This is a genomic window from Amphritea atlantica (genome assembly GCF_018860855.1).
Taxonomy (GTDB): domain Bacteria; phylum Pseudomonadota; class Gammaproteobacteria; order Pseudomonadales; family Balneatricaceae; genus Amphritea; species Amphritea atlantica_A.
In genome coordinates, this window is record NZ_JAHKQE010000020.1 from 1 (window position 1) to 57,671 (window position 57,671).

Sequence of the window (57,671 nt, forward strand, 5' to 3'; positions counted from 1 at the left end):
GTTAACTGATCGCTTACGTAGCTTCGAAACTCAATTCATCCTCCATGAAAGCTAAACGCCGCTAGCAAAGGTTCAGCTTGCTGTGTCCTACTGCCTGGCCTTGTTAGCTTTTGCTTCATCGATTCTTCTTGATAAATCGAATTCAATCACTGCTAGCGACTCGGCTAAAACCTCTCCCAAAACTTTTAGAAACTCTATGGATTTTCCAATATATTCTGAGTCTGGCCAGCTAAAGCTTGAGGCTGGATGAGCAATGTTGTTTCTTATATCCATAAGTTTGTTGAGATATGCTTCTGCATCTTTTTTGGCTTTCGCAGGATCATGAGTTTCTAAAAATAACTGAAGCTTAGCTTGCTGACTGATTTTTTCCCAAATATTATTAATACCAACCCGCTTAAATAAATCGTTAATAATTTTTGGCCTCATATTTTCGGATGTTATTGATAAACAACTAGTGTTTATCGATTCCAAATCAACTTCATCAGTCAGGTTATCTGAAAGAACTTTAATAAATGACTTTACTCCCAGGTCACCATGACCATATTTTCTGGGATTTGCGATAACCTCAGCTGTTAATCGAACATGATTTTCCCTCATCTCTTTCGGAAGATAGTTATACCTTTCAGCTTTATCCGCAATATTAGTACATAGCTCTTCAAATGTTAGCCGAACAAAATTTTCAAATTTACCAGACACATATAAAAGTAATGTTCCATTCAGGACAACCAAGTTAGCTCGATTTTCCTGTGAAATACCATGTAGGTCAGATGCATGAGATAAAAATACATCTTGCTCTGTAGTCTCAGAACTACTTATACCAGCAAAGTCTTTAACGGAGCTAGTTAAAGTCAATAGTGCGCTAACCTTATTCAAGTCCGAGTGGTATTCAGGGAGTGTGCTATACATATTAACTCCCTATTCGGCAATTAGAATTTCTTGGGCGAAATTCACTCTGTCTCTAATAGAGTCTGCCGTATTTCCTTTTCCTATTAGTATTTCATACTCTTTAGAATGAGCATCAATATCGGCTAGAATAGAGTTTATATCCTGACGATTTTTTAGCATGTTCGTATCAATCAAACTATATGCGACCATAAAAGCGTCATACATAGGGCGACTTAACTTTCCAGTACTTGGTATTCTAAATGTTAGTTCTCCAAATATTTCATAGAGCCCATCAATTGAACTCTTAAATTCCTTAGCGAGATTTTCCTTTTCTTCCTCTTTTATAAATTGAAATGCTTTACTTGTCTTATCAAGTATCGAACGAAGAGATCCTCCAAGGTTTGTAGCTATGAGGCGCTGTATACCAAAGAACCTCAGAACAAGTTCACAATCAGCCATGCTTTTATAGAGTGAATTTTTAAGCAATTCATCACTAGGTTCAGCTTCCTCTCCTTCTGTATATGGGGGAATCTTCCAGATTTTGGTGAACGTATCATATCGTGATAGCTCACCAATAAGATCATTAAATTCACCTGGGTATAACGCATTCCTAAGTTCTTGTGGATTCAGCTGAACTCCGCCAGTATTTAGTCTTTTGAATAGAATTTTTCTAATATCAACGCCGGTAGAATCTTCTTTAGTTGTTTCGGCCAATAGCACTATGGCGTTTATAGTTCTTCGAGATAGACCTCGTTGAATAACTGTAGGCAAATCATAGAAACGTAACCCTTCTAATTCTTTCCAAAACTCAAGATTTTTTAGAGGGAACTCATTATTCATGAAGCTTCTAAGGGTATCTATACGTTGCCGTCCATCCATAATTTCATATTGATTGTAATCATTCTCAAAGAGGAATACTGACGGTACGGGGATATTCATTAGAAAAGACTCAATAAGTTGTGAGCGTTTTTTTATATCCCATCGATGCCTACGCTGGTATTTGGGTGATGCGTTTATATACTCTCTATCTTCAAGAGATTGCTTGAGGTGATATAGAGTGAAATCCATTGATGTTCGAACAACACGAAGCTGGCTTTCACTGTATTTGGTCTCAAGAGATACTTCTTCAGGAATTGGGTCTGTGCTGGTTTCGTCTTCAGAATCAAACCATTCAGTGACTTCATCATCATCAATTTCAAATAAATCTTTATCTTGTGTCATTCTAACTCCTAGTATGTAATGACGATTTGGAAAGCTAACAGCTTATTCATGTGCCTGCCTGATATACTGGCGAGAACTCATCGGGCTTCTGCTTGTAACCAACTGATTTCATTCTGAAACCTTCCATAGTTTGACTATTCCCTTCCAGAAAAGCGTGCGTGCACACTATTTCGGTGACGACTGGTCTATAAACGTGACTGGCCTATAAAGGTGTAAATCAATAACCTATTGATTTTATTGATGATCAAAATATCACCAACCGAATAAACGGGCAAGCACGAAAACTAAGTGTGTCCTCTTTCCTTGAAAATTTCAAATCATACTGCAGAAAGACAGTTCAAGGATGTATACGATGAGTTCCCTTTTCATCGATCGATTGCGTCACCACATACGTGCTCACATTTAGATTCGCTGCGCTCCCAGCGTGCTTGTGTGTACGCTTGATCGCTCCGATGATGATTCATGCCAAAGTGCCTCGCTTCTAGGTAGCAGGATAAGGACGACGTTTAAATCCGCACCCTGTAGCAGAAGATTAGCGCATCAAATCAGAAGACGCTGATAAAATTGCAGCTCCGCTTCGAGGCTGTGCACTTGGTTGCTGGCTTGGCGAAAGCCGTGCTGTTCATCTGGGTAAAGATGGTATTCCACGGCGATGCCGCGCTGTTTTAAAGCATTCACTATCACGTCGGTTTGCTGCGGCACCACAACTCTATCTTGGCCTCCTTGAAAGAAGATCATCGGGCAGTTGATTTGATCCGCATGCACGAGTGGGCTGCGTTGCCGATATAGCTCGGCCTGCTGTTGTGGATCGCCGATTAGCCAGTCTAGGTAGTGGCTTTCAAATTTATGGGTATCGCGGGTGAGTGCCATCGGATCACTGACGCCGTAATAACTCGCCCCGCCTTTAAAACGATTACTAAAGGCCAATGCACAAAGGGTGGTATACCCGCCGGCACTGCCACCGCGAATAAACACATGGGCGGGATCGATCAGTTTCTTTTCAGCCAGATAATCCACCGCAGCTTCGGCATCCTGCCAATCGGTTTGCCCCCAACTCCCCGCCAGCCGCAAGCGATAGTCGCGGCCATAACCGGTACTGCCACGATAATTAAGATCGAGCACGGCAAAGCCTCTGCTGGTCCAAAACTGAATTTTGGGGTTATAGAGTGGATAGGTCGCCGCTGTTGGGCCACCATGGCTGAACACAAGCAACGGTGGCCGCACGGTCGAGTCATCAGTCGATTCAGTGGCCGATAAGGGCAGATAGAGAAAGCCATAAGCGGTTTCCTCCGCCACCGGATAACAGATCGGTTGCGGCAAGGCGACCTCACTATCGGGTCGCTGACCGCCGGCTATCAGGTGAAGCTGACTTTGCTCGCCCAGTTGCGCTGGCACTAACTCGACGATGGCTGCGGCACGATCTTTCGCCGATGCGATGCAGTAGATACGCCCTTGATAACAACAGATGTGACGAAACAGGCTGAACTGCTCGGCTAGCCGAACCTCGCCCGCGGCGGTGTTGATAGCCAAGCGCCCCTCTCCCTGTTGCATATAGCAGGCCACTTGGCGCTGCTCATCCAGTTGATCCCAGGTGGACACACCCAGTTGCCAGGACGGCAAACCGAAGTCATTTGTTCGAGACCACAGCGGCTCGGCTCGAACGCCTCTTTCCCCTCTCTCTGTTAACGGGTAGTTCGATGCTGATATTTCAGATGTTTCGTGTGCAGGTGCTGCAGCCTCTACGGCGTGGTTTTGTAGTTTATTATTAACATCATCAAGCAGATAACGGTATAAATTCCACCAGCCAGAAATATCACTAATCGCCACTAAACTGTTATCGCTTAAGAAACGCGGCTGTTGCAAAGACTCTTGCGTCGTCTCACCGGCCAGCACTCGATGCTCGATTAAGCCACTGGCGGGGGTTATTTTATCGCTCTGCGTATCACTAGGCGCTTGTTTAGGTGTGCTGGCTGAGGCGATACGGGCCAGATTGAGTTGTGTGCTCACCCAAGGCATATGCGGATGATTCCAACTGATCCAAGCCAACTGCTGACCATCGGGACTTAGCACGGGCGCGGCATAAAAATCATCGCCGCTGACCAACACAGTGACCGCCCCACTGTTGATATCCACCGCCACTATTCGATGTAGCGGTTGAGTAGGATCATCGCTGGTTTGTTCCTGCACCGCTAGCAATCGTTGACGGGGTTGATCAAAGATTAGGTCGCCATAACGGCAATCCGGCGTTTGGGTAAGCGGCAAAGGCGTTTGACCGCCCTGTTGTAGCCAGATCTGCTGATCCGCGGCATTCACAAATGCCAACCGATGGCCCACGGGGCACCAACTTTTACCCCCATATTCATAAACGCAACTGCGTACGCTGAATCCCGTTGGGGTTAAGCAATGGATATCACCGTTCCAGCCACGCTGAATCAGTAAATTTCGCCCCTCATCTGGCCGGTATTCAACCCAGAAAAGCCCCTCAGCCACCGCCTGTAATTGGCCATATTCCAGCCCAGCAGCCACCGCATCGGCGGCTGATAGTGTCGAGTTTAAAAAACCATATTGGGGCATAACGGGCTCACATCCACAGGGTTAACTAAGCCTTGCAGGCTAACATATCAACTCTTGGCAAACACCCGTGAGTTACGCTCGTTACGGAAGATCGGTTCCTGATGCGTGGGTAGCTCGGCCTCTTCACGTGCCTGCACAATGAGATCGTGATGGAGGGATTTACTGCACACCGGATCGGCATTATTGGCATCGCCGGTGAGCATAAAGGCCTGACAACGACAGCCGCCAAAGTCTTTCTCTTTTTCATCGCAGGAGACACAGGGTTCTTTCATCCACTCATAACCCCGGAAGTGGTTGAAGCCGTTCGAGCGGTTCCAGATCTGCTCGATGCTTTGCTCCTTCACATTGGGGAACTCGACTGGCAACATCCGCGCACTATGACAAGGTAAGGCAGTGCCATCGGGTGTGACGGTTAAAAACACCTGCCCCCAACCATTCATGCAGCCTTTGGGGCGCTCTTCATAATAATCCGGTGTGACAAAGATGATTTTGATCGGGTTACCGGCGGCGGCTAAGCGATCACGGTATTCATTGGTGATGCGCTCAGCCCGCTCCAACTGCGCCCGTGTGGGCAGCAGGTTATTCCGGTTTTCATAAGCCCAACCATAATACTGACAGGTGGCCAGCTCGACATAATCCGCTTCAAGTTCGACACACAGCTCGATAATACGATCGATCTGATCGATATTATGCCGATGGGTAACAAAGTTGAGCACCATCGGATAGCCCTGAGCTTTCACTTCTCGGGCCATCTTTAGTTTTTGCGCAAACGCTTTTTTGGACCCTGCCAGCAGGTTGTTGACCTCGGGATCGGCCGCCTGAAAGCTGACCTGAATATGATCGAGCCCCGCTTCACGAAAATCGGCAATCTTATGTTCGTTTAACCCCACTCCAGAGGTAATCAGGTTGGTGTAATAACCCAACTGCCGTGCTTCACTGATCAATTCCGCTAAGTCTTGGCGTACCAGCGGCTCGCCTCCTGAAAAACCCAGCTGTGCCGCACCTAATTCACGGGCTTGGGTGAACACATCCACCCACTCGGCGGTGGTTAACTCATCGGTTTTGCTGGCGAAATTGGTTGGGTTGGCGCAGTAAGGGCACTGCAGTGGGCATTTATAGGTAAGTTCGGCGAGCAACCACAGCGGCTGACCATGGGTCGGCACCGCATTTAGTGATGGCTGACCGTTACAGGCTGATCCAGCGTTGCTCACGGGCATCTCCTAAGAATTCCAGAATATCCTGCTCGATACCCTCAGCATCGGGGAACTTCGCCTGCAGGCTCTGGATAATATCGGTTACAGTACGCTGACCATCCACTAGGGCTAGCACTTCACCCGCGGGGCCGTTGAGTTTAACCATCCCTTCAGGATAGAGCAGCACATAACTATCCTGTGCTTTCTCCCATTGAAAGCGAAACATCCGGCTTAATTCCGGGATCTGATCTGGGGTAATCTCAGCGCCGCTCATGCGAATAGGCCTTTGTGATAGATCTTCTCTTCGGTGACCGTATGATACGGCGGTCGCTTCAGTTCATAGGCCATGGTCATCGCATCGAGCATGCTCCAGAGCACATCCAGTTTGAACTGTAAGATATTTAGCATCCGTTCCTGCTGCTCGCGGGTGGTGTAGTGATCCAGCGTAATATCCAACCCATGGGCCACATCGCGGCGGGCTTCAGTTAGGCGGCCACGAAAATACTGATAGCCCTCCTCTTTAATCCAAGGATAGTGGGTCGGCCAGGTGTCTAACCGATTTTGATGAATCGTTGGGGCAAACAGTTCGGTGAGCGATGAACTCGCAGCTTCTTGCCACGTGGCACGGCGAGCGAAATTAACATAAGCATCGACGGCAAAACGTACCCCTGGCAACACATGCTCTTGCGACAGAATCTCTTCGCGGCTCAAGCCCACGGCTTCGCCTAAACGCAGCCAGGCTTCGATGCCACCCACCGCGCCATCATAACCATCGTGATCCAACACCCGCTGAACCCAGTGACGACGCACGTCACGGTCAGGGCAATTAGCCATAATGGCGGCATCTTTCAAGGGAATCGAGATCTGATAGTAAAAACGGTTCGCTACCCAACCTTGAATCTGTTCCTTGCTGCAATCACCGTTGTACATCGCCACATGGTAAGGGTGTTCGGTGTGATAAAACGCCCCTTTAGCCCGCAGCGCCTGTTCAAATTCATCCCGACTTAGCGCCGGCAAGATCTCTTTCAGTTGTGCGTTCATAGCTGACCTCTTAGAGTTCGATACTCATGCCGTCATAGGAGACTTCGATCCCACGGGCCAGCACTTCGGCTCGTTCTGGAGAGTCTTCATCTAAAATCGGATTGGTATTATTAATATGTATTAACACTTTGCGCGGCTTGTCTAAGGTATCAAGAAATGCCAGCATGCCTGCCTCACCAGTAGCTTCATTGGGCATCTGCGCTAAGTGCCCCATGGTGACGCCTAACTTATCGCCCACACCCGAGGTGATCATCTCGTCATCGCGCCATATAGTGCCGTCCACCAACAAGCAGTCGGCGTCTTGCATGATCGGTTGCAGGTGCGGTTCAATTTGCCCTAGGCCGGGTGCATAGAAGAGCGTTTTGCCGCTGCGGGTATCTTCGATCAAGATACCGATATTGTCCCCCGGATGCGGATCGTTACGGTGTGGCGAATAAGGCGGCGCACTGCTGAGCAGGGTCACGGCTGTCAGTTTAAATTCGGGTACTTGGGGAATCACAAAGCTATTCTCACCCGCTTCAACCGAAATCCGGTTGCGGGTAATGCCGCCATTCCAATGCTCTAACATCTTAAACACAGGGAAGCCGGTGGTGAGGTCTTGATACACCATATCGGTACACCAAACCTCATGGGGGCAACCTTCGCGCAACATCAATAAACCGGTGGTATGGTCGATCTGGCTATCCATATAAACGATGGCGGCGATACCGGTATCCCGAATCTGACGATTAGGCTGCATCGGCGCGAAATCAGCCAGTTGCTGGCGGATATCTGGGGAGGTATTAAACAGTATCCAATCTTCACCATTCGCGCTCACGGCGATGGAGGATTGGGTACGCGCTTTGGCATTGAGCGTGCCAGCACGATAACCGGCACAATTACGGCAGTTGCAGTTCCACTGGGGGAAACCGCCACCGGCGGCTGAACCTAAAACCTGTATTTTCATTGTTATTATTATCTTGTCGTGTTGTCGGAGTGTTCGGATCGAAACCAATAAAAAAAGCCCCACCCGAAGGCGGAGCTTGGTCTATCATTTAACGGTTTGCGAAATACATGGTGACTTCAAAACCGATACGCAGATCTGTATAAGCTGGCTTAGTCCACATTGGTATTACCTCTTTTGTTATTAGTTTTTCCAGTCTTGTGACTGTCTTTAATCATAGAAACCGAATGATTAATTCCATATGGTACTTTGGAACTAATCAACGGGGCTTTTTAGTCGTAAGCCGATGTATGGAATACAGATTGCCCGATAAAAAGCGGCTCAAGAAAGAGGCACCTGTCAGATCAGAGCATCAATAGACTGCTTGGGCGGTTAGATAAGGAACGGAATAATTAGAAAAAAGAGAATGACTGAGTTTGTACTGAATAGCAGGGTGAATGACGGTTATATTTTGCGGTTAAAAACGCGCTAATCGGATACCCGGCCACGCAGTGCTTTAACATGACCCCGTTTAGTTTTGCTATCAACCCTTTTCCGTTTTGCAGAGCGGCTAGGTTTTGTGGCTTGTCGCGCTTTCTGCACCACTGTCACGGCCTTAATTAACGCCTGTAACCGCTGCAGTGCATCTTCACGGTTTTTCTCCTGAGTACGGTACTGCTGGGCTTTAATCACCACGACGCCCTCTTTGGTAATGCGAGAGTCCTTCAGTTGCAGCAAACGCTCTTTGTAAAACTCAGGTAGAGATGACGCGGCAATATCAAACCGCAGATGAATCGCCGAAGAGACTTTATTGACATTCTGGCCGCCACTGCCCTGCGCACGGATCGCGGTGAGTACGATTTCATCATCGGGAATAGAGACAGCATTAGAAATAACGAGCACTTTTCAGTCCATTTTAAACATTAGGTTCTATTGTATCAGAGGCCGCCGTGGTAATTGAGTTTCTAGACAACCAATATTCATCAAGCGCGATTATGGGCAGCTATAGCTCGATTTCATCCTTAACCATTGAAGTATTAAATAGCTTAACGTTGTTACTGCCCTCCTTCTTCGCCTGATACAGGGCTCGGTCAGCACACTCCATTAAGCCTGCAGCATCGCTACTATCCTTCGGTGCCAAGGCAACACCGATACTGGTGGTGAGCTGTAATTCGATACCTGCCACCAGCAGTGGCTCTGATATCGCCTCTATTATCCGTTGCGCTAACTTCATAGCAGCCGGCTTCATCTCTCCAGGTTCGTTTCCTAGCAGAATCACAAACTCATCACCGCCCACACGGCTCACCATGTCCGTTACCCGCACGATCTCATTCAATCGTCGAGCAATGGTAATCAGCACCTGATCGCCAACCCCATGACCATAGGTATCGTTAATTGTTTTGAACAGATCAAGATCCATAAACATCAACCCTAACTGATGATCAGGATGCCGTTTGAGTACATCAAGCTCATGCTGTAGACGTTGACTGAGTGAACGACGGTTAGGTAGATCCGTCAACGAATCACTCTGAGCCATATGCTCAAGTTGCTCTTCAAAGGCTTTACGCTGGCTGATATCGGTAAAGGTGCCAATATAGTTTTCAATCTCCCCCTCGGCATTGCAATAACTGGTGATTGATAGCGCCTGAGGATAGAGTGAGCCGTTTTTGCGGCGGTTCCAGATCTCACCATGCCACTGACCTTGGCTAGTCAATGCATGCCACATCGCTTTATAAAAGTCAGTGCTATTTGAGGTTGAACCAAGAATACGCGGATTCTTACCTTTAACATCTTCTAAGATATAGCCGGTAATCCGTGTAAAGGATTTATTGATACGGATAATATGATTATCTGCATCGGTAATCAGAATACCTTCATGGGCGGCATCAACGATTCTTTCGCTGATATCCAGCGCCCGCGCATTTTCATCGAGGGTAATACTCTGCTGATCTAAATTTAGCTGAAAACGACTGAAGACCTTACTGAAGCCCCGCGCATAATAGCGCATCATCACGAATGCAATCGATAACAACACCGCCATCAATAACACCAGCGTGATATTACTGTCCCTATCATTTTGCATAATCTGAGCTCGCTGCTGCAGAAGCAACTCCAGCGATGGATCAGCATAACCGCCAGCCAGTACAATCCAGCCCCATGCAGGGAAGACACTGGCATAAAGTAGCTGATCAGCATCAGGCTGACCATCATTGCGATACCAGCCCGTATGGATAAAACCGTCACTCTTCACTTCACCCAACAGCGTGGCAATGCGCGCTCGGTCGGCGGGGTTCTCTAACTGCATATATGTCTTACCTACAAATTGCTCAACCCCCTGACCCGCAATCACCTTACCATTGAGATCGATGATCGACAGGTAACCGTTTTTGCCGAACTGAATACCTTGCAGGTATTCAATGACTTCCTGTTGTAAGTCCTGCTGAATCTGAGAGACATAGTCACCTGCACCCACCAACCAGTTATAGGGTTCAAATCGAGCGACAAAGGCAATTTTATTCTCCATCCGCTGCCGATCATCAAGAGAGTACCAGCGATAGCGAACATACCCTCGTCCGGCTGCCGATTCGGTCACCTGCCGAACACGGCGGATAAAATAAACCCCTTGATCATCTTGTACATCCATCATCGATGTACCTTCAAGTTCGGGCTGGGTAGGCATCAGTAAACCTTTCCCTTGCTGGTCACCGACAAACAGATAACCCCGACCATTGAAAAAGCGCACGCCGCGCAAGAGTTCAAGTAATTGCCGTTTTAGTTCGACATCGGACATGCGCCGCCGGTTTTGTTCATAAAAGCGATTCATGACGTCTAATGCCTGAGTCACCTCATGTTGCGACGAGGTCATAATAACCTGTTCAGCACTGTGATAGCGGGCATTGGCAAAGTGGATGGCATCGTTCACCTCATATTGTAGGCGACGATTGATATGCTGCTGAATAGACGCTTGAAGCTTATCAAGATTGGTATGATTGTATTGTTGATTGGCAATAAAAAAGTAAGTGAAAAATCCGGCTAATAGAAATACCAGCAACACAGATATCAACCAAAAAAAGCTAAGGCCTAACTTACTCGGTATTTTCGTAAAATCCATTACTACCCCGCCATGCTAATCATCTGAAAACGACTATTCCCAGCCCTATTAGCATGATAAAGCATATCAGAGCCTTGCTGTTTCAGCGATGATCGAGTTACTCAAGATGACAGGTATAAAAAAGGCGACCCGAGGTCGCCAAAGAACACCGACAGTAAATGCTTGCCGGAAACGGTATCGAACCAACCCAAAAACATGGCTGGTGCGGTGCGAATCTCCAAACAATGGAGACCAAAAAGTGGGACGGAGAACCGTCCCGGGGAGTAACGTCCACCTGACGATGGCCTTGAATGATGACTTAGAAGAAGCCCAATGGGTTGATATCGTAACTAACCAACAGGTTTTTAGTCTGCTGATAGTGATCCAACATCATCTTGTGGGTCTCACGACCAACACCGGATTTCTTATAACCACCGAACGCAGCATGGGCAGGGTAAAGGTGATAACAGTTAGTCCATACCCGACCGGACTGAATACCACGTCCCATGCGATAAGAAACATTCATGTCGCGAGTCCACACACCGGCACCCAAACCGAACTCGGTATCATTGGCAATTTCCAGTGCTTCTGCTTCGTCTTTAAAGGTTGTCACCGCGACCACTGGACCGAAGATCTCTTCTTGGAAGACGCGCATTTTGTTGTGGCCTTTCATCAGCGTAGGCTGCACATAGAAACCCGAGTTAAACTCGTCGTCATGTTCATGCACATCACCACCGATCAGGAACTCAGCGCCCTCTTCTTTACCGATCTCCATGTAAGACAGGATTTTCTCAAACTGCTGCTGAGACGCCTGTGCACCGACCATCGTTTCGGTGTCTAGCGGGTTGCCTCGTTTGATCTGCTTAGAGCGCTCAATCACTTTGGCAATGAAGGCATCATAAATGCTCTCTTGTACCAACAAACGTGATGGGCAAGTACAAACTTCGCCCTGGTTAAAGAAGGCCAACACCGCTCCCTCAACCGCTTTGTTAACAAACTCATCTTCCTGATCCATGACATCGGCAAAGAAGACGTTAGGTGACTTACCACCCAGCTCTACGGTCGATGGAATAATATTTTCAGCGGCACATTTAAGAATGTGAGAACCGACAGGCGTTGAACCGGTGAAAGCGATCTTAGCGATACGCGTGCTAGTGGCCAGCGCTTCGCCTGCTTCTTTACCGAAGCCGTTGACGATGTTCAGCACACCCGGTGGCAGCAGATCACCGATCACTTCCATCAGTTTAAGAATAGAGGCAGGGGTTTGTTCCGCCGGCTTCATAACAACACAGTTACCAGTAACCAGTGCAGGAGCCAATTTCCATGCCGCCATCAGCAGCGGGAAGTTCCAAGGGATGATCTGACCGACAACGCCCAGCGGCTCATGGAATTGATAGGAAACAGTATTCTGATCGATCTCACCGATAGAACCTTCCTGTGCCCGGATACAACCGGCATAGTAACGGAAGTGATCAACACACAGCGGTACATCAGCAGCCATGGTTTCACGCACCGCTTTACCATTATCCCAAGTTTCGGCAACGGCCAGCAGTTCAAGATTTTGCTCAATACGATCAGCGATTCTTAACAAAACATTAGAGCGCTCAGCAACCGATGTCGTACCCCAAGCATCCTTCGCTGCGTGGGCTGCATCCAGCGCAAGGTTAATATCATCAGCATCGGAGCGTGGAATCTGACAAAACACCTTACCGTTAACCGGTGAAACATTGTCGAAGTATTGCCCATTAACCGGTGCAACCCACTCACCACCAATATAGTTTTCGTAACGTTCTTTAAAGGAAACAACAGAACCCTCGGTCCCTGGCTGTGCGTAAATCATTATGATGCCTCTCTTTTTGTTATTCGCCGCGTTTCTCTTTGCGGGCCATTTAACTACCCCTACATAGTAGCTATCTAGCCTGTTTTTTACCTATGCCTCCTTGGCAGCAAAAAATTAGTTCTTTAGTACTAGTTTTAAAGCTTCTAGCACAAAGTTTTAGTTCGGGTTTATTTAGCAATTTGAGCGTGTATACTTAGCGTCCCAACAGAATAGGCGCACCACCCGCATGGATTTAAGGCCTGAACTTAACGGATAGAAGGTCTAATCCAGTCGCCTATTGCAGACAACACTACTCAATAGATAGAGGTTTTTTTGTATGGATGATAATCGCCTCACCACTAGGGAGCGCGAGGTTCCTGAAGCCAGTCGTTTAATTTCTACGACCTCACTCTCTGGCAGCATCACCTATGCAAACCAGAACTTCATCGATATCGCCGGATTTAGTTGTAAAGAACTGTTGGGACAACCCCATAATATGGTTCGACACCCCGATATGCCCGCCGCTGCATTTGCCGACTTATGGCGTAATCTTAAAGCGGATAAACCTTGGTTAGGCGCGGTTAAGAACCGCTGTAAAAATGGTGATTTTTACTGGGTATTAGCCTATATCACACCATTGTATGACCAAGAGGGAAGCAAAATTGGTTATCAATCGGTGCGTACCCGACTGCCTGATGACATTAAACAGCATGCGCAGAACCTATATGATCAGATCCGTGCGAATCCTAAACGGTTATCGCTCACCCGCCATAGTTTGAGTCATCGACTGTTGGCCACCCTGTTTTCAGGCTTAGCGGCCCTCTCATTAGTCAATATTGCACCACTGGGGTTACTCGAACAATTATTAATATCTGGGGCGATTACCGCCACGATCACCGGCCTGTGCTATAGACAACTTAAACCTCTCCAGCAGCTCCTTAAGCAATCGCAAGCAATCTATGACAACCCTCTATCGCAACGGGTGATCGGCGGAAGTATGGATGAGATTGGCGCCGCTAACGTCACCACTCAGCTATTACAAGCCAGAATACTGACCGTTACCGGCCGCGTCGAAGATGCTATTTTGACTCTTAGAGAGGTGATGGACACTACGCATGACAGCCTGAATCAAACCACCTGTGGTATTGATAAGCAAAATCTGGAAAGCGACATGTTGGCCTCAGCCAGCAATCAGATGGCCTCTTCATCACAACATGTAGCTGAAAACACGTCTCGCACCTCCGAGGTAACCCATCAAGCGGCCCAAGACGCCCAGAATGGCAGAACCATCATTAACGATATGCTGCAAACAATTGAGGTGCTCGCTGAAGAGATCAGCCAAGCATCAAGCCAATCTGAACAGCTACATGCCCAAACCGAAGAGATTGGCCATATCACCACGCTGATCAACGATATCACGGGCCAAACTAACCTTCTGGCCCTCAATGCCGCCATTGAAGCCGCCAGAGCCGGTGATCATGGGCGCGGTTTTGCGGTGGTTGCCAATGAGGTGCGAGAGTTAGCGATCCGTACTCAGAAAGCAACCGAACAGATCAAAGCCAGTATCGATGCAGTACAGAAGCAGGTACAGAGCACCACTGAGACGATGAGCAAGACCCATCATCAGGTCAAAGAGAGCATTGCGAGTGCGGAAACGGCAGGACAGGCGTTTGATCAATTGACGCAATCATTGGATCAGATCTCAGATCAGAGCCAACAGATTGCGTTGGCCGCTGATGAGCAGAATCATACGGCCGAAAGCCTAAGCCGTAACATTATCTCTATCCGAGATGTTTCTGAAAATAACAAAGACTCCATTAACACGACCAACCAAGCCATTGATAACCTTGCCCGTTTGGTGACAGATCTGTCTCAGATTGTGAATAATAAAGTCAAGTAGGCTCATTAACGTATTAGGCGCTGAGATTGCCGGTCAACAATAAGGCAGCCAGCGTCCACATCATAATGCACACCGAGCCATCCAGAATTCGCCAACTGATGGGTTTGCGAAACAGCGGTGCTAACCAGCGAGCACCCAGACTGAGGGCGAAAAACCAAATAAAGGAGAACAGCGCAGCGCCGGCACCAAACCAATATCGCTCCTGTTCTGCATAACGTCCGCCAATACTGCCTAACAAGACCACCGTATCAAGATAGACGTGGGGATTTAACAAGCTAAGCGCTAATGTCGCCAACAGTGCCGAACGTAGATTGGCAAACTGATTCACCGACACCTTGAGCGACTCACTCCTCAGCGCTGAACGCAGGGCATTCGCGCCATACCACAATAAAAATGCTCCACCCGCCCAGGTAATCAGTTGTAACAACAACGTCGATTGACTGATCAAGATACCCATACCGGATATACCCGCCATTATCAGTATCGTATCAAGCAGACTACACAAACCGGCAATCGGCCAATGATATTCCCGACGCACTCCCTGACTGAGCACAAACGCATTTTGTGCGCCAATCGCAATAATTAATCCAGCACTGGTGGCTAAACCGGTGATAAAAGGGGCAGGAATGGATAACAACATAGCGATTAACAGTCCGATATTCGTTGACGAAACAGTGATTGGCACAGCGTAAGCATTCGACACAAATAAGTAAAACTAATAATATTTATGTTTCATTAGAACTTCTAATGTCGCTATGATGACGTACATCATTACCTTATCAGTGCGAGATATTATGTTTGATTATCGTCAGCTTCAGGCGCTAGCCACCGTCATTGAAGAACAGAGTTTTGAGAGGGCCGCCAAACGGCTGTTTCTAACACAGTCGGCTATTTCACAGCGTATTAAACAGCTGGAAGAGTCCGCCGGACAACTCTTGTTAGTGCGTAGCCAACCGTTACGACTCACCGACGCAGGGCAGCAGCTACAACGCTATTACCATCAAGTCACGCTGTTACAGGATGAGCTATTAACCCATCTTAATAATGCTCAACAAGAGGGTTTCAACAAGCTAACCATCGGTCTGAATGCGGATAGCTTAGCCACTTGGTTTATGGATGCGATGCAGCCCTTAATGGAGCAAAGCCCTATTCTGCTAGATTTAAGAATCGATGATCAGGATCAGACCCACCAACTGCTTCGTCAGGGTGATGTTCAGGGCTGTATCAGCGCCAGCAGCAAACCCTTGCAAGGCAGTAATGCCGTGCTACTTGGTATTAGCCGCTATCTAGCGCTCGCCAGTCCCCGCTTTATGCAGCATTACTTTCCTGACGGCGTATCCAGTGCAACCTTAACTCAAGCGCCAGCGGTGGAATACAACGAAAAAGATGACCTACAGAATAGTTATATCCAACGCTTCTACCCAGAGGTACAGGATTATCAACGCCATCGGGTCCCCTCCTCTGAAGCATTTACCGAGTTAATCAAACGTGGATTTGCGTGGGGCATGGCGCCTGACTTACAGATGAAATCGCTGCTGGAACGTGGTGAGGTCGTTGAACTGGTCCCCGGAAAGAGCATAGAAGTACCACTGTACTGGCACAGTTGGAACCTAGCCACCGACACGGGACACCGACTCAGTGAACAATTAATCCGCTACTGCCAACGGCATCTTGAACAACCCACTAGTCGGTCTTCGTACTGACACAATTACGGCCATGGGCCTTGGCGTAATACAGCCGTTGATCCGCACAGGAGAGTAATTCGGACGCTTTCTTAAAGACTTGGCTATATTCAGCAACACCGATGGAACAGGTTAAAGTGACCACCTGACCATCATCCAATTTAAGGGATAACTCGCCAACCTGTTGTCGAACACGTTCAGCGAAAGCTGCGGCGCTCTCTAATCCGGTATCCGGCAAGAGAATGGCAAACTCCTCACCACCAATACGGCCGCAGACGTCGTTTTCACGCAATACATGACTGATAGTTTGCGCCACCGCCTCCAGTACTTTATCGCCAGTGTCGTGGCCATATTGATCGTTAATCTTTTTGAAGAAATCGAGATCCAGCATACACAGACTAAAAGGATGCCCATAGCGTTTCGCCCGTTCAAACTCAGTTTCAAGCAAACTAAATAGCTTACGGCGGTTATTCAATCCCGTCAGCACGTCAGAATTAGCCATAGCCACCAACGCGGCTTCCGCTTGAAACGCTTCGATAATAAGACTAACAAAAGCCGCCATGCTTTCAATCAGATCCAGATCCGCACGGGAGGGTTTGGATATATACGAATGGTAGATCGCAAAGGTACCAATCAGGCGTTTTTTCCGGCCAAAAATAGGTTCTGACCAACAACTGTGTAAGTGATGTTCTAACGCCAGCGCTTTAAAGTCGGTCCATAAAGGGTCTGTTGAGATATCTTCGACGATGATACGTTCACGTCTAAATATCGCTGTGCCACAGGAGCCAACGCCCTCACCAACCTGAATACCATCAATCGCGGCCTTGTAACTCTCAGGTAGCGAAGGCGCCGCACAGTTAACCAAATGCTGGCTCGCCTCATCTAACAGTAGAATAGAACACAATGCCCCTGGATTTTCCTGCTCAATACCCGCCACCATAAGGTTGAGTACATATTCCAGAGGCTTACCCTGTAAGGTCGCTTCCATTGCTCGGCTGCGCAGTTTATCCAGCAACTCAGCCTGTCGTTGTTCCGTGATATCAACGCCAGCACAGAGCACACCCACAACACGACCATTAGCATCCAAACTGAGACTGTTGCGCCAAGCAATCAGTCTGACCCCACCGTCCGAGGTGCGAACCCTACTTTCCCCGCGATACAAACCATTATCCGGATAATCACTATCGAGTAACGTAGCAAAAATTTTACGTTCCTGATCACTCTCTTCTAGAATTTGATCGCTAAACCAGTTTTTACCCAACAAGTCATCAATGCTTTCACCCAAGACCTCACTGCCTTTACGGTTGATCATCTGAATATTACCGTCACGATCCAGCATCAACATGATGGTCTCGACAGTATCCAGATAACTCTGAGCCCGATCCCGTTCCAACAAAATCTGGCGATGTATTTTCGCCAGTCGCAACAACACCAGTACCAAACACAATGTTAACAACAAGCCCAGTATCAGCACCCATTGGGATATATTCAGACTGTCTTCGGTCTGCAGACGCTCATCCCAAACTTCTAATAACCAATTGCGCCCGAGTATGTTGAACTCAGAACGATACGACACCGTAGCCGCTTCCGTTCGTGATGAGGCCGTAGCAGCAACTTCAATTAATCCATCGGGCGTCACATCATAAAGCTTCATCACCAAGCCCGACCCCCTAGAAGACAACGTATTCAAGAGTATCTGCGGCTGTATGATGGCTAGAACAAATCCCTTTAGCTGGCCTTGACCAGAAAGCGACTTATCATAAACGGGTCGGTAATAACTTAATGACAACATATCTGAGGCATTTCTAAACAGATGAAAGGGTGCAGTGCCCAGATACTCTTTATCACCGTGGATTAGTGCATCGATCACATCAGCATTAAGCTGTCTGGAATAGGTATCAAAACCGATGGATATGTAGCTTCTTTCTAACGGCTCAGAATATAAAACGGGATAATAAAGATCCTTTGCGGGCGCACTCGACACCGTATTATCGGCAGCATTCAGTGTCGTCAAACCCTCATCAAACCCATCTTTAGCTAACTGCTGTTCAAATGCCTCACGCTCCTCTCCTCTAATAAGAGGCACCCAATGAACCGCCCAAAGCTCTGGATGAAAAAGGATAATGGAACGGGTAAACGAGGCATATGAAGCGCGATCAAGATTGTCACTTTGGCCAATAAAACTGCCGACGGTATTCAGCAATTCAACGGTTCTATTAATGCTATTTTCCAATTTAGCCCGCTGTTGAACACCCGCACTTTCAACCTTCGCACGTAGTTTGTCACTCTCCATGGAGAGACTAAATTGATATGCGATAATGCTCACAAGCACACAGATAACACCGACCGTCATGGCCAGCAATTTACGTCTATTTAAAAAAAGTTCGTCTGCTGCCGTTAGCATAATATTGACCCACACAACGGACGTTAGACAGCAACTTAACGTCATCTATTTTTGGACTGTGCATACCGCCTAATCCTCGCCTTTAATCCTGACACCGAGGGCCCTTTTTAACAAGTAAAACCCCATGATTAATGGGTTGAAAACAGGTAAACCAACAATAAACATGAACCGCTATCTATTGGGTTATCGTTTCACTATAACGTCAATAGGCTACTGCTTGTTGAGTCGCCCTGTGGTGGTGACAAATCGCTCAGCCCCCAATCCTCGCTTATTTATTTGCCTGATCCCTTGACCCCATCGCAGAATCAACCGATAGTCTGCCCCATTGCCACCACCTGATCAGGACACTGTTTTGCTAAGTTATCGACACTCTTTCCATGCCGGCAATTTTGCCGATCTTCTCAAGCACATTGTGCTTACCGAGATACTCGAACACCTAACGAAAAAAGATAAACCGTTTGATTATATTGATACCCATGCGGGCGCTGGATTATACGACTTACAGTCAGATCAAGCGGAGAAGCTGGGCGAGTACAGCAATGGTATTGGCAAACTCAACATGCAGGACTGGCCGTCCTTAGCGAGCTACTTTTCAGCGATCAAAGCCTGTAACCCTAATGGTGGTTTACGCTTTTACCCGGGTTCCCCGCTCATCGCTAGCCACTTCATGCGAGCGCAAGACAAAGCAACGCTGTATGAACTACACCCCACTGATTTTAAGTTGCTGAGTAAAAACACCCGCACCAATCGGCGCATTAACGTGCTAAATCAAGATAGCCTGGAAGGTCTGCTATCACTTCTACCACCGACATCTCGTCGAGCGGTGATCTTGATGGACCCTTCCTATGAAATAAAAAGCGATTATGATCAGGTATTTAAAACTCTAAAACATGCACACAAGAAGTTTGCCACCGGTACCTATGCGCTCTGGTACCCGGTCGTCGACCGCCATCGTATTCGTAAACTGGAAAAGCTATTTATCAGTAGTGGTATCCGTAATATCCAACGATTTGAGTTAGGACTAGAGCCTGATTCACCGGAACACGGCATGACCGCATCGGGGATGATCGTGATTAACCCACCTTGGACCCTGTTCGACAACATGAAAACCTTACTGCCACAACTCGTTAAGGCGCTCGATGATGATGGCGAAGCATTCTCTCGTTGCGACATTCTCGTACCAGAGTAACTTCACCTCCCTAGGCCTCATTAACGACGGCTTTTTTCAACACCCGAGCCATTAAAATCAGCTAACACAAAAAGGCCGATGCAACTGCATCGGCCTTTTTTTAAAACTCGCTGATCATTAAGACTTAGGCAGCTTAAAGGTCCAGACCGAGCCTCCCTGATTCAGGTGTTTAATCCGTTTAGCGACTTCGCCACCCCAGAGTGGCACTGCACCGCCCCAACCAGACACAACGGAGATGAACTGCTCGCCATCCTGTTCCCAAGTAATAGGAGAACCAACAATACCGGAGCCCGTATTAAACTGATATTTCAGCTCACCGGTCTTAGCATCGAAGCCTTTCAGATAACCCTCAGGCGTACCCATAAAGACCAGATTACCCGCGGTTGTCAAAACACCACCCCACAAAGGTGAATAGTTTTTATAGCGCCATACCTCTTTACCGGTTTTAGGGTCCATCGCCCGTAAGACACCAATATAGTCGTCATTGATCGGTTTGATGGTAAAGCCTGCCCCTAGGTAAGCAGCACCTTTCTTATAAGCGGTTGGCTCATTCCAGATATCCATCGCCCATTCGTTAGAAGGCACATAGAACAACTCAGTCTGCTGACTGTAAGCCATTGGCATCCAGTTTTTACCACCGAGGAAAGCAGGTACCGCTCGTACAACCGATCCTTTTTTACCATCCTCTCCTGCTGACGGATTACCCGGACGCTTAGTATCGTCATAAACTGGACGACCATTTTGGTCTAAGCCTTTAGCCCAGGTGATCTCATCGACAAAAGGAAAGCCGCGAATAAAGTCACCATTGGTACGATTCAAGACATACATAAAACCATTACGGTCGGCAGTCGCTGCCGCTTTGATCGTTTTACCACCCTCTTTATAATCGAAAGCGATCAGCTCGTTGACACCATCATAATCCCATCCATCATGGGGTGTGGTTTGGAAGTGCCATTTGATTTTGCCGGTATCCGGATCGATCGCCAAACGCGATGAGGAGAACAGGTTGTCACCCGGACGCATGTGGGAGTTCCAAGGTGCAGGGTTACCGGTTCCGATGAACAAAGAGTTAGTATCTGGGTCGTAGGTGCCGCCTAGCCAAGTGGCTGCACCACCGCTTTTCCATAGATCGCCCGGCCAAGTCTGTCCCGCTTTACCACCGGAGATACCGTTCTCGATTTTCTTACCATCTTTCCAGATATAACCCATATGGCCTTCAACGGTTGGACGGCTCCAGAGAATCTTACCCGTCTTAGCATCATAGGCTTCGGCTTTACCAACGATACCGAACTCACCACCGGAGACACCGGTGATTACTTTGCCGTTGACGATCATAGGCGCAGCCGTAATGGAGTAGCCTTCTTTATAATCGGCAATGGTTTTTTTCCATTTTACCTTGCCGGTTTTAGCGTTCAGCGCCACCAGCTTGGCATCCAATGTACCGAAGATGACCAAATCGTCGTACAGGGCTACACCCCGGTTGATCACATCACAACAGGGCATAATGCCATCGGGAAGACGAGCATTGTATTCCCACAGCTCATCACCGGTTTTAGTATCAACCGCGAATACCCGTGAGTAAGAGGCGGTAACATACATCACCCCATCCTTCACCATTGGCTGTGATTCCTGACCCCGCTGTTTCTCCCCACCAAATGAGAACGACCAAACGGGACGCATATCTTTGACAGTGTCGGTGTTGATCATATCCAGCGGACTATAGCGCTGTCCGCGCGGGCCTAGGCCATAGGACACTACATCATCAACTGTCTTTTGATCCTGCATAATATCAGCATCGGTTACACTTGCCTGACTTAGCCCCGATACGGACATGGCTGCCATCAGCGCTGTCACAGCAAAGCTGCCACTGAATTTTTTCATTGCATTACTCCTTGATTAAGGATTGTTCTTATTTTCTGACTCTCAATAGGCTGAGAAGATCTCTCAGCACTACTGCAACATTCTGTGAATTAACACCCATTTCAACAACTAACCAGGAGAATGAGTTTTATACTTACTTGGTAGTACTACCTGCTTCAGCTTCCAATAATGGTCACTCAAGCCATCATCACTGCGATAAATCCGCGTCGCTCAAACTCTTCCAACACATCCAATACATCAAACTCAGTGACATTATTTAAATCATCAAAAGTGGCCAACGAACGGGCAATCTGTGCACCGCTACAATATCCATCGCAGGCCTGCAACGTCATCAGAGACAGTCGATCGGGAAACACCAATTGCTGGGGGGCTTTCAGTACCCAACGATTATGCTGACCATCAAAATAAAGCTGACAATCCGCCTTCAGCACCGGCGTCAGCTCAGGCATTGCAATTATCATCACAGAACTCCCTTTTCTGAATTCAGATAGAATCAACATGTCAGGGCCTGCAAGCCAGCAGGCCCGCCTAAAAAGGTTATTATCCGCCGTTACTCAACCACATCCTGATACAACCCAGGCAACTCATAACGCAATTGATAATCGGCGTATATTTTTTCAATTTCTCCGCTGCGGATAAGCTGCTCAACCACCACATCGACCTCGTTTCCCAGCTGTCGATAACGCTGTGAAACCGCCATCCCGATATCCCATTGCTGCTTGCCCATGGAAGGAAAACCGTTTTCCGCCAGTTTATAGCGAGGCTTGTTATGCAACCCAAGTTGCCAGTCGACTTCTGCTCTCATCCCCATCACAGCATCGACTTTGCCCGCCAGCATCGCGTCAAACGCTTCGGTATGACTAAAAAAATGCACCGTGTTTTTTCTCATGCGGCCGCCAAAGGCTGATGTTAGATAAAAATCCGGCAGGCTATCTATCTCTACACCCACGGGGTGATACTGGAACACGGCGACCGTACCGACTCGGTCGATTTTTTCAGCATCAAAAGCCACCTGCCAACGCTCTCGCTGATAGGGACCAAATAACACCACCTGATCATTAATCAGCAAACCCTCACCGTCCCGTTTAAAGGCATATTCCCGGTCGTAGGGAACGCGCATCATCACATCAGCAAGGTGCTTCATGGCGAGAGGATTCGCTTCATCCTTGTCCAGATAATGCCCTTTCCACACATTGTTACGTAGATCATCTTCGAGGTTTTCATCCGGCGTGATCCAATGCACTTTCATCGTCAAATTAAACGCTTTAGCGATACGTCGTCCGATCTCGATATCCACCCCTGCAGGTTCACCATCACGCTCAAATGAATAAGGAGGGAAGTTCTTGTATGCACCGATGTAGATCTCTCCACTGGCGATAACATCATCGTAATAACGCGCCTGAGCAATACCGCTCCAGCTCAGGGAAAAGGCGACTAACAGGACAAGAAAGCGCATGGTTTGCTCCATTTACTCAGTGGTTGCGACAGTTTCTAACCAAGAGCGAATAGCCCACAGAGCTTCCTGATTCAGATAATCAGCCATCTTGGGCATATACACTCGTCCATCACGTACAGCACCGTTAATGACCCGATATTTAAACCATTCATCCCCTTCAATGCCCGGCTCAAGATAGCGTAGGTCAGGGGCAATACCGCCAGAGATAGCTTCCAATCCATGGCACCGTGCACAGTTCTGGGTATAGGCAGAAAAGCCGATCGCTACCGCAGCATCATGCTCTGCGTAGTCTTCACCGTAGGGGTTCTCATCCAACCATTCTTCACCCAATGGTTTAAGCAAATGGGTATCAACCGACTGCGGCGTCACATCACCGTGCGCCAGAACCTGGGCAGACAACAGCATAGAAAGAGTACCCGCAGCGACAGCACCCAGAGTTTTAGTTGGCATTTTCATTAACATCACCAGTTTTATTAGAGTTTTTTTTAAAAGTCTGAATCATCCGCCGTTACTGTCTAAAAAAGCAGTCGTAAAGAGCGGAGATCGCTATGGGTGAAATAATAGAACGGAAAGGTAAAGCCCAAGAATTCTGCTTTGGTGTCGATAAACTAGTACCTTGGTATTAACCATAATTACACCGAACAGATACTCTTTTCTGATTCGTTATTGAACCGAATAGAGTCATACTCAGCTCAAAGAAACAGATAAAAACAGGGTATTCAATCGACAAATATCAACCACTCAACGGCTCAGTCTTTGTTTGTTTTTGACTGAATATCGATAGGCGAAAAAAAGTTGAGATGTGAACACTATCTAGGTTGAGATTAAGTGTCAGCCCGTCGATAGAGATGAAAGGATGACCACCTAGTTCTAGGTGATCATGCAGCAAAGCAAATAGGTGATTATGGACCAAGTAGGTTATTGGTTCAGACCATGACGGCTATTAAATCGCCAACCTTGTAAATGGCTTGAAGGTTTATTTAACCACAAACATCCCTTCCATCCCTTTATGCCTGAGGCCTTCGATATAAAATTCAAAAGAGCCGGGTTTAATCGGCACAAAAAAGATCTCAGCGGTGCCTTCATCTTCAAACTCAAGCTCCGTCAGGCTAGCGGCTTTAATCTCCATTCCTCCGGCCTCGATCTTACGCAGATAGATAGAGGAAAAAAACTCAGGCGCCCGCAAAGCATAGGGTTTTAAACCACTGGCAACAATCTCTAAGCGATACGCTTTACCGGTTTCCAGCGCATAGGTTTTGTTAGACAAACTATAATCACTTTCTTCACTACCCATCAGTAACTCAGGCAGTTTCTGGGGTTTACGAGTCAGATCCCCTTGGGCCATAACACTACCGCTAAACAAGGTCGCGACCATACTCAACATAGCTATTGTGCTTTTTATCTCTAGTTTCATTACCTTACGCCTCTCTTTTTATATTGATTCATTTCAATATTAAGCCGCGGCGATTTTTACAAAATAGTACTTCAGAACTAATTGATCGGTACTTTCTACATATTTAACCCTAATTCACTAGCCCCTATCCTGAATAGATCAAATAAAAGAGTGATTCATATGCGCACCGCTAAATTATTGATCGCCATCATCACCGTGGCAGTGCTAGGGCCCGTTATCAGTTTCTCAGCGATAGCTGCCAGTGGCAAAAACGAGATACAAGAGATTCAGATTGGCTTTGTCGCCTATCATCCCGATCAAGGACCGGTGTTATCGAACCTGCTGCCCGAGCCGGAAAATCGCGGCTTCGCCGGCGCTGAACTAGGTTTAAAAGATAACAACACCACCGGCCGTTTTCTAAAACAGCATTACACACTGTTATCCAAGCTCACCGATAGCCCCGAGCAAACTCGACAGATCGTCAAACAGTGGTTTGAAAATGGACTGCGCCTACTGATTACCGACCTACCCAACGCGCAACTCATCGCCATTAATAAGCTCGCGCTTGAATACCACGCCATCGTATTCAATGCCGGCAGTTATGATGATCAACTGCGCACCCAGGAATGCCTCAAGAACACGCTGCACACACTTCCTAGCCGTGCCATGCTGACCGATGCACTAGCACAGTGGAGCAACGCCCGCCGCTTAAAGCGCTGGCTGCTGATCAAAGGCTCACAGCCGGAAGATCTCGCCTATACAGCGGCGCTCAAACGCAGCGCCAAGCGCTTTGGTCTCAACATTGTTGCTGAAAAAACCTGGGATTTTGATACCGACCTACGCCGCACAGCGCAACGAGAACTGCCTCTGTTTACCCAAACAGATGAATATGATCTGGTCGTTGTGGCTGATGAACGCGGCGATTTCGGCGAATATGTCATGTACAACACCTGGTATCCCCGCCCCGTTGCAGGCACTCAAGGACTTACCCCTGTGGCATGGCATCGGGTGGTAGAACAATGGGGTGCCGCGCAACTACAAAGTCGCTTTGCAGCACAGTCTCAACGCTGGATGAACAGCAAAGATTACGCCGCTTGGATGGCCGTTAGAACCCTCGGCGAAGCGGTCACCCAAACGAAATCGAGCGACGCCAAAACGCTGTTCGACTTTATCAATTCGGAGCGTTTCCAACTCGCCGCCTTTAAAGGCCGCAAACTGAATTATCGTCAATGGAGTGGTCAGTTACGCCAACCGATTCCACTGGTGCAACCCCGCTCCTTGGTTGCACAACCACCATTGGAAGGCTTTCTTCACCCGATAACCGATTTAGACACCCTCGGTTTTGATCAGCCTGAATCCAGCTGCAAAGTATCTTTCCTTTAAATGCTTATCTCGCAGAGCAAAAATAATAACAGGACTTGTTCTATGAAACGTATGACTCGCATTATCCCACTGGCAACCGGTTTACTGAGTGCAGCCCTACTCTGCACCCAAGCTAGTGCCGAAACCGCTTTTGTCTCTAATGAAAAAGATGACACCCTATCGGTCATTGATCTCGACACGATGACGGTTATCGAAACCCTCGATGTCGGCGAACGCCCCCGCGGTATTACCTTCAACCACGACCGGACTAAGCTCTATATCTGCGCCAGTGATTCCGATACCGTGCAGGTGATGGACCTGAAAGATTATAGCATTATTGCTCAGTTGCCCTCCGGTGAAGACCCCGAACAATTTGCCCTCCACCCAGACGATCACCATCTCTATATCGCTAATGAAGATGATGCACTGGTGACCGTGGTTGATACCGAAAGCCAGGAGGTCATTAGCCAAATCGATGTCGGCGTTGAGCCCGAAGGTATGGCAGTAAGTCCCGATGGTCAATGGGCGTTGAGTACCAGCGAAACCACCAATATGGTGCACTGGATCGATACCGCCACCCATGAATTAGTCGATAATACGCTGGTCGATCAACGCCCCCGTCACGTCGAATTTAATAAAGATGGCAGCATCGTCTGGGTGTCTTCTGAAATAAGCGGTACGGTATCCATTATTGATGTCGACAGTCGTCAGATAACCGACAAGTTGACCTTTAAAATCAGAGGCATACATCCGGATAAAATACAGCCCGTCGGCGTCAAACTGACCGATGATGGCCGCTATGCCTTTGTTGCCCTAGGCCCTGCTAACCATGTCGCCGTCGTGGATGCAAAAACCTATGAAGTATTGGATTATCTGCTGGTTGGCCGCCGCGTCTGGCATATGGATTTCAACAGCAAACAGAATCTGCTGCTCACCACCAACGGTATTAGCGGCGATGTATCGGTGATCGATATCGATAAGATGAAGGTTATTAAATCCATTAAAGTGGGTCGCTACCCTTGGGGTATCCGGATCAAGTCTTGATCCGGCGACATACCATGAGTATCGATATCCGCCATCTCAGTTTCAGCTACGGTCCTCTCTTGGCGCTACAGGATATTAACCTGACGCTCCAAGAGGGGCGTTTTAACGCCCTATTAGGCCCGAATGGTGCGGGCAAAAGTACGCTCTTTGCTCTGCTCACACGCTTATACGCCTTACAAAGCGGAGAGATTACTATTGCCGGTCATAGTATCGCCCGGCACCCGGCACAGGTGATGCGTAAACTGGGGGTTGTGTTTCAACAAAGCACCCTAGATTTAGACCTTACCGTCGCTCAGAACCTCTACTATCACGCCGCACTACACGGCATGTCCAAACGCCAAGCACAACCGCGCATAACCGAGGAGTTAGCACGCTTCGATCTCAGTGAACGACGACAGGAAAAAGTACGTAACCTTAATGGTGGCCACCGCCGACGGGTGGAGATTGCCCGCGCCCTGCTGCATAAGCCCAGTATTCTATTGTTGGATGAACCCAGCGTTGGCCTCGATCCCGCCACCCGCGAATCGCTTAACCAACACATAAGGCAGCTATGCGAGGCTGAGCAACTTACCGCACTCTGGGCCACCCATTTGATGGAAGAGATACAAAACGATGATCCTGTTTCTATTCTTTTCAAAGGCAGAATGCTTGCTAGCGATCGCGCCTCTGAACTCTGCCAGCAATATCAATGTGCCGACATCAGCAGCGTATTTCGATCACTGACGGGAGTTACCCCATGACCCTAAGAGCCGCACTTATCTGCTTTAACGGCCTACTGCAACGGGAGTTACTGCGTTTTGTACAACAACGCTCACGCTTCTTTAGCGCCCTCGTCCGGCCACTGCTGTGGCTAGTGGTATTTGCCTCTGGCTTTCGCGCCGCACTGGGGATTGCCATTATCGAACCCTACGAAACCTATATCACCTACGAGGTCTATATTGTACCCGGCCTATGCGCCATGATTATTCTGTTTAACGGTATGCAAAGCTCGCTATCGATGGTGTATGACCGTGAAATGGGCAGCATGCGGGTATTGTTGGTTAGCCCGATGCCGCGCCCTTTCCTGTTATTAGCCAAGCTGATGGCCACCTCTTTGATCTCTCTATTACAGGTGTATGGATTTCTGTTGATTGCTTGGTTCTGGGGTATTGAGGCACCGCTATTGGGCTATCTAACCGCACTGCCCGCCTTTCTTCTGGTGGCGATGATGCTCAGCGCTATTGGGCTATTTATATCAGCCCGAATCAAGCAGTTGGAAAACTTTGCTGGCGTCATGAACTTCGTCATCTTTCCGATGTTCTTTCTCTCTTCGGCACTCTATCCGCTATGGAAAATGCGAGAAGCCAGCGAATGGTTGTATTGGATCTGTGCTTGGAACCCGTTCAGTCACGGTGTCGAGCTGATCCGGTTTGCGCTCTATCAGCAAGGCAACAGCGAAGCTCTAATGATCGTATCGTTGGTAACATTAGTTGCCTCTGTACTCGCCGTTAGGGGGTTTCAGCCTCAGCAAGGGATGGGTAAACGGTAGAGCCCATGCTCTCATCATCAAAACAGACACAGCCACGCCCTTCGCCTTTCGCCCGATAGAGTGCCTGATCCGCTCTCTTCATTAGACTGTAAGCATCGTCGCCTTGTTCATACACCGCCACCCCTATGCTACAACTGATATCAATATTAATACTGGTTAAGCTAAAGGGTCGAACCAACTCATTGAGCAAGCGCTGGCTCAAGGGAACTAACTCATTAGCACCTTCGCCGACTTTAAATTTTATAATCAGAATAAACTCATCACCACCGACCCTGCAGGGCAGGTCCGATTCACGCAAACTCGTTTTTAAGCGATTAGCTATTTCAATCAATAGGGAATCACCAATATCATGACCATAGCAGTCATTGATCGCCTTAAAGTGATCCAGATCGATAAAAAAGATCGCTACGCCAAGTGATTGATACCGACTCTGCACCGCCAAATCACGGCTCAGACAATCCATCAATGTTCGCCTATTCGCCAACCCCGTCAGCGGATCTGTTTCGGCCAAATAGCGTAATTTATTCTCTAAATTTTTAAGATGCGTTATATCAGAAAACGTCGCTATATAGTTTTGTACCTCGCCATTACTATATTTATTCTCAGTAATCGATAACCACTCGGGATAGACCTCCCCATCCTTACGTTTACTCCAGACCTCTCCCCGCCAAGAGCCTTCGGTATTCAGGGTATGCCACATATCCTTATAAAAATCATTATCTTGTAAGCCCGAGGACAATATCGCAGGGGTTTTCCCCAACACCTCATCTGACTGATAGCCAGTAATCCGAGTGAAGGCGCTGTTGACCTGCACAATGCGGTTATCCGCATCACAAACAATAACCCCTTCATGGGCCGACTCTACGATCAACCCGCTCAGTTTCAATGAGTCTGCGATTTCGCGCAGCTTATTCTGCTGTCTTGTTATATTGTCGTCATAACGTTTGAAGCGAGTTTTTAACCAACGGCTATAAGCGAATGCGATCAGCAATGCGAGTACACCAATAATTGACAGTGCAATCAGCTGATGTAATCGATTCTGTTTTATCTCTTCCCCTAACCGATGCTCTTGTGACAAAAAGAGCTCGTTGACTTCGTCTTGGTAGATACCGGCAATCAATACCCACCCTCGGTTTTCCATCGGTTTCACCATTGATAGTCGATGGCTAGGGTTTGCATCCTCCGTTTGATACCAATCATAGGAAAGATAACCACCGCCGGCCTCTGCGGTCGCTATCGCCTGCTGTGCACCTTGTCGAATAACCGGATCAGGATCATTTAAGTAATTAAAGCCTTCCCGCTCGGGCGTTGCCCCGCTCGCCAGCAAACGACCATCACGGGTAATTAATGCAATATAACCTGTGCGCCCAAAATGAATATTGCGGATAGTGCTGTAAATCCGCGGCTTAAGATCATTTTCAAAGCGATAAAAATAATCTCCATTGCCGACTATCCAGTTATAAGGCTCAAAAATACTGACATGCGCAATTTTGTCTCTCATGATTGTCTTATCTTCAGGCGCATACCAGCGGTAGTGGGAAAACCCCTCTTTCTGAGGATTAGAAACCGCCGCAATCAATCCCTGCAAAATATTATGCCGATTATCATCTCGCAGCCCAATTATGGATGAGCCTTCCTGCTCGGGCGCTTCTGGCGACATTAACAACGTACCATCCATGTCATCAATAAAATAATAACCCCGACCATCAAAAAAGCGGATATCCCTCAATGACTCAATCAACATTTTCTTCATATCAGCTTCACTCAACTGCTGATGATAGCGTTGATAGAGTGAATTCATTAATGCTAACGCTTGATGAGTTTGACTACGTGTTTGCTGTCTTATCAGGTCGGTCGCTTCAGCGAACATCTGGTCAATCATACTGCTGGCGTCCTGCAGTTCAGAAGCCAAACGACGATGCTGTTCTTCTATTAGCGTGTCACGCAATTCGCCGAGCTGCTGTTGATAGCGCGATTGAGTATTGAAATAAAAATAAACCGTCTGCGAACACAGCAGCAATAGGATGATAAAAGTACCACCCCACAAAAGCTGTGTAGATAATCCCGCAGAGTCGGTCTTCTTTTCTCGTTTCAAATCCATCGTTTTGGTTTCACCAATGCTGCGCTGCACTACAAGGTTGCTCACCATACTCAAAAACAGCGAGTTAAATGACTCAATTTATCATAAAAGAAATATTTATTGATTCATAAAACAATCATATAACAGCAACTACCCGTTAGAGCATAGCATAGAAAGACATGTGGAGGATTTGCGTGCGCGCAACAAAAATAGTACTTTAGTGCTGCTTTTTTGCCCGCATAGTAGAATACACTTTTCACCCCACTACCGGTGTAATAGTACAAGCGTGTATATATGCCAATGAATAGTGCCGCAGATATTTAAGTCCTCTACTAGAGGCTTAAGTTAGAGGCTTAAGTTAAGGCCTGACAATGACCGCACTATTCAGACACGCTCGCAACAAAGGTGTATTGAACCCAGCCAATCACTTGTGGGTAAAAAGGATTTTTATAGCATTAATACTCACGTCAAAAGCGCTATCCACGCGGGCGTGTCAAGTAAGCTTGTAGTAGGAAACGCAGTCCCATAACAGAATAATTATAACGGACACTAAAACACTGCTAACATGGCAGCCGTCCAACGGGAGAATGAAGTGTATAAAATTCTAATTGCCGACGACCATCCGCTGTTTCGTGAAGCAATATGTGGCGTAATCGCAAATGGTTTTCCTGGCTGTGAAACCCTCGAAACTGAAGATCTAGATAACGCACTTAAAATCGCGGCCGAAGAGGATGACCTTGATCTAATTTTGCTGGATCTCAATATGCCCGGCATGAACGGTCTAAATGGTCTGATTAGTTTACGCAACGACTCACCCACCATTCCGGTCGTCATCGTCTCAGCCGAGCAGGATAAACAGATTGTCCTTCAAGCGATTACCTACGGTGCCGTTGGTTTTATTACCAAGTCCTCTCCCCGCGAGCAGATGACTGACGCCCTACAACAGATACTCAATGGGAATGTCTATCTACCCTCCGATATTATTCGCTCGGAGAAACCCCGCAGTAGTATTCAGCGCCGCCATGACGACAGTCAAATCCCAGCGGAGATGCTCTCCTCACTGACCCGTCGCCAGTTATTGGTACTTGAACGTATGTCTGAGGGGGAATCAAATAAACAGATCGCTTATAACTTAAATATCGCCGAAACCACGGTTAAAGCCCATGTTAGCGCCATCCTTAGAAAATTAGGGGTGCACAATCGAATTCAAGCGGTCTTATCCGCCGGCAATATTGATTTCAACCAATACCTAAAACGCTAATCTCCCAACCCGTATAAAAGTACCGGGATTGGATTGAAAGTCTCGGGAGTGTTTGACCAAGCACTCCCTGCTAATACTCAGACTCATCAGCGCACCAACACAATAACCCATAGATAAACCAACAGTTAGCTGATCTCATCTGCCAATATCACTCAAGTAGATGATTCAGGGTCATCTTCAACTTCATCGGCTTTACCGGTTTATTGATTAATAGATAGCCCTGCTCTCGGACGATCTGTTTAAGTTCGTTGGTATAATTTGCGGTGATCATAATCACTGGGATCGGAGACTCAAGCCGTTTATTAAAGTGGATCGCCGCCTCTAGACCATTTTCATCATTATTCAGATGATAATCCGCAATCAAGATACTGGGCGCCTGATTATGCTCTAACAGCGCCATCAACTGAGACTCCCCTTGCACCGTTTCTACTCGGCAACCCCAGCCTTCGAGCAAAACTCGCATGCCACGACAGATCGCCGGATCGTTATCAATTAGCCAGATCGACTCACCTTCTAGTTGATCAGCCACCGTAAATTGATGCTCCTCCTTGGTTTTTTCAGGGAACTGATCTGCACGGGCTAAGGGCACCTCAACCGAGAACATAGACCCCTTACCCGGCACCGAACTAACACTGATTTGATGCCCTAACATACGCGAAATTTTATCGACGATCGCTAAGCCTAACCCAAGCCCCTTATCATTAACCGTCGGACTGCCATGTAAGCGTTTGAACTCAAGAAAAATATCGCCTAACTTATCCTCCGGTATGCCTAAGCCTGTGTCCCACACCTCGATAACCAAACTGCTACGTTTACGTCGACACCCGAGCAGTACCGTGCCGGTATCGGTATAACGGATCGCATTCGTGAGAAAGTTACGCAGAATACGGGCGAGCAGTTGCGAATCTGAACAGATCACTGCACTGCTCGGCACATACCGTAGTTTCAGCAACTCACTACCCGCCACCTGCTGGAATTCGTTAGCGATATTGTTCAGCAAACCACTGGCCGGAAAGACGGTGACATCCGGCTCGATCACACCCGCATCTAGCTTGGAAATATCCACTAAGGTGCTAAGTAACGACTCAACATCATCCAATGAGCTGCCCACCGAATCGATAAGATGCCGCTCACTCTGCACCACTGGTTTTTCCTGTAGTGCGCTGGTAAACAAACGCGCGGCATTCAACGGTTGTAAGAGATCATGGCTAACGGCGGCCAAAAACTTAGTCTTGGAGAGGTTCGCCTGTTCCGCATGTTTACTGGCCTCCAGCAGCCGGCCTTCAACCTGTTTCCGCTCAGTAATCTCCTGCCACAGTTGGTCATTCAGCTTGGTTAGTTCTGAGGTTCGCTCAATCACCCGCTGCTCCATCGTCTGATAGGCTTCCTGCAACGCATAGGCCGTTTTCCGCCGTTCCGTAATATCTCGGATCAACACAAAAAAACCGACCGCACGGCCTTCAGCATCAAGGTTAGGCACATAGGCTTTAAGCATATAGCGCGGCCCACCCTGCGGATCTTTCTCTTCTATTTCAAAAGTGACACTTTCACCAGACAATGCTCTGTCGGTGTAGGGCTTAAGCTTAACGAACTGTTCTTCGCCATGAATCACCGCAATACTTTTGCCGGTGAGTTCATCCCGAGACCAGCCGTACCAATCCTCATAAACTTTATTGGTAAATTGAAAACGCAGATCTTCCCCTACATAGGCAATCAGTGCGGGAACATGGTCGGTAATCAAGCGGATCCATTGCTCACTCTCTCGCAGGGTTTCAGCATATTGATGCCGTTCGGTAATATCGGTATAGGTGTTAACAAACCCACCCTCCTGAATTGGATGAGAACGGACCTCGATCACCTGCCCGCTATGTAGGCTCTGCTCCAACTCGATGGTGCCGCTATGATGTTGATGACTATAGGGTGTCAATAGTATGAGTTCACAACGGGCGATCAGATCCTCAAAAAGAGGCTGGGCATTTAGTTCGGCTTCATTCAATCCTGATAGTTCTAAAAAACGTTGATTCCAAACTTCCAAACATCCTTCGCTATTAATCAGCACAACCCCTTGGGAGAGATTATCCACGGTGTTTTGCAGCACACGGGATTTATCTGCCAAGGCCCGTTCACGCCGGGCAGTTTCATTCTGTTTAAGCTCGGTAATATCGGTATACAGGATGACCAAACCGCCATCCAATGTGGGCCGCTCACTCACCTGAAACCAGCGCCCATTTTTCAGCCGATAAAAAACCGAGTTATCGGTTTCATCGCTGCAAAACTCCTCTTCAATCAAGCCATGCTGATCCGCGAGCCGACGGATATCCTGAATCCCTAAGCCCTCTTCGATGGATACGCCCGTGCCTGCCCAAACCGATTCGAACTTGCTGTTATACAGTACGATGCGACGCTCACTATCAAACAACACAAAGGCATCTGAGATGCTCTCGATACCATCGATTAAACGTTGATGGGCAACCTCCGCGTCCAGCTTAGCCTGACTCAGCGCGATATTACTGGTTTTAATATCCCCCAGCGCCACATTCAGCGCCGCGGTTCGCTCTCGTACCTGCTCAGCCAACACCACCGAATGTTCAAAGGCAGCATAAGGGTCGGTACGGGTGGTGGCACTCACCTCTACCCGCTCAATCAAAACCCGATTAATTTTTTGTAATTTCTGATTTTCCCGCTCTAGCACCTCGATTCGTTGAGCCAGACTAGACGGTTGCTCTACACCCGTCATGCCTTCCTCCCGATGGCTACGCCGGTAAAGGTTTGATTTACGTGCATACCATCGATCTGCTCACCATAGGTATTGAACCCCACCACCCGATGCCGCCTCAGCAGCTCCGATATGGGCTCACTCTGGCCGCGAATCTGAGCTTCTAAACGACGCAGAAAGCAGTCGCAACCAAGGGTTACAATATGCTCACCAAGGCGATTTTCTTTTTCGGTTAACTGCTGATCAAGGGTCGACATCAACTCCCCTGGCTGCATCAGTGTCAGTACTATGCCGTTCTCCACCGCACAGTAAAAGGTCAAACTCAGGTCATCATTGACACTCTGAATCGAGCGCACAAAATACTCTGTCCCGATGCGTACCGCGATCGGGTTCAAAGCGAACACTTCATGGTTAAGCTGTTCCAACGGTACGCCCACGACTCGAGCATATTCAATGGCCGCCGGTTCGGCATTCAACTCTAATACCCGCCGTTGTTCACTATCAGCTTCGGTTACCACCAATTTACTGTCACGGCTTTCCATATGGTGACCACTGAATACCTGAAATTCACAACTGGTATTCACCAGAATAATCACCGCAGCATCAGAATAAAACGCCCCGTCAAAATAGACATGGGTATTTGCCAAGCAGATATCATCACCGGCAGAACCGCCAAAATGAGGAATACTACCGAGGGCGGAATCAAGCGTGACCAATACCCGCTCCTCTTGAGTCGATAAGCCATCAAATAGGGTCAGAGCAAAACTATGATCTTTAATCGGCGCCACTTGCTGCATAAGACACTGCTCGGAGAGTTGTTCAACCAGATTCTGAGCATCATAAAAACTAAAATCATCTAAGCGTTCAATAAGCTGACCGCTCACCGCAAAGGCATCACCGGAAAATCCCATCGCCGAGATGCTGCCTTGATCATAACCCATCGCCGTAATCTCTCCGGCAGTGGTGCAGCCGGCAACCAAGACTCCCTTAAAACGCTGCTGTAATGTAGTTGCCAAGGTGTCTAACTGATATTCAGCCGAACAGAAGAACAAAACAAAGTTGAGGCCAGGCCAATTAAGTTGCTGATATAGCTGATCGACAGCCTGCTGCTCATCCCGAGCCGTTGAAAAGGCCGTGCGTAATTCTGGCTGGCAAATTTTTTCCGATGATCCATTCGTCATGCCCGTCACCCCAACAATTTATAATGACCTTTAAGTGTAAAAGGGAAGCTATTCTGAAAACAGTGTACTTGAGTGCCAGAATAATAATAGAAAATGGGAGATAAAAGCTAACATATTGAATTTAAAAAATATTTACTTTTTAAATTCAACACTAAAGTAGTAAAAGCCACCTAACGGACAGAGGAAGGGGGTTGTCCATTAGGTGGCGAGTCCTTGGCCTGTTACCAGCTAAGGGTTGCACCCAATGCGACAGTATCGGTTTGAGTCGTATCAATACTACCGTTATCGGTTTTATGAACCGTATATTCAGCCACTAAACTAAGGTTATCATTCACTTTATGGAATAGCGCCGCACCGCTCAGACTGTTCTGCGTAGCGACGGAACTACCAACTGCAGTATCTTCTGTCTGGCCGTAAGACAACACCACACGGTTAGCATTAAAGACGTATGAGCCTTGTATCAAATAACCTTCAGATTCAGCGCTATCGGTCAGGGTATTACTGGCAAAAACGCTACTGATCCCCTCTTGGTTGAAACCAGACGCCGTCAGAGCAAAACCTGCAACACCGACTCTAGCACCATAGGAAAACCCATTAGCATCAACACCGGAGGTGGTCGAATCGCCTATCGCGCCGCCAACCCAAGCCTTCACGGCAACGCCGTCATAATCTGCATTATAGGTAGCTTCTGTTTCAAAACGGGCCGAATTGGTATCATCAGTGGTACCACCGGTGGTATTCGGATCTAGCACCCCGACAGCCACTTGGAAGCCGCTCATCACCGGCGTCCGATAGGTAATCTGCGCCGTTGGGTTAGCATAGGGGTAACCGGTGGTGATGTTACCGAAGGTTGTATTAGATGAGGTTGAAGGGGCGAATCCGACACCCATTAAGAGTTCATCGCCAAAAATATTACTGCGAGCGTATAGACCAAAATCTTTACCAAACAACACCTGTCCGAAGTCACCATCGACGGTGGCATAAAATTGTCGCACATCGATCATGGAATCAGTTTTCGTGCTATCGCCATCTTGGTTGCTATCGTTGATCGAGACCCAGAATGAAGAGCGCCCTCCCACTTTCAGGCCACCGGCCTGTTTAGCGACATTAAAGCCAATGTAGTTAGGCAGGAAGCCCATCCGTACCCGTGAGGTCTTAGCGGTGGTATTAGCCACTTTGTCTTCGCTATCCTGATAGGTATAAAAAGCATTGAAGTGTCCATCAACCGAAAACGTCGTGCCATCTTGGTCATATAGGCTGATTTCGGCCATTGCACTGTTACTGAATACAACTGCCAAGGCTAACGGCAGACTACGCCATAATTTTTTATTATTCATTATGCCCTCTGATTCTTCATCGGTAGGTTTGTTTTGTAAGTCAGGGCATTATTGAGGTTTGTGATAAATGACAACAGAGCACTTTAGCGCTGTTCAGGCTGTTCATTGATGCCGCTACCTAACCGGCCTATCGTCCCACACTGAAAGGTTAAACTGGCGTAAAGCCAAAGTCTCTCGCCACTTAAGTCTCAGCCGTTTTAGTACGCACTCCAGTGGGCTATACAGCTTAAGGCTTGCAACTATTAGTCTGTAGACTTTAAGTCTTGGCTTAAATGCTTTAGTTGTAGACATTCAAAGATTGAGAGACTGACTAGGCGGTGAAATTCTTTTATCGAGAGCGAAAAGACTTTTATTACCGATGGATAAAACAAAAAAACCGCAGACGAAGAGCCTGCGGTCGATAGGATAACTCTCTTATCAGATACGTTTAGTTTTTAGTTGCATCATCCAACAGTAGTTCAGGCTTAAAGCCCAGCGCGAAGCAGCCCCAATGCCGACCGTTAACATAAATCGGAAAGGTCAGGTCGTTGAGTACTTCACCGGTATCGCGAACATAGGTCTGCAATAAAAACGGCGACGTGTTGGTGGTTCGGCGGACTTCTGCACGACTAGCGTTAAAGAAACGACGATGGCGACTCTTAACATTATCAACATCGAAGTCGCCGGTTAATGGCTCAGACACTTTTTGATGATGGGCTGCCGCATAACCATCTAGACAGATGGGTAGCGCATAGATCAGATCCGGTTTTTCAACTAAGTAGCCATCAAAAATGGGCCGTATACGCTGCTCATAAGCATCGGCATAGCTCACATCAAATTTTTCCGGCAGGACTCCTTCATTAGTACGTTGATAGTTACGATCAAAGATATCGCAGCCCTCACTGTACATCCGCTCCAACTGATTCTGTATCTGTTTAGCCCATTCACGCCCTGACTGAATGATATTTTCAAAACTGCCATAGCCGATAATAAATCGCGACAACAGCTCCTGGGTTTCTTCCATCGAGGATTCTAACTCATTTGAAAAGACCTGCGAACGTTCCATTTCATCACGCATCTCGGCACTAATACCGGCAATGCGTTCGACATGTGAATGAGATTCTTTATTGGTATAGGTCAATTCATCGAGCGTTGAGCTAATGGTTGTCAGTTGACTGTTCACCCCTTCAAAATCCCGTACCAAACGGGTGAACTGAGCACTGGTATCACTGATAAAACCTTCAGTATTCTGAGTGTATTCCAAAATATTCGCTGAATTACTGCGGGTATCACTCACTAGATCAGCCATTACTGAGATATTCTGGTCGATCTCTGAGGTTGCGTTTTGAACCTGTTGCGATAAATTACGCACTTCATCAGCCACCACGGCAAATCCTTGACCGGCTTCCCCCGCTCTCGCCGCTTCAATAGAAGCATTGAGGGCCAGTAGGTTTGTTTGATCAGAGAAGCGTTTAACCATCGACAATATTTCGGTGATGGTTTCAGAACTAGCACTGAGTTTCTCAACCGTTTGTTGAAACCCTGATGCTAACTCAGAGATATTCCGCACCTGCCCTAACACCTGTTCAAGCTCATGGCTTGAGCTTTTGATCTCATCGAGATTATTGCGGGTGTACTCAGATATTTTTAAGGTATTACCCGCCACCTCTTGTATCGCGGCGGTGGATTCCTGACTCGAGTGCAGAACATGCTGGGCTTGTTCTTCCTGTGCACTGGTCGACTGATGCACCTCTTGCAACACTTGGCTCAACTGAGTTGCACTCAGCGCGACCTTGACACTATGGTTACGGGTTTCAGCGATAATCTTTTTCAGGCTATTCGAAAAGCCATTATAGCTGCTCGCCATGGCCGAAATTTCATCATGGGTAATATCGGGTAAGGTGGCAGAGATATCGCCGTCTTTATCTTTTATATTGCTCAGAATATCGACCATCTTATGGATAGGCCGTAAAAAGATATGCCGCATAAAGAAGATCGTAAAGGTGGTTGCCGCCAGTGAAAAGGCGAGAATCAACCAACTAAACAGCTGCAACCGATCGAGTTGCGCTAGCAACGCTGGATCGTTAGTGGTCTTAACGACCGTCTGCTCAAGTTGTCCCAAGCCAATCCCGTTTAAGCCAATAAACAGCAATGACGGTATTAATAGGAATAACACGTTACCCACTATTTTGCGGGTTAGTGAATTAAAAAACTTTCGTTCTACTGCATCATAGAGCGCCATACTCATCCATTTCTCGTTCTTTTATCATTATTATTAAATATCCTTAGTCCTGATTTAAACAAAATAACACAGGGTTAAAAGAAAAAGACTACCCATTTCAGGTATTTGGATGGATATATAACTAAAGACTAATATAGCGCCTTGACCCAACTCGCAGCTCATAACAGCCCCATTGAACAACTGAAAGCACGATAAACAGCGGTTAACTTATCTTGTCTAAGCTAAGCCAAGCTAACCAGATGCTTACTCACCAGACAGCTGTCTGGGTGGCCAATGCAGATCTCTTTGGTTATTTAACCAAGCTTTAGCCTCACGATAATCCGGATAGTATTTTGCCACCGTCGACCAGAAAGCGGCAGAATGATTCATATGCAGTAAGTGGCTTAGCTCATGCACAATCACATAATCGATAATATGCACCGGCGCCATAATCAACAGCCAGTTAAAACTCACCACGCCACGACTGGTACAGCAGCCCCACTTACGCCGATAGCTGCGCACCCGAACTTCCGAGGGGCTGAGCCGCGTATGAACGCACCAAAAACGCACCCGAGCCTGAAAATAGTCGAAGGCTTGCGCCCGATACCAACCTTCCAACTGCTCACTGATCGCGTCTGCCCGTGCTTTCCTGATACGGCTAGAAAGAGCCAGCTGAAGACGGTCTCCGCAGCGACTAACATGGGTAGTCGGCTGATTAGCAATCACCTCAAGACTAAGACGCTCTCCTAGCCAGAGTAAGTCACTGCCTTGGTCGAGCGGTACCGGCGCAGACATCATCGGCACTCGCTGACGCAACGCTTGCTGTCGAGTATTGATCCACTCTGTTTTTTCAGCGACCATGCGATCAATGCTCGCGCGCGACACCCGAGTCGGTGCCAACACTCGAACGCTGTCAGGGCGTACCTGAATCTCAATGGTGCGGCGGCGAGCACTGCGCCGCAGCGTATAATCGGGCAACCGTGTGGGTAGGCTCATCGGTAGATACTCATAAACCGACGTTCAGATAAAAGTGCTTAGGTAAGTACTTAGATAAGCACTTAAGTAAGTGTTTAGTTGCGTTATTTGCTTGCTTCATCGGCTCATGACTTAGTTCGTTGTAATAAAAATTATGTGATGATCTTACCAACGCCAGATCAGCAGCAGCGCTATTCATGAATATCCGCGGCCTCTAAAACGAGGGCTTCGATCATAATAAACTTCGATCATAATAAAGTTAGCTCTGAGCGATCAGCGGACAACAGCGCTCTATTCTACTCTTGAACTGTTGCCGCAGTGCGGGATTTGAATCTTCAGCATAGCTAATCCGTTCATAACAGCGGGACAGTGCCTCAAACTCATCAGCCAATGCGGGAAAAGCTAGCGTTAAACGATCAAAGAACTGCCCTACGGTTTCCCCTTGACGGCGTTGAAGATTAACCGGCGTTAAACAGCGGTCTAACTTGTCTAGGGCTTTCAACAGGTCATCTTTAGGCGCCCGCTGCCGCAACAGATTGAAAGCCACCAGCAACAGTACCAAGGCACCGGGCAGCATAACCAGCAACAATAAGTTAACCACGGAGATATCCCCTAGCAACCTTTGTAACAATCCAGATTGACGTTCATGAAAATTCAGCACCCAACGGTGCCAGTCATAGTTTATCGCGTCATAACGCTGTCTCAACTGCTTTAAAAAGGCGCCGCTAAGGAAGCCATTACGCATCAACATCGCATCCGCTAGAAATGAGGGCTCATCGCTAAAGAGTTGTGCCGCGGACTGCTCCAATCGAAGAGGAGCGACCACCGATGTCGGATCAAGCCGATGCCAGCTTAAATCACCTTTATCCCAGTATTCCAACCAGGCATGGGCTTCATATTGACGTACCGTTAGCACGTCATCGACGGGATTCAACTCCCCACCAAGATAACCACCGACCACCCGTGCAGGAATGCCCGCCGCTCGCAGCAACAACACCCCTGCGCTGGCAAAATGACCACAGAAACCCCGTTGACTCTGAAACAAAAATTGATCGACCGAGTCGCTCTGCTGCAACAAAGGTGGTTCGAGGGTATAACGGAAATCACGCGCGAAGAACCCCATCATCTGTGCCGTAAAGCCCTTAATATCAGAGTGCTCGTCAGCCCACTGTTGCGCTAATTGGCGTGTTTTAGGGTTACCCTCAGACGGCAACTGTAAATAATGAGCAACCTGAGTATCGGAAAGTGGTTCACGTACTGCCCCTACACGGGACACTAGCGAATATTGGGTACGCTGCATCAATGGCTGCGCTTCCTGTAATGTTAGATCCTCAATTTGACGAAGTTTGGCGGGATAACGTAGCGGCGTATCAAGCCCATAGCGCCAACGCTGACCGGTGGGCTCCATCACTATCTGATAGCTAAAGGTCTGAGTCGACGGCAAACCACTCAGAGCCTGCCGTTTAGGCTTAGCATCGGTTCGACTCTGTGCGATCAACCCATCCGAGCGACGCCAAGCCCGACCATCAAACTGGTCATAGGTCAGTCCACGCCAATAACGCAGATGTTCCGGCGGTAACTGATCATCAAAACGTGCTCTAAACGCGATCTCGGCTGAGCGCGTCAGGCGACTAACATCCCCCGGTGACATCGAATCAGACAGACCGGTAAAACTCTGCCCGGAATTCATATCCACCTGCCAAAGCGGGCCGATACGAGGAAAGATCAAAAACAGTATCAGCATCATCGGCAGAGCTTGCAGATACAGCACCGCAGAGCGCTTTAACGGTCGCCAAATATCGTTATTCTGTTGGCTGCGATATACCGTATTCAAACATGCCGTCACCACGATAAGCGATAACACACTGTAAAGTGCCATCGGAATCGACTGATAAAAAAGAAAACTACAAACAATCAGCAGAAAAGCGACATACAACATCACCAACGCATCCCGCCGACGATACATCTCTGTCAGTTTTAGCACGAATGCGGCGATCAACAACCCTACCGTCACGATCATCACCGAACCTTGCCGCAACTCTAACAACAGTCCAACCAAGACCAACAGCATTACCCCGACACGCACACTCCAATGGGGGAAACTCCAGCGTCCGCGGTAAACCATTAAGCGCCAACCAACCGCCAGTATCGCCAGCACAAATAACCAACTGGGCACAACACTGATATACGGGGCCATCACCATTAAGATGCTTACCAGCAACCAGATCATACTGCTACGCGTTAACTGAAATAACGGTTTCATCATTCGTGTACCGTATTAGGCTGTAAATTGGCTGTCTGCTTTATACCGGACTCAGCAGTTATCATTTCATCCAGACCGAAACAAGCTAACGCAGTCAAGACCTTGAGTCGATGAGACTCACCTTGATTGGGCTGTATATGGCAGCCAGGAATATCCAAACCATAGGCCTCACCCTGTTGATGTAACTGCAGTAACCACCAAGTCAGCCGTGACAAGCGCGCCTCGGGATTCAGCTCTGGCCAAAGCTCCCAGCTTAACCAACGTTGATGATCCCTCAGTTCGACATACTCTTTGGCATGCATTCCCTGCCCCCGAGCATAATGTTTCCAAGCGACCCGTTTTAGCGACATCCCCGGTTCATAGGTGACTAAACCAGCAAACTCTTCGCCGCCGGAACGTTCGCTCTGATCGGTAGATGATTGTTCACCACTGCCAACCGTATTCAGATCGGCTAACTGCCCCCCTTTCACCGGCCGTGGATACACCGGCATGGAAAGATCCACCTGCAGCCAAGTCCAGGCACGAAATAAACCCAATGGATAATAGGTTTCGATCAACAACGGTCCGGCCTGAAACATGCCTCGCCGAGGGGGTGTCTGGTACAGCGTCAGACTCACCGGCTGATCATCTAATAAATCGACAGCGCAACCAGATTCCTGCCCCAGGCGCAGCTGAATACTTTCATACTGGCGCTGCTGCGGCGTTAATAGCAGATCAAAAGCGGCCTGCTCACCCTCAAAACAGGGATGCCCACGAAGGAACTCAATCGTTAACCCCGATAAGTTGGCATAGGTATGGAGAATCGTCACAACAAAGAGGCTGGCCAACAGAAAGGTGACGGCAAACATCAAGTTATTTTGAAAGTTAATCGCCAATACCAGCATTACCAATAACAGCAACAGAAACATAAATCCGCTGCGTGACGGCATGATATAGATACGCCGCTGGCTCAGCGTCAGCTTTTTTAACCGAGGGCTGCGCCGTAAGCTCCACTCAAACACGGCACGTGATAGCCGTTGTCGTATCGATCCGATCATCGAGGCCTCTGCTAGAACGTCAAAAAAGAACCCTAAGTAAACAATTAGGCCACAACATCCACTCGGTTCAATAGTTGCTGAACCAATCCATTAGCCGTCAATCCGATATCCTCAGATGCCCGCAAACGATGACCGGTAACAGGGCCTAATAACTGCTGTAGATCTTCAGGAATAACGTAATCCCGCCCCTGTATATAAGCCCAACTACGACAGGCGCGCAGCAATGCCAGTGCCCCCCGCGGTGAGATACCAAAACTGAATTCAGGCGCCTGACGACTGTGAGCAATCAATCGTTGCAGATAATCCAACAGACTGTCTGATACCTTAACCTCAGTGCAGGCACGCGAGATTGCCTGCAGTTGGCTCGGCGAAATAACCGTCCCCATGGACTCGAGGCGCTGCCGAGGGTCTCCACCTTTTAGAAGTTCTCGCTCAGCCTTTGCATCGGGATAGCCGAGTTCAATCCGCATCAGAAAACGATCTAACTGAGATTCAGGCAGCGGAAATGTACCCTGCTGGGTAATGGGGTTTTGGGTCGCGATCACAAAGAATGGCGTAGGCAACTGATGTGTCTGACCATCGAGACTCACACGCCCCTCCTCCATCGCTTCGAGCAGTGCCGATTGCGTTTTAGGCGTGGTACGGTTGACCTCATCGGCCAGCAATAACTGAGTAAACACAGGTCCGGGATGAAATTCAAACTGGCTTTGAGCCGGATCAAAAATACTCACGCCAAGAATATCCGCTGGCAACATATCACTGGTAAACTGCAAGCGCTGATAGTCTAACCCCAGCACCTTCGCCAACGCATGTGCGAGGGTTGTTTTCCCCATTCCCGGTAGATCTTCAATCAACAAGTGCCCCTGACTAAAGAGGCAGGTTAATGCCAGCTTTATCGCCTCCTCTTTACCGTAGAGAACACTGGACACCTCTTTGATGGCCGCTTCAATCTGATCTCTCATTGGCACTCCAACTTATGACGACGGTGAATAACATCCAACCGTTTACTATTAAATGCTGTGTTTAATCAATCGACCCAGCGTTTGGTATTGTTGTATCTGCATGCAAGGCACAGGGCTCAACAGCTCAAAGCCTGAATATCGACAACGCTGAAATGAAAACAATGCTTATTATATCGGTAGTTAGATCTGATAACTCTGCAAACGTCAGTAAGAGTACCCAAAATCAGACCCAATAAAAAAGGCGCTAAGCGCCTTTTTGAAAAGATTATATGTTGCTACAGAGATTAGTGTTGATGACCGCCGTCACCATGAGCATGGCCATGCTCCATCTCTTCAGCAGTGGCATCACGTACTTCAACCACTTCAACATCAAATTTCAGTGTCTGATCAGCCAATGGATGGTTACCATCAACAATGACGTTCTCTTCAGTTACCGCAGTAACAACCACAGGTTGTTGGCCCCAAGAGGTTTGCGCCATAAAACGCATACCCACTTCGATATTATCAACGCCATCAAAAGCAGCGCGCTCGACTTCCTGAATCAGTTCAGGATTGAGTTCGCCGTAACCCTCTTCAGGAGATACTTCAACTTTTACCTGATCGCCAGCTTTCTTACCGGCCAAGGCTTTTTCCAGTCCAGGTACAATATTTCCAGTGCCGTGCAGATAGGCCAAAGGCTCCGCGCCGACAGAGGAATCCATGACCTCATCATCTAGGTTAGATAGGGTGTAGTGAATTAGGACAATTTTGTTGTCGGCTATCTGCATCGTTCAGACCTCAGTAGGTGTAGACATGAACAGCACAGCTGACAGAGGCCCAGATTAGTGTATTTTTTTAATTTGGGGGTGAGTCCGAAGATATCAACCCCTGAGATAAACTTTATCTGTTCGGGATGACGTATCACCCCATTATTCAAAAAGCCCTTGGATGAGTACAGCAGCGCTAACAGCGCGACAGCCACGGCGATTTTGACCACTCCATAACGGTGTAAAATCTCCCAAGCCTTGCTGTTCAGCGGCTTGCCTTAAAGGGGCAATCGCACCACCCGCCAATGGAAATTCAGGCGCTTGTGATGCAATGGGACCAAGCTCCTGCATAACCCGATTCACGAGACCACGGGCCGGCCCTCCTGTAAATATATTGGTCAATGCGGTGGGAGCATTTAGCTGTGCTAACGCTTGTCGATGAATCTCACTGATGCGCGATTCATCGCAGAGTAAAAAGGCTGTACCCAGTTGCACACCCGCGGCGCCCATCGCTAAAGCACCACGAATACCGGCGTTATCGGCAATACCGCCAGCTGCGATTACCGGCAACTCAGTCACCGCTAAAATCTGAGGTAACAGTGCCATGGTACCCAACTGAGTATTCAGATCTCGATCAAGAAAGAAACCCCGATGCCCACCGGCTTCGACGCCCTGTGCAATAATCGCATCAACCCCCTGCTGCTCTAACCACACCGCTTCGGCCACGGTGGTGGCACTGGACACTACTTTACTGCCACTCTCTCGCACACGTTTGAGCAATACGGCGTCGGGCAGACCGAAATGGAAACTCACCACCTCAGGACGAAATTCTTCGATCACATCCGCCATCTCATGATTAAACGGATGCCGAGCCGGTGCCGCCGGAATCGCATCGGCATCCAATCCATACGCCTGATAATAGGGTTGCAACTGCTGGCGCCACCGTTGCTCCTGAGCTAAATCCGGTGCTGGTGAAGTGTGCGTGAAAAAATTGAGATTGATCGGTTTATCCGTTGCCGCCCGAATCACCGCCAGCTCAGCTCGCAGCTGTGCGGGTGTTAACATGGCACAGGGCAGCGAGCCAAGCCCACCAGCGTTACTGACCGCAATGGCCAAAGCAGCACCCTGAGCGCCAGCCATCGGTGCCTGAATCAGGGGTAATTTAATATCTAAAAGCTGTTCTAAACGCATTATCAATCCTCCGTCAGCGCTAAACGCGCACCTAGGTAGATCAACACGGTGCCACTGACCGTATTAACACTATGACCCACGACTTTATTCTGTAACCAACGCCGAGCACCATTAACCGCCAACGCTAACCCGCACTGCCACAGCATCGCAATCACAAAATGGATCGCCGCCAAAAAAAGCGACTGCATTAACGCTGAACCCGTTGGGTCGATAAACTGAGGTAAGAAGGCCATATAAAAAAGCGCCGTTTTAGGATTTAGAGCGTTGGAGAGAAACCCTTCGCGCAAAGAGCGCCACAACAGAAAGGGTCGTGCGCCGCCCTCTGGCAGCGTAAATAGACTCTCCCCTTTTAAAACGCCTCGCAGACTACTGAGACCTAGCCAGATCAGATAACAGGCGCCGATCAGCTTTAAAACATGAAACGCATTCGCCGATTGCAACAAAATCACCGAGATACCCAATGCTGATACCGTGGCATGCAGAAATAATCCAAGGCAGATGCCAGTACTGGTGGCAAAACCATCTTGCCAACCACCACGAGCGCTATTACGAATCGTTACCATGGTATCGACGCCTGGGGCTATCGTTAATAACGTAATAGCAATCAAAAACGCCAGAAACAGTTGGCCATCAATCATCAGGAAAACTCCATCACACATCTATATTAATTACACTAAATCAGCTTAGGTTAAATATTTTTAGCCAAAGAGCTATCATCTTTGATCACCGTTTAGGCACTGAATACATTTTTAATGCCGTTATACGCGGGTTAGCAGCGCTAGCCTAGTCAGCCATCTATGCAAGCAAGCAGACTATAGCTCTATAGCTGACGTTGCAGGCGTTGTAATTGGTAGTAGCGCCCCACAACAATTAACAGAATCCCCCCTAACACCAGCAGCCCAGAGATCATCAAACGCAGGGTGATCATCTCATCGGCGAACAAAACACCGCCCACTGCGGCGATTACTGGCACCAACAGTTGCAACGCCGCCGCCTGTACCGCAGAGAGCCCGCGTAAAGCACGATACCAAACGGCATAACCAATCCCCGATGCCACACCGCCGGAGACAATCGCTAGCCATACGCCATCGACAGACAACGATATATCGCCTAACAATAAGAGAATAATGAGTGTCACTATCATCAGCGGAAAGGTTTTCAAAAAATTGTAATGGGTATCCGCCAGAGGGTTAACCGATCCTCGGCCGATCAGAGTGTAAACACCCCACGCAACCCCTGCGAGCGTCATAATAATAAAGCCCCACAGCGACGGTGTATTGAGCACCGGCAGCATCAGATAAACAAAACCAAAAAAGGCTAAAACCAACCCTAGCCATTCTACGCCCAACAGCCGAGTACCGCGAAAGATGCTCACCAACACCATCGTAATCTGCACCGCGCCAAATAGAATTAAGGCGCCTGTGCCGGTATCTAAACTGATATAGGCATAGGAAAACCCAAGGGCGTAGATAAATAACATGATCGCTGCGAACCAGCTTCCTTGCGTATGTTCACTATCGGATGCTGCTCGACGCCCCTGGGTGAGATACCACAGCAGTAATAGCACGATAATGCCGGAAAACAGCCGAATCAACGTAAAGCTGCCGGCATCGAGTCCCTCTTCACCGAGGGCTAAACGACATAAAACCGAATTCCCAGCAAAAGCCAGCAGGGCAAACGTTGTGTACAGAATTGTCGATAGATGTAATCGTACATTCATGAAGCGTTCCTCTACTGCGAGATATCAGTTTTGTTTTCTAGGTTATTTTTGCCATACGCTCGCCCCAGCTGCCAAAGCAGTAATGCTGCGCCACAGCCACCACTGCCGAGCACCATGGTCATAATCATAATTTGATAACGCACCGCGATCAGTGGCGACACACCGGATAAAATTTGTCCGGTCATCATCCCCGGCAACGAGACTAAACCAACCGCCAACAAACTATTAATCTGCGGAATCATCGCCGCCTGAAACGCCGTAAGTCGGGCTTTGGCTTCGGGCTTACCCTCTTTCAGTTCAGAATGATAGCGTTCAGCGGCAAGACTGATCGCATTCATGGTATTGGCAAAATACATACCCGCCAGCGGTATCACCACCCGCGGCTCATACCAAACCTCAACCCCAATCACTAATACCAAGGAGATAAATAGATGCAATCCTGCTGAGCAGGCCAACGCAATCAACGTCGGCTTAAGATAGTTACGTTGATGGTCGACCGGACGTAATGCGATCCAGCTAGCAATACCCACCATCAGGGTTAAAACCGTTACCGTAATCCAAGGCGAGGGATTGTTAAATAGCGCCACCAGCACATAGCCGACCGCCACCAACTGCAGTGTCATACGAGCAGCTGACAGCAACACTTCTGAGGCTTTACCTGACCAGCGCGCATAAACAATCGCAATAAGCACCACAGGCATCGCACACCAGGCAAGCGACCACCATGAAATTACATGCATCAGAATTCTCCTACTCTAACCTCAGTTCTAACTTCAGCCTTCATCTGCACGATGTTCAGTACAGCTTTATTCCATCGATCAATCAGTATTCATACCGATAAAGCCACCCGATTGGTGGGTCCAGAGTTGGGCATACACCCCTCCTTTGTCCACAAGTTCCTGATGACTGCCCTGCTCGATGATCCGTCCCTGGTCCAGCACGATCAATCGATCCATCGCGGCAATCGTTGATAATCGGTGGGCAATCGCAATCACCGTTTTACCCTGCATCACGTTAGATAGTCCGCGCTGAATATCAGCCTCAACCTCTGAATCCAGCGCCGATGTAGCTTCATCCAAAATCAAAATAGGCGCATTCTTAAGAATGACCCGTGCAATGGCCACTCGCTGGCGCTGTCCGCCGGAGAGTTTAACGCCCCGCTCGCCCACCTGCGCATCATAGCCGGTACGCCCTTCGGGATCACTTAAGCCGAGAATAAATTCATGGGCCTCAGCCCGTTTCGCTGCGGCGATCATCTGTTCATCGGTCGCATCCGGATGGCCATATAAAATATTGTCGCGCACACTACGATGCAGTAACGAAGTATCCTGAGTGACCATGCCGATTTGATGACGTAAACTTTCTTGCTGCACCTGACGAATATCTTGCCCATCAATCAATAACTGACCGGCGGCCAAATCATGGAAACGTAGCAGCAAATTCACCAAGGTTGACTTACCAGCCCCGGAACGGCCCACCAAGCCGACTTTCTCACCCGGTTTTATCGATAGGTTAAGGTTCTCAATCACCCCTTCACTCTTATCATAATGGAAGGATACGTCATTAAAATGAATCGCTCCCGCCGTTATCTTTAACGGTTTTGCATCCACCTGATCCGTCACCTCCAACGGCTGCGCTAGAGTATTCATACCATCATTAACGGTACCGATATTTTCAAACAGTGTGCTTATTTCCCACATAATCCACTGTGACATACCGTTAAGCCGTAGCGCCAAGCTGATAGCGATCGCAATCGCCCCAACACTCACCAAACTAAAGCTCCAAAGGTAGATCGCCACCGCCGTTATAACAAACACCAAGAGATAGTTTAAACACTGGACCAAGACATTAAGTCCCGTGGCCAGTCGCATCTGTCGATAGACCGTATCCAGAAAACCATCCATGCTCTCTCGGGCATAGTCCGATTCACGCTGGCTGTGGGAAAACAATTTGACCGTGGCGATATTGGTATAGCTATCCACGATCCGTCCAGTCATGGAGGAACGGGCGTCCGCCTGAACGGCCGACACATCCCGCAAACGCGGCACGAAATACCACATCAGCAGGCTATACCCGATCAGCCAGGCGACCAATGGCAGCATTAACCGGATATCGGACTGCGCCACCAACACCAGCATCGACAGAAAATATACTGCGATATATACCAACACATCGAGTAACTTCATCACCGCTTCACGCACGGCTAAGGAGGTTTGCATCACTTTGGTGGCGATACGCCCGGCAAAATCATTCTGATAAAACGATAAACTCTGACGCAACAGATAACGGTGGGCCAACCAACGAATCGACATGGGGAAGTTGCCCAGTAACACTTGATGCACGATCACCGAATGCAGCGCTACCAGCAGTGGCAAGCCGATCAAGAGTAGAACCCCAACCAACGTTAAGGTATCACCCTCTTCCTGCCAAAAGGTCTCCGGCTGTTTCGTGCTAAGCCAATCAACCAACTGCCCTAAAAAACCAAATAACGAGACTTCGAGTATCGCCAAGATAGCTGAGCACAGTGCCATTAATAACAATGGCCACTCCATTCCCCGCATATAGTAGCGGCAAAAGGCATACAGCCCCTTCGGTGGCTGACCGGGTTCAGGTTCAGGAAAGGGGTTGGTCAAACGTTCAAAAAATCGCAACATCAATAAAATCCAAACGGGCATAACATTAGATAAAAGAGGCGCAAAGCATACCCTAACCCTACTCGGTTAAACATATTAAACCTGATTCAACAGACAACCTTTTTTAACCTAGTGCGCGCACAGAATGGGCTAAACAGATCTCTTTTAAGCGGATTAAAACCTTTAACTTTTGCTTTTCTGGTCTAAGCTGGAGTCATTATCAAAATATAGAGCCAACCATTGGCATCAATTTTGTTTTCAATTTCTCTCCATTTACCGACATAACGGATATGCATAAATGGTTTTTAGCCGTTTTTCGCCGACATCGCTGCATAACCGAGTCTTACTATTAACACTCGCTGGATTTCTGTTCTCCACGATTACTGTGACACTGCTGGTTTTCCGCTATCTACAAAATGACTCAACCAAGCTGCTGATAGAACAACAGCAGGTAATGGTCGATATGGTCGTCAAACAGATGGATTCAGCGTTACAAACGCGCATCGACTATCTCGAAGCATTCGCAGAAACACTCCACTCGAAAGATTCGCTTTATTCTAATGAGCGTATTCAACAAGCGCTCAAATTCGATACTCACCTACAAAGCCTATTCAGTGGAGGGGTTGTCGTCACCAACAGCCAAGGCATATCGTTAGCCGACTACCCAACCGTACCCAACCGCATTGGCTTAGATTATTCCGATCGAAATCATTTACAAAAAACGCGGCAACTAAAAACCACCGTTATTACAGAACCACTGTTGGGCAAAGGTTTAAAAAGCCCGCTATTTGCTATCAACACGCCAATACTCTCGGCTTCCGGCGAGGTGTTAGGCTTTATCTTCGGCGTTAACCTACTGGCACAGGATAACCTGCTGAAAGACCTCGCCCAACCAACCCTCAATGACACTGGTCGAACGCTGATCATCGATCCTAATTTGGACATCTATGTTACCGACACCGATAAAGGCGTTGCCCTGGAAAGTTATCGACAAAAGAAGCACTGCGATTGTATTGAACTTCTACAAGCAGGTATCACGTCAGGGATCACCCATGATACCGAGGGTGAGCCGGTCATCTTCACCTCCGCTAAATTAAATCATATGGGCTGGATTGTGATTCGTAACTATCCACTGCACAAAGCGATGCAGACCATCGATGGTTTGAGTGAAAAAATCATCCTGATCATCCTGATCACCAGTTTATTGATGGCGGGTATCATCGCCTACCTGTTAAAAAAGCTGCTAATACCGCTAACCAATGCCGCCCGGGATATCCAAAAGATGGCGGAGGGTAAGCTGCAAAAACAAGATCTCGCGATCAATAGTCATGATGAAGTGGGTCAATTATTAAGCGCCTTCAACCAGCTCAACCGCAATCAAAACCGTTATGAACAGGCACTCAAAGAATCAGAAGAGCGCTACAGGCTAACCCTAGAAGCGACCCAAACGGGTCTCTGGAGCTGGAATCTGTCGGATAACTCCGTTCACTGGGACAATCAGTGCTATCAGATGATCGGTTATAAGGATCAAGCCTTTCAACTCGACACAATCCTGCTGCGTAAGTTAATGCACCCCGACGATCAGGCCCACTTTTTCGACGTCTTTATCCCTCAACTGCTCAACAATCATTCGGCAGAAATGCAGTTCCGCTTACTCACCCGCGATAACAACTGGCTCTGGATAAAAAGCCGCGGTAAACCGATCCGCTTTAGCGAGACTAACCAGCCGCTGGTGATCGCAGGCACCCATATGAATTTTGAACAACAGAAACAAACCGAACAGATGCGTCTTGCGGCGGCGGCCTTTGAAGGTAACGATGGCATTATGATCATCGATGCGCAAAACAACATCATCAAAGTCAATAATGCCTTCACCCAGATCACCGGCTATACCGCGAAAGAGGCGATAGGCCAGCCCCACACTCTACTCCATTCAGGGGCTCATAAGAGACCTTTCTATGAAGCCGTGCTCGACAGCTTAAATCAAACCGGCAAATGGACCGGTGACATCTGGTATCGTCATAAAAATGGATCTATCTATATCGCTCAGGTAAGCATTAACACCCTGCTCAACGAAGATAAATCAGTCTATCAACGCATCGTCACCTTCGCCGACATCACTGAAAAGAAGCGTACCGAAGAGCTGATTTGGAAGCAGGCCAACTTCGACCCATTAACCAATCTTCCAAACCGACGAATGTTTATGGAGCGTCTGACTCAGGAAATTCGTCTCGCCGCCCGCTCGAAAACAAAGCTTGCACTACTATTTTTAGATTTAGATCACTTTAAACAAATCAATGATACGCTCGGACACGGTATTGGCGATCAACTACTGATTGAGGTCGCTGCCCGGTTTACCGACCTTATTCGCAGTAGCGATACGATCTGCCGGCTCGGTGGCGATGAATTCACGCTTATTTTGCCGCAGATTGAAAACTCAGCTCAGGTGAAGCAGGTCGGTGACAAAATACTCAGCGTACTGAAACAACCTTTTAAGCTGGATCATCAATTACGCCATATCTCCGCCAGCATTGGCGCAGCCCTTTACCCGCAAGACAGCAAAACGGCTGAACAGCTCATCAAAATGGCCGATCAGGCAATGTATTCAGCCAAAGAAGCCGGACGCGGCAGGCTCAAGCTATTCACCCCCAGTATGCAAACCATGTCACTCAAGCACACGCATCTCATCAAAGACCTGCGGCTCGCCATTAAAAAGGGACAATTTCAGCTGTACTATCAACCGGTTATCTCACTGCAGGATATGTCGGTGATAAAAGCGGAAGCATTAATTCGCTGGAACCACCCGCAAAAGGGTCTCATGTTTCCCCATCAGTTTATTCAGCTAGCGGAACAAAGTGGCATCATCCAAGAGATAGGCGACTGGATTTTCCGAACGGCACTACAACAGGCTAAAGAGTGGCGTCGTCAGCTTAACCCTCAGCTGCAAATCTGTATTAACGCCTCAGAGGCACACTTTGAAACCAAAGAGGGTGACAGTGCACATGAACGCTGGATAAAGATAGCCCAAAATATGGGTATTGAACCGACATCCATCAGTGTTGAAATCAGCGAAAGCCTGCTGATGGAATCGTCCGCCGAAACCCAGTACAAGATAGATCAGTTACGGGAGGCGAATATTCAGATCGGATTGGATGATTTTGGAACCAGCTTCTCATCACTCACCCACCTGAGCCGAATGGATATAGACTATCTGAAAATAGATCGAACCCTTATCCGCAATCTACATTCGACATCGGAAGACCTAACCCTCTGTAATGCGATCATCGTCATGGCCCATACACTGGGTTTAAAGGTGATCGCCGAAGGAATTGAAACCCAAGAACAGCATCAATTAATGCAGCAAGCTAATTGCGACTATAGTCAGGGATTTTTCTATGCCAGCGCAATGACATCCGAGCAGTTCGAACAGTGGCACAACAATTTTGATCCTCTGTCCCTGACTTCGTTTGACTGAGGAGCAGAGTAAGATCTGAGCGATACCGAACTTACTCTGCGAACAATCAATTGTCACCGCTGGCGGTGACAACGAGTGAAGTACTCATGATAAAAATTGCATCAAAATAGAGAGGGTTGATTCGCCGCTACTTTAATCTCTTGATAATGATCTAGAAACAGCTTAACCACCTGTGGATCAAACAAAATACCCGCCTGCTCATCAATATAACGAACCGCTTTATCCTCAGGCCAGGCCTTTTTATATACCCGCTCTTCAAGCAGTGCATCATACACATCAATCACCGCAAACAGCCTAGCCGCCATGGGAATAGCCGCCCCTTTAAGCCCTTCAGGATAACCGCTACCATCCCAACGTTCATGATGGCTATAAGGAATATCAATAGAGGGTTTAAGAAACTCGATATCTTGCATTAAATCTCGAGCGATCACTGGATGCTGCTGCATAATCTTTAGCTCATTGGCGTCAAGACGCCCAGGCTTAATCAATACCGCATCGGGAATGCCAACCTTACCGGTATCATGCATCAATGCCCCCCGTGCAATATGGGTTAAATCATCGCCAGCGAGACCCATTAGGCTGGCGAGTTTAACCGTCATCCTGGTTACCCGCAGGCTATGCACACCCGTTTCATTGTGCCGAATATCCATCACCTGCACCCAGCCTTGCAAGGTCTGATCATAACTTTTTCGCAGCTTATGATTTACCTGTTCAATCCGCCGCAGATCCGAGCGCACCAACAATAGTAATAAGATCGAAGTACAGCCAACAAAAGCAAACCCTTTAAGGCTTTGCGCCAAAATAATGGCATCCGTTGAGCGAAATAAAATGGCGACAATGGAATCTGAAAAATAGATCCAAAGAGACGCAAACAGTAGATAAATAAACACTGTGCGGTAGTAGGGTTTTATCATCAGATACCTCGGCAAAAGCCACTCTGGTTAAAGACCTTTAATCAATTTATCGCCCAGCTCTGAGGGATTGTGAATCTTAATATTAAAGCCAAATAAAAGGCTCAGAACACTAGACCTAGTAACCCAGAACCCGCGACGCTACAACTCTCTAAGCTTGGTCAAAACATGTTGCATCAGAGAATCCATGTCGACGCCCTTAGGGGCTATCGCATTCTCATTGTTTACTTTCGTTATCTCATTAGCTCCGTTTAGTGGCGATGTAATATAGGGGTTACTGTTACCCTGCAATGCGGTGATCAGTTCATTTCGTTTCAGTTCCCAGCTATCAACCGGATCCCTAGCATTCCAGACGGTAAACAGTTTTTCCTGTTTCGAGCTGATTCTTAAACCATACTGTTGGCGCATATAGAAATAGGTACGGGCAATGTCCCCTTGTCGATTTGACGGCGGCTCGACTTTGCGACCCTTAAAGTTCACTTCCATATCACAACGACCGTACATCCTAGACTCCCCTTCTAATTGAGCGAAACTATAATTAGAACGATCACCATTCACTTCACCGATCGCCGGCACGAGATTGTGCAGATCCGATTCCATACGCTTAAAGCCGTCGATCCGCTTACAGGCTTTACGCCCACCCTCTTGCCAACATTGCATCTGATGACCAAACGCCCACGCCGGCACGACATGTTCCCATTCGATGCGACCGGCCCTGTTGGCATTCTTACGCGGCGTATAGCCACAGCTATTCCAGTCGGGCACCAATTTTTTACCCGCCGTTTTATAGTCACAACCACAATAAAAACTAACCGGATGTTCCTGATACATCTTTGCAAGAAGACGTTTTGATTTACTAAAAGAAGGTCCTGAATCAGCAACCACACAGGCAGACAATAGCCACACACAGAGTGCAACCGAAACGCGCAGGGACATAAGTATTCTTTACCACGACAACAGAAATCCATCCCTGAAACTCACTATCCTTAGCAAGGGTTTAAAAAGATATGCAATATAGATGTGACCGGCTTACTTTCGATTACCGATACGGTAGTTGCCTGTTTGATGGAACTGTACGACCTGCTTACGCTTACGACCAATCAGGATGGGACCATCATCAAAGAAGAGAAAATTTTTCCAGTGACGGCGAAATATTTCCCAAGTGGTTTCAATCACATGCTCACTGCTGTAACAAAACCATACAACCGTGGCATCATCCCACTGTAGGTGCTCAGCGAGAATATCAGGCAAAGCGGACTCATCGGACTCCCAACGCTGTTGCCAGTGATCCGTCTCCAACCAGGTTTGCGATTTACTCGCCCAATCATCCGCATTAAATAGACTCGGATGGTTACAGTGGGTACTAATCTGCTGTGTCCACACCTGTTCAGCACGCGCTTCAGTCAGCGGTTTAATCTGTGCCAAATCCTCATCACTGATAGGCAGGTCTTTATGCCGGAAAATCCAGGCTCTTTTGTATTGCTCAACCGGCAAATAGCTCATGATAACTCTATGATTTAAAATTCAATAAAAGGCGTGACACTATACCAGAATGAACCCGAGCAACAATCAGAACCCTGCCTTTACAGCCAAATCCCTGATAAAAGGTAAGCTTAAATTCAACGACTTAGTAATCTAGGCGTCGCGCCTGCCAAAAGTACTTGCGCCAATAGGGATTATCCACTTTGGAAATCATCACCCCTCGACTTGTGGATGCATGAAGAAACTCCCCGCGCCCCACATATATACCCACATGTCGCACTTTAAAGCGGGAGCGGTAAAACAGTAGATCACCGGGCTGTAACGATCTGTTTGCGACCTGCATACCCACAAAGGCTTGATCGGCAGTGGTTCGCGGTAGCGTGATACCAAACTGCTGCTGAAAAGCCTGCTGCGTAAAGCTGGAGCAATCCACACCGCTTTTATCGGTGCCACCCAATCGGTAAGGAACCCCTTGCCACGCCTGATAGTGCTGCAGCAGCTGCTGCCTCACCGCCATATCCTCTGATCTTTCGTCCAGCACGGGATCGCTGCCATCCGTGATGATAGGATCATCATAATATGACTGAGTACCGCAGCCACTGAGACTCAAAAGACACAAAAATGCCATACAATATTTCATCATCAATACCTGTCCGGTCGGCTATACTGACGTTAATAAATCTTTTTGACTCTTATATCGACATCGATACACTACAACCTATTTAATCTCTCTTGTTAAAGGAAATAACAATGCTTCACATTCTGCCAGAAACAGCCGGTGATATCATGGTGCTTCAAGCCACAGGGAAACTCACCACGGCCGACTATCAGGATACCTTTTTACCTTTATTAGAAGAAAAGGTATCTACCCACGGTGGTGTACGCTGCTTGATCTATCTAGATCACGAATTTACAG

Annotated in this window: 47 protein-coding genes (1 of these 47 running past the window's edge); 10 read left to right on the forward strand and 37 right to left on the reverse strand. The window is 47.9% G+C overall.

The window, feature by feature from the left end:
- Positions 1-87 precede the first annotated feature (87 nt).
- The 11 genes from KO512_RS08235 to exaC form a co-directional block, all read right to left on the reverse strand.
- Positions 88-906 (reverse strand): HEPN domain-containing protein, encoded by an 819-nt coding sequence (locus KO512_RS08235; RefSeq protein WP_215951860.1) that lies wholly within the window; start codon positions 904-906, stop codon positions 88-90.
- Positions 907-915: 9 nt separating this feature from the next.
- Positions 916-2,106, reverse strand: coding sequence for a DUF262 domain-containing protein (locus KO512_RS08240; RefSeq protein WP_215951861.1), 1,191 nt, complete (start codon positions 2,104-2,106; stop codon positions 916-918).
- Between the two features lie 540 nt (positions 2,107-2,646).
- Positions 2,647-4,680, reverse strand: a complete 2,034-nt coding sequence (locus KO512_RS08245) for a S9 family peptidase (protein WP_215951862.1) — start codon at positions 4,678-4,680, stop codon at positions 2,647-2,649.
- A gap of 47 nt (positions 4,681-4,727) precedes the next feature.
- Positions 4,728-5,891 carry a pyrroloquinoline quinone biosynthesis protein PqqE gene (gene pqqE, locus KO512_RS08250; RefSeq protein WP_215951863.1) on the reverse strand — a complete coding sequence of 388 codons (1,164 nt, stop codon included), beginning with the start codon at positions 5,889-5,891 and terminating at the stop codon, positions 4,728-4,730.
- A complete protein-coding gene (gene pqqD / locus KO512_RS08255) occupies positions 5,866-6,147 on the reverse strand; it encodes a pyrroloquinoline quinone biosynthesis peptide chaperone PqqD (protein ID WP_215951864.1) in 282 nt (93 codons plus the stop codon). Before pqqD ends, pqqE begins: the two co-directional genes overlap by 26 nt.
- Complete coding sequence (gene pqqC, locus KO512_RS08260; RefSeq protein WP_215951865.1) at positions 6,144-6,914, reverse strand: pyrroloquinoline-quinone synthase PqqC; 771 nt, start codon at positions 6,912-6,914, stop codon at positions 6,144-6,146. The genes pqqD and pqqC overlap by 4 nt, the downstream gene beginning before the upstream one ends.
- 10 nt (positions 6,915-6,924) lie before the next feature.
- Positions 6,925-7,860, reverse strand: a complete 936-nt coding sequence (pqqB, locus tag KO512_RS08265; protein ID WP_215951866.1) for a pyrroloquinoline quinone biosynthesis protein PqqB — start codon at positions 7,858-7,860, stop codon at positions 6,925-6,927.
- Between the two features lie 88 nt (positions 7,861-7,948).
- Entirely contained in the window at positions 7,949-8,020 is a 72-nt protein-coding gene (pqqA, locus tag KO512_RS08270) for a pyrroloquinoline quinone precursor peptide PqqA (protein ID WP_003243383.1), read from the reverse strand.
- Positions 8,021-8,325: 305 nt separating this feature from the next.
- The gene (gene arfB, locus KO512_RS08275; RefSeq protein WP_215951867.1) at positions 8,326-8,739 is read right to left on the reverse strand and encodes an alternative ribosome rescue aminoacyl-tRNA hydrolase ArfB; all 414 of its coding nucleotides are present in this window, start codon (positions 8,737-8,739) and stop codon (positions 8,326-8,328) included.
- A gap of 100 nt (positions 8,740-8,839) precedes the next feature.
- Positions 8,840-10,948, reverse strand: coding sequence for a sensor domain-containing diguanylate cyclase (locus tag KO512_RS08280; protein ID WP_215951868.1), 2,109 nt, complete (start codon positions 10,946-10,948; stop codon positions 8,840-8,842).
- Positions 10,949-11,246: 298 nt separating this feature from the next.
- The gene (exaC, locus tag KO512_RS08285) at positions 11,247-12,767 is read right to left on the reverse strand and encodes an acetaldehyde dehydrogenase ExaC (protein ID WP_215951869.1); all 1,521 of its coding nucleotides are present in this window, start codon (positions 12,765-12,767) and stop codon (positions 11,247-11,249) included.
- Between the two features lie 316 nt (positions 12,768-13,083).
- Here exaC and KO512_RS08290 point away from each other — a divergent pair, with 316 nt between their 5' ends.
- On the forward strand, positions 13,084-14,646 hold the full coding sequence (locus KO512_RS08290; RefSeq protein WP_215951870.1) for a methyl-accepting chemotaxis protein: 1,563 nt from the start codon (positions 13,084-13,086) through the stop codon (positions 14,644-14,646).
- Between the two features lie 13 nt (positions 14,647-14,659).
- On the opposite strand, the gene KO512_RS08295 is transcribed toward KO512_RS08290, so the two are convergent.
- Positions 14,660-15,331, reverse strand: coding sequence for a LysE/ArgO family amino acid transporter (locus tag KO512_RS08295; protein WP_303492783.1), 672 nt, complete (start codon positions 15,329-15,331; stop codon positions 14,660-14,662).
- Positions 15,332-15,440: 109 nt separating this feature from the next.
- Between KO512_RS08295 and KO512_RS08300 the strand changes: the two genes are divergently transcribed.
- Positions 15,441-16,349, forward strand: a complete 909-nt coding sequence (locus KO512_RS08300) for a LysR family transcriptional regulator ArgP (RefSeq protein WP_215951871.1) — start codon at positions 15,441-15,443, stop codon at positions 16,347-16,349.
- On the opposite strand, the gene KO512_RS08305 is transcribed toward KO512_RS08300, so the two are convergent.
- Positions 16,330-18,732 carry a sensor domain-containing diguanylate cyclase gene (locus tag KO512_RS08305; RefSeq protein ID WP_215951872.1) on the reverse strand — a complete coding sequence of 801 codons (2,403 nt, stop codon included), beginning with the start codon at positions 18,730-18,732 and terminating at the stop codon, positions 16,330-16,332. The two genes, KO512_RS08300 and KO512_RS08305, sit on opposite strands and share 20 nt — an antisense overlap.
- A 352-nt stretch (positions 18,733-19,084) precedes the next feature.
- Between KO512_RS08305 and KO512_RS08310 the strand changes: the two genes are divergently transcribed.
- Positions 19,085-19,921, forward strand: coding sequence for a 23S rRNA (adenine(2030)-N(6))-methyltransferase RlmJ (locus KO512_RS08310; RefSeq protein WP_252734926.1), 837 nt, complete (start codon positions 19,085-19,087; stop codon positions 19,919-19,921).
- A 117-nt stretch (positions 19,922-20,038) separates the two neighbouring features.
- On the opposite strand, the gene KO512_RS08315 is transcribed toward KO512_RS08310, so the two are convergent.
- From KO512_RS08315 to KO512_RS08335, 5 genes are all read right to left on the reverse strand, one after another.
- Positions 20,039-21,802, reverse strand: a complete 1,764-nt coding sequence (locus KO512_RS08315) for a PQQ-dependent methanol/ethanol family dehydrogenase (protein ID WP_215951873.1) — start codon at positions 21,800-21,802, stop codon at positions 20,039-20,041.
- A gap of 176 nt (positions 21,803-21,978) precedes the next feature.
- Positions 21,979-22,263 (reverse strand): hypothetical protein, encoded by a 285-nt coding sequence (locus KO512_RS08320; RefSeq protein WP_215951874.1) that lies wholly within the window; start codon positions 22,261-22,263, stop codon positions 21,979-21,981.
- 89 nt (positions 22,264-22,352) lie between these two features.
- Positions 22,353-23,258, reverse strand: coding sequence for a substrate-binding periplasmic protein (locus tag KO512_RS08325; protein WP_252734927.1), 906 nt, complete (start codon positions 23,256-23,258; stop codon positions 22,353-22,355).
- A gap of 12 nt (positions 23,259-23,270) precedes the next feature.
- Complete coding sequence (gene pedF, locus KO512_RS08330; RefSeq protein WP_215951876.1) at positions 23,271-23,714, reverse strand: cytochrome c-550 PedF; 444 nt, start codon at positions 23,712-23,714, stop codon at positions 23,271-23,273.
- A gap of 520 nt (positions 23,715-24,234) precedes the next feature.
- Entirely contained in the window at positions 24,235-24,672 is a 438-nt protein-coding gene (locus KO512_RS08335) for a copper-binding protein (protein ID WP_215951877.1), read from the reverse strand.
- 159 nt (positions 24,673-24,831) lie between these two features.
- On the opposite strand from KO512_RS08335, the gene KO512_RS08340 reads away from it, so the two are divergent.
- The 4 genes from KO512_RS08340 to KO512_RS08355 are packed head-to-tail and all read left to right on the forward strand — an operon-like array spanning position 24,832 to position 28,585.
- Entirely contained in the window at positions 24,832-26,034 is a 1,203-nt protein-coding gene (locus KO512_RS08340) for an ABC transporter substrate-binding protein (protein ID WP_215951878.1), read from the forward strand.
- 42 nt (positions 26,035-26,076) lie between these two features.
- The gene (locus KO512_RS08345; protein ID WP_252734928.1) at positions 26,077-27,057 is read left to right on the forward strand and encodes a YVTN family beta-propeller repeat protein; all 981 of its coding nucleotides are present in this window, start codon (positions 26,077-26,079) and stop codon (positions 27,055-27,057) included.
- Between the two features lie 14 nt (positions 27,058-27,071).
- A complete protein-coding gene (locus tag KO512_RS08350; RefSeq protein WP_215951879.1) occupies positions 27,072-27,797 on the forward strand; it encodes an ABC transporter ATP-binding protein in 726 nt (241 codons plus the stop codon).
- Complete coding sequence (locus KO512_RS08355; RefSeq protein ID WP_215951880.1) at positions 27,794-28,585, forward strand: ABC transporter permease; 792 nt, start codon at positions 27,794-27,796, stop codon at positions 28,583-28,585. The genes KO512_RS08350 and KO512_RS08355 overlap by 4 nt, the downstream gene beginning before the upstream one ends.
- On the opposite strand, the gene KO512_RS08360 is transcribed toward KO512_RS08355, so the two are convergent.
- Entirely contained in the window at positions 28,545-30,734 is a 2,190-nt protein-coding gene (locus KO512_RS08360) for a sensor domain-containing diguanylate cyclase (protein ID WP_215951881.1), read from the reverse strand. The two genes, KO512_RS08355 and KO512_RS08360, sit on opposite strands and share 41 nt — an antisense overlap.
- A gap of 523 nt (positions 30,735-31,257) precedes the next feature.
- Here KO512_RS08360 and KO512_RS08365 point away from each other — a divergent pair.
- Complete coding sequence (locus KO512_RS08365) at positions 31,258-31,926, forward strand: response regulator (RefSeq protein ID WP_215951882.1); 669 nt, start codon at positions 31,258-31,260, stop codon at positions 31,924-31,926.
- A 148-nt stretch (positions 31,927-32,074) separates the two neighbouring features.
- Here the strand turns inward: KO512_RS08365 and KO512_RS08370 are convergent, their stop codons facing one another.
- From KO512_RS08370 to KO512_RS08435, 14 genes are all read right to left on the reverse strand, one after another.
- On the reverse strand, positions 32,075-34,663 hold the full coding sequence (locus tag KO512_RS08370) for a hybrid sensor histidine kinase/response regulator (protein WP_215951883.1): 2,589 nt from the start codon (positions 34,661-34,663) through the stop codon (positions 32,075-32,077).
- Positions 34,660-35,823 carry a nitric oxide-sensing protein NosP gene (gene nosP, locus KO512_RS08375; protein WP_215951884.1) on the reverse strand — a complete coding sequence of 388 codons (1,164 nt, stop codon included), beginning with the start codon at positions 35,821-35,823 and terminating at the stop codon, positions 34,660-34,662. Before nosP ends, KO512_RS08370 begins: the two co-directional genes overlap by 4 nt.
- 221 nt (positions 35,824-36,044) lie before the next feature.
- Complete coding sequence (locus KO512_RS08380; RefSeq protein ID WP_215951885.1) at positions 36,045-37,160, reverse strand: porin; 1,116 nt, start codon at positions 37,158-37,160, stop codon at positions 36,045-36,047.
- Between the two features lie 427 nt (positions 37,161-37,587).
- Positions 37,588-39,387 (reverse strand): methyl-accepting chemotaxis protein, encoded by a 1,800-nt coding sequence (locus KO512_RS08385; RefSeq protein WP_252734930.1) that lies wholly within the window; start codon positions 39,385-39,387, stop codon positions 37,588-37,590.
- 237 nt (positions 39,388-39,624) lie between these two features.
- Positions 39,625-40,356, reverse strand: a complete 732-nt coding sequence (locus KO512_RS08390; RefSeq protein ID WP_215951886.1) for a M48 family metallopeptidase — start codon at positions 40,354-40,356, stop codon at positions 39,625-39,627.
- Positions 40,357-40,594: 238 nt separating this feature from the next.
- Complete coding sequence (locus KO512_RS08395) at positions 40,595-42,601, reverse strand: transglutaminase TgpA family protein (protein ID WP_215951887.1); 2,007 nt, start codon at positions 42,599-42,601, stop codon at positions 40,595-40,597.
- Positions 42,598-43,635: a DUF58 domain-containing protein gene (locus KO512_RS08400; RefSeq protein ID WP_215951888.1), complete on the reverse strand. Its 1,038-nt coding sequence runs from the start codon at positions 43,633-43,635 to the stop codon at positions 42,598-42,600. The genes KO512_RS08395 and KO512_RS08400 overlap by 4 nt, the downstream gene beginning before the upstream one ends.
- Before the next feature lie 44 nt (positions 43,636-43,679).
- Positions 43,680-44,597: an AAA family ATPase gene (locus KO512_RS08405; RefSeq protein WP_215951889.1), complete on the reverse strand. Its 918-nt coding sequence runs from the start codon at positions 44,595-44,597 to the stop codon at positions 43,680-43,682.
- 284 nt (positions 44,598-44,881) lie between these two features.
- Positions 44,882-45,364: an FKBP-type peptidyl-prolyl cis-trans isomerase gene (locus tag KO512_RS08410; RefSeq protein WP_215951890.1), complete on the reverse strand. Its 483-nt coding sequence runs from the start codon at positions 45,362-45,364 to the stop codon at positions 44,882-44,884.
- A 141-nt stretch (positions 45,365-45,505) separates the two neighbouring features.
- Entirely contained in the window at positions 45,506-46,534 is a 1,029-nt protein-coding gene (locus KO512_RS08415) for an NAD(P)H-dependent flavin oxidoreductase (RefSeq protein ID WP_215951891.1), read from the reverse strand.
- A gap of 2 nt (positions 46,535-46,536) precedes the next feature.
- Complete coding sequence (locus KO512_RS08420; protein WP_215951892.1) at positions 46,537-47,172, reverse strand: LysE family translocator; 636 nt, start codon at positions 47,170-47,172, stop codon at positions 46,537-46,539.
- A 182-nt stretch (positions 47,173-47,354) separates the two neighbouring features.
- A complete protein-coding gene (locus KO512_RS08425; protein ID WP_215951893.1) occupies positions 47,355-48,254 on the reverse strand; it encodes a DMT family transporter in 900 nt (299 codons plus the stop codon).
- 11 nt (positions 48,255-48,265) lie between these two features.
- On the reverse strand, positions 48,266-48,994 hold the full coding sequence (locus KO512_RS08430) for an ABC transporter permease (protein WP_215951894.1): 729 nt from the start codon (positions 48,992-48,994) through the stop codon (positions 48,266-48,268).
- 78 nt (positions 48,995-49,072) lie between these two features.
- Positions 49,073-50,908 (reverse strand): ABC transporter ATP-binding protein, encoded by a 1,836-nt coding sequence (locus KO512_RS08435; RefSeq protein WP_215951895.1) that lies wholly within the window; start codon positions 50,906-50,908, stop codon positions 49,073-49,075.
- A gap of 277 nt (positions 50,909-51,185) precedes the next feature.
- Between KO512_RS08435 and KO512_RS08440 the strand changes: the two genes are divergently transcribed.
- Complete coding sequence (locus KO512_RS08440) at positions 51,186-54,362, forward strand: bifunctional diguanylate cyclase/phosphodiesterase (RefSeq protein WP_215951896.1); 3,177 nt, start codon at positions 51,186-51,188, stop codon at positions 54,360-54,362.
- A gap of 101 nt (positions 54,363-54,463) precedes the next feature.
- Here KO512_RS08440 and KO512_RS08445 read toward each other — a convergent pair whose 3' ends face one another.
- The 4 genes from KO512_RS08445 to KO512_RS08460 form a co-directional block, all read right to left on the reverse strand.
- Complete coding sequence (locus KO512_RS08445) at positions 54,464-55,276, reverse strand: HD-GYP domain-containing protein (RefSeq protein WP_215951897.1); 813 nt, start codon at positions 55,274-55,276, stop codon at positions 54,464-54,466.
- Between the two features lie 138 nt (positions 55,277-55,414).
- Positions 55,415-56,209 (reverse strand): endonuclease, encoded by a 795-nt coding sequence (locus tag KO512_RS08450; protein ID WP_215951898.1) that lies wholly within the window; start codon positions 56,207-56,209, stop codon positions 55,415-55,417.
- 93 nt (positions 56,210-56,302) lie between these two features.
- On the reverse strand, positions 56,303-56,776 hold the full coding sequence (locus tag KO512_RS08455) for a DUF2947 domain-containing protein (protein WP_215951899.1): 474 nt from the start codon (positions 56,774-56,776) through the stop codon (positions 56,303-56,305).
- A 124-nt stretch (positions 56,777-56,900) separates the two neighbouring features.
- A complete protein-coding gene (locus KO512_RS08460) occupies positions 56,901-57,398 on the reverse strand; it encodes an NlpC/P60 family protein (protein ID WP_252734931.1) in 498 nt (165 codons plus the stop codon).
- A gap of 107 nt (positions 57,399-57,505) precedes the next feature.
- On the opposite strand from KO512_RS08460, the gene KO512_RS08465 reads away from it, so the two are divergent.
- Positions 57,506-57,671 carry the 5' end (the start) of an STAS/SEC14 domain-containing protein gene (locus KO512_RS08465; RefSeq protein WP_215951900.1) on the forward strand. The gene runs 203 nt beyond the window's last position, so only the first 166 of its 369 coding nucleotides appear in the window; its start codon is at positions 57,506-57,508; the stop codon falls past the right edge of the window.

Excerpts from the sequence above, each read along its gene's own strand:
- KO512_RS08235 (WP_215951860.1), bottom strand. The coding sequence starts at position 906 with ATGTATAGCACACTCCCTGAATACCACTCGGACTTGAATAAGGTTAGC.
- KO512_RS08240 (WP_215951861.1), bottom strand. The coding sequence starts at position 2,106 with ATGACACAAGATAAAGATTTATTTGAAATTGATGATGATGAAGTCACT.
- KO512_RS08245 (WP_215951862.1), bottom strand. The coding sequence starts at position 4,680 with ATGCCCCAATATGGTTTTTTAAACTCGACACTATCAGCCGCCGATGCG.
- pqqD (WP_215951864.1), bottom strand. The coding sequence starts at position 6,147 with ATGAGCGGCGCTGAGATTACCCCAGATCAGATCCCGGAATTAAGCCGG.
- pqqC (WP_215951865.1), bottom strand. The coding sequence starts at position 6,914 with ATGAACGCACAACTGAAAGAGATCTTGCCGGCGCTAAGTCGGGATGAA.
- pqqB (WP_215951866.1), bottom strand. The coding sequence starts at position 7,860 with ATGAAAATACAGGTTTTAGGTTCAGCCGCCGGTGGCGGTTTCCCCCAG.
- KO512_RS08280 (WP_215951868.1), bottom strand. The coding sequence starts at position 10,948 with ATGGATTTTACGAAAATACCGAGTAAGTTAGGCCTTAGCTTTTTTTGG.
- exaC (WP_215951869.1), bottom strand. The coding sequence starts at position 12,767 with ATGATTTACGCACAGCCAGGGACCGAGGGTTCTGTTGTTTCCTTTAAA.
- KO512_RS08290 (WP_215951870.1), top strand. The coding sequence starts at position 13,084 with ATGGATGATAATCGCCTCACCACTAGGGAGCGCGAGGTTCCTGAAGCC.
- KO512_RS08300 (WP_215951871.1), top strand. The coding sequence starts at position 15,441 with ATGTTTGATTATCGTCAGCTTCAGGCGCTAGCCACCGTCATTGAAGAA.
- KO512_RS08305 (WP_215951872.1), bottom strand. The coding sequence starts at position 18,732 with ATGCTAACGGCAGCAGACGAACTTTTTTTAAATAGACGTAAATTGCTG.
- KO512_RS08315 (WP_215951873.1), bottom strand. The coding sequence starts at position 21,802 with ATGAAAAAATTCAGTGGCAGCTTTGCTGTGACAGCGCTGATGGCAGCC.
- KO512_RS08320 (WP_215951874.1), bottom strand. The coding sequence starts at position 22,263 with ATGATAATTGCAATGCCTGAGCTGACGCCGGTGCTGAAGGCGGATTGT.
- KO512_RS08325 (WP_252734927.1), bottom strand. The coding sequence starts at position 23,258 with ATGCGCTTTCTTGTCCTGTTAGTCGCCTTTTCCCTGAGCTGGAGCGGT.
- pedF (WP_215951876.1), bottom strand. The coding sequence starts at position 23,714 with ATGAAAATGCCAACTAAAACTCTGGGTGCTGTCGCTGCGGGTACTCTT.
- KO512_RS08335 (WP_215951877.1), bottom strand. The coding sequence starts at position 24,672 with ATGAAACTAGAGATAAAAAGCACAATAGCTATGTTGAGTATGGTCGCG.
- KO512_RS08340 (WP_215951878.1), top strand. The coding sequence starts at position 24,832 with ATGCGCACCGCTAAATTATTGATCGCCATCATCACCGTGGCAGTGCTA.
- KO512_RS08345 (WP_252734928.1), top strand. The coding sequence starts at position 26,077 with ATGAAACGTATGACTCGCATTATCCCACTGGCAACCGGTTTACTGAGT.
- KO512_RS08350 (WP_215951879.1), top strand. The coding sequence starts at position 27,072 with ATGAGTATCGATATCCGCCATCTCAGTTTCAGCTACGGTCCTCTCTTG.
- KO512_RS08355 (WP_215951880.1), top strand. The coding sequence starts at position 27,794 with ATGACCCTAAGAGCCGCACTTATCTGCTTTAACGGCCTACTGCAACGG.
- KO512_RS08360 (WP_215951881.1), bottom strand. The coding sequence starts at position 30,734 with ATGGTGAGCAACCTTGTAGTGCAGCGCAGCATTGGTGAAACCAAAACG.
- KO512_RS08370 (WP_215951883.1), bottom strand. The coding sequence starts at position 34,663 with ATGACGGGTGTAGAGCAACCGTCTAGTCTGGCTCAACGAATCGAGGTG.
- nosP (WP_215951884.1), bottom strand. The coding sequence starts at position 35,823 with ATGACGAATGGATCATCGGAAAAAATTTGCCAGCCAGAATTACGCACG.
- KO512_RS08380 (WP_215951885.1), bottom strand. The coding sequence starts at position 37,160 with ATGAATAATAAAAAATTATGGCGTAGTCTGCCGTTAGCCTTGGCAGTT.
- KO512_RS08385 (WP_252734930.1), bottom strand. The coding sequence starts at position 39,387 with ATGAGTATGGCGCTCTATGATGCAGTAGAACGAAAGTTTTTTAATTCA.
- KO512_RS08390 (WP_215951886.1), bottom strand. The coding sequence starts at position 40,356 with ATGAGCCTACCCACACGGTTGCCCGATTATACGCTGCGGCGCAGTGCT.
- KO512_RS08395 (WP_215951887.1), bottom strand. The coding sequence starts at position 42,601 with ATGATGAAACCGTTATTTCAGTTAACGCGTAGCAGTATGATCTGGTTG.
- KO512_RS08400 (WP_215951888.1), bottom strand. The coding sequence starts at position 43,635 with ATGATCGGATCGATACGACAACGGCTATCACGTGCCGTGTTTGAGTGG.
- KO512_RS08405 (WP_215951889.1), bottom strand. The coding sequence starts at position 44,597 with ATGAGAGATCAGATTGAAGCGGCCATCAAAGAGGTGTCCAGTGTTCTC.
- KO512_RS08410 (WP_215951890.1), bottom strand. The coding sequence starts at position 45,364 with ATGCAGATAGCCGACAACAAAATTGTCCTAATTCACTACACCCTATCT.
- KO512_RS08415 (WP_215951891.1), bottom strand. The coding sequence starts at position 46,534 with ATGCGTTTAGAACAGCTTTTAGATATTAAATTACCCCTGATTCAGGCA.
- KO512_RS08420 (WP_215951892.1), bottom strand. The coding sequence starts at position 47,172 with ATGATTGATGGCCAACTGTTTCTGGCGTTTTTGATTGCTATTACGTTA.
- KO512_RS08425 (WP_215951893.1), bottom strand. The coding sequence starts at position 48,254 with ATGAATGTACGATTACATCTATCGACAATTCTGTACACAACGTTTGCC.
- KO512_RS08430 (WP_215951894.1), bottom strand. The coding sequence starts at position 48,994 with ATGCATGTAATTTCATGGTGGTCGCTTGCCTGGTGTGCGATGCCTGTG.
- KO512_RS08435 (WP_215951895.1), bottom strand. The coding sequence starts at position 50,908 with ATGTTGCGATTTTTTGAACGTTTGACCAACCCCTTTCCTGAACCTGAA.
- KO512_RS08440 (WP_215951896.1), top strand. The coding sequence starts at position 51,186 with ATGGTTTTTAGCCGTTTTTCGCCGACATCGCTGCATAACCGAGTCTTA.
- KO512_RS08445 (WP_215951897.1), bottom strand. The coding sequence starts at position 55,276 with ATGATAAAACCCTACTACCGCACAGTGTTTATTTATCTACTGTTTGCG.
- KO512_RS08450 (WP_215951898.1), bottom strand. The coding sequence starts at position 56,209 with ATGTCCCTGCGCGTTTCGGTTGCACTCTGTGTGTGGCTATTGTCTGCC.
- KO512_RS08455 (WP_215951899.1), bottom strand. The coding sequence starts at position 56,776 with ATGAGCTATTTGCCGGTTGAGCAATACAAAAGAGCCTGGATTTTCCGG.
- KO512_RS08460 (WP_252734931.1), bottom strand. The coding sequence starts at position 57,398 with ATGATGAAATATTGTATGGCATTTTTGTGTCTTTTGAGTCTCAGTGGC.